We start from the raw sequence: 57671 nt of genomic DNA on the forward strand, positions 1-57671 counted from the left end.
GAGTAAGATCCCTCAGAGACGATGAGGTTGATAGGTTCGAGGTGGAAGCGTGGTGACACGTGGAGCTGACGAATACTAATCGATCGAGGACTTAACTAAATTCTTCAAGATGTCTTAGATTTACTCTTATTTAGTTTTTAAGGTACAAGCAATAAAAATAAAATCATACCGGCCTGTTGGTCAAGCGGTTAAGACACCGCCCTTTCACGGCGGTAACACGGGTTCGAATCCCGTACGGGTCATCAAAATATTAGTTTCTATAAATCAATTATGCTAAATAATATATTTTAGGTCCGGTAGTTCAGTTGGTTAGAATGCCTGCCTGTCACGCAGGAGGTCGCGGGTTCGAGTCCCGTCCGGACCGCCATAGTAATAATTATTGTCTGGTAGTGATTGCGGAGAGGATACACCTGTTCCCATGCCGAACACAGAAGTTAAGCTCTCCAGCGCCGATGGTAGTTGGGAATTTTCCCTGCGAGAGTAGGGCACCGCCAGGCAATTAAAAAAGCAAGCTACGTTTAAAAACGTAGCTTGCTTTTTTATTGTAATGGTCGCGTCCAGCTCCATTTTCCAGCAACTAGTAGACTTCCCAAACCTCTGTACGATGAGACAACACTGATAAAAGAACCTAGGAAGACCGACTAAAACAGGCTATACATCAACAGTAGGAATAAACATGGAGGTCCTGGTTAGCTCCTTAAATCCTAAGAGATTCAGTTTTTGGCAAGTGCAAAACCTAACTCATCTGCTACAGCTTTATTAAGAACTTTCCCTTTTGCAACGTTCACGCCTGCTTTTAGTGAACGTTGATTTTGTAATGCTTTATTCAGTCCATTATTGGCTATTTGTAGTGCATATGGAATAGTAGAATTGGTTAAGGCTATTGTTGCGGTTCTTGGGACAGAGCCAGGAATATTTGCAACAGCATAGTGTACAATATCGTGTATTACGTGTGTTGGCTGATCATGAGTTGTAGGCTTATTAATTGTTTCAAAGTTTCCTCCTTGGTCAATTGCTACATCGACAATAACAGAACCGGAACTCATACTCTTGACCATATCTTCTGTGACAAGTTTTGGCGCTTTCCTCCCAGGGATTAATACAGATCCAATTACTAAGTCTGACTCAACTACAGCTTGCTCGATATTATACGGGTTAGACATTAAGGTATTAATTTCACTCCCAAACAAATCATCTAATTCACGCAAACGATTAGGATTAAGATCAATTATCGTGACATCTGCACCTAATCCAATAGCAATCTTTGCAGCATTAGTTCCAACTACACCACCACCTATGATGGTTACTTTTCCACGTGGTACTCCAGGTACTCCAGAAAGCAGAATTCCTTTTCCACCTTTTGTTTTTTCAAGGTATTGTGCACCTAATTGGGCTGCCATCCGTCCAGCAATTTCACTCATTGGTGTTAGAAGTGGTAGTTTCCCTTTTTCTTCGACCGTTTCATAGGCTAAAGCAGTGATACCAGAATCGATTAATTCTTTAGAAAGATCAGGTTCAGCCGCCAAATGCAGATAAGCAAATAAAATTAGATCCTCTCTAAAATACTTGTATTCTTCTTTCAATGGTTCTTTTACTTTTAATATCATATTGGAGTGATTCCAAACTTTGCTTGGTTCTGCCTCAATAATTGCACCAGCACGAATAAACTCTTTATCTGTATATCCACTACCCAGTCCAGCATTTTTTTCGATTATAACCTGATGGCCATTTTTCACAAACTGTGTGGTACCAGCAGGTGTGATAGCCACACGATTCTCATTATTTTTAATCTCCTTTGGTACACCAATAATCATTCAGAAATTCTCCTTTTCTACTAATACTTTCGACAAAATTCGGGAAGTGACAGGCACCTTTAGATAGATTCTTTTAGTGTGGTTACTAGGAAATGGAGTTCTTCTTTGGTGATTGATAGGGGTGGTGACATGGTTATTATGTTGTTGTATCCTGCGACTGTATCGCTTGTTTTTCCGATTATGACACCTTTCTCTTTACAACGTGCTACTACTTTTGCGGCGCGGGATTCTTCAATTGGTTCTTTTGTCCTTTTGTCTTTTACTAATTCGATACCTGCAAGCAGTCCTTTTCCACCGCGGATGTCTCCTACATTAGGGTGGTCTTTCAATTCCTGAAGTTCTTCATAAAGCCATGTGCCAAGTTCTTCTGAATTTTTCACTAAATCTTCTTTTTCCATTATTTCTAGATTCTTAATAGCAACAGCACAAGCAGCAGGGCTTCCACCAAAAGTATTCACATGCCGGAAATGGTTGTAATCGTCATTCGAAGTAAACGCTTCATATATTTCTCGTTTTACTGCTGTTGCTGCAAGTGGCATGTAGGCACTCGTTAATCCTTTTGCCATCGTAATAATGTCTGGTTTTACATCATAGTGCATGAATCCAAATGGTTTTCCGGTTCGCCCAAAACCGTTGATTACTTCATCAGAGATTAGCAACACACCGTGTTTATCACAAATTTCCCGAACGCGTTTCATGTAATTATCATGTGGGACTAAGATGCCTCCACCAGTTATTATGGGTTCCATGATTACACCTGCAACAGTGTCACTAATTTCCCAAGTAATTGTTCTATCGATTTCATCTGCAGCCTGGATGCAGCATTCGCCATTCTCATTTGAAAAAGGGCTTCTATAACAATCTGGCGGGCTTACATGGACGAATCCAGGTGAAAGGGGTTCATATCTAAAAGCGCGCTGATTTTGTCCGCCTGCTGCAAGAGTTGCAAAGGAGCTACCGTGATAAGACCGGTATCGTGATAGAAATTTATATTTATTAGGCTGGTTGGTTTGTTGGTAGTATTGACGTGCTATTTTAAAGGCAGTTTCATTTGCTTCTGATCCGCTATTGGAATAAAAGATAACATATTCATCATCAAGCCATTCATTTAGTTTCTCACTTAAATGAATTCCAGGTAGATGACTTTGTGTAAGTGGGTAGTACGGCATTTCTTTCAGTTGTTTAGCTGCAGCGTCAGCTAATTCCTCTCTTCCATATCCAACATTTACACACCATAATCCTGCCTGACCATCCAAGTATTTATTGCCATCAATATCAGTAATCCATACACCATCGGCACTCGTACTTATCATTGTACCTTCTGGATTATACTTTTTCATTGCATGCCATAAGTATTTCTCATCTTTTTCCAGTAGAGACTGTTTTTCTTTTTTCAATGAAAAAACTCCCTTCTATTTGATTGCCTGAGGACATTATTAACGTGTCTGGTTAGATGAAAATAGGATGATTGGTTTATTGGGGATTTACATTATCATATGAAGTCGAATGTCGTTTGTCGACAACATTAATTAACTATAATAAAACATAATTTTGTAAATAAGTCAACGATTAAAAATAAACAATATATTTAAAAAAATAAAAAATTATATTTAATATATATATTGACATTGACAAAAACATGATTTACGCTTTATTTAAAATTGACGACAATCGACTAAATTAGTAGGAAATATGTTAAAGAGAATACAACAGTTCCTTCTGTCTATATCACTTAACAATTTTATACTGTATTTACATCTGCTTGATAAAAAATCTTTCCTTTAATCGAATAAATTTGGGTTGTCAAAGGGAATCTAAAAGAGCAATGCTTGCATACACTAGTGTAAGAAGTAATTCCTTATTTAGCTTTAATTCCTATTATTTTAGAAAACGGAGGGGTTTGTATGGTGTTTTTTCCAATTTCTGAGTATCAAGAAAGATTAACAAAGACAAAACACCGTATGGCGGCTAGTGGAATTGACGTATTATTAGTAACAGACCCTGCAAACATGAACTATCTTAGCGGCTATGATGCGTGGTCATTTTATGTGCATCAGTTGCTGGTTATTTTTATAGAAGAAGATCAGCCATATTGGATTGGGAGAGGGCAGGATGCAAGTGCAGCAATTCATACTTCCTGGTTAGATAAGGAACATATCTATCCTTATGCTGACGATTATGTGCAATCTACTGAGAAACATCCTATGGAATTTGTTAGCGATTTCATTAAGTCGAAAAATCGAGATAAACATAGAATTGCAGCAGAGTTTGATGCTTATTATTTTACCGCAATGAACTTTTTAAAATTACAAGAAGGTTTACCTAATGCAAAATTTAAAGATGGTACTAACCTAGTTAACTGGGTACGAATTATTAAATCTGAAAATGAAATTGAATGTATTAAAATTGCCTCTCAAATATCAGAGATAGCAATGCAAGCTGCTTTTGATACAATTGAACCTGGTGTGAAGCAATCGGATGCTGTTGCTGCTATCTCTCACGCACAAATACGTGGTACTGATGATTACGGAGGAGACTACCCAGCAATAGTACCATTATTACCAACTGGTGAGAAAACCTCTGCATGTCATTTAACATGGACAGATGAGACTTTTAAACCGGGAGATCCAGTAATTATTGAGATTGGTGGTTGTTATAAACGTTACCATTCACCTTTAGCAAGAACCATTATTCTGGGAATGCCTGATGAAAGATCACAATATATTGCTGATGTTGTAGTAGAGGGTATTAATACAACACTTGATGTTATACAGCCTGGTATGACGTGTGGGGAAGTTGAATTGGTATGGAAAAAGGTAATTGAAAAACATGGTATTTTAAAAGATTCGCGACTAGGTTATTCTATGGGGCTAAATTATCCACCAGATTGGGGAGAGCACACTGCTAGTTTGCGAGCAGGTGATAAAACAGTTCTAGAACCAAATATGACATTTCATATGATTCCGGGAATATGGCTGGATAATATGGGAATTGAAATTAGCGAATCTTTTCGTGTTACGGAAACTGGTTGTGAAGTATTAGCTGATTTCCCACGTGAACTACTTGTTAAACCAAATATTCGCTTGGCTTAGAATGTAGGAGGTTTTTTAGTCATCGTTACTCTAATAAATTCATATTTACCATCATAAAAAGGACCATCCCTCTAAATTGAAGGAGATTGGTCCTTTTAATGACTTGTATCTTACTAGTATTCTAAGTTTTGATTAAAGAATTGAAAAACTATATTATTAGAATCAATACGTTGGGGGCAAAGGATGTGGAATATTTGTTTTATGTTACTGTCATAATTATTGTAGGTTTTTCCTTGCTTTATTATGGATATGATAAGAAAAAAAGCTATGAACTTAAACTGAAAGAAATCGAATTAGAAAAGAGAAAACTTGATTTGGAATTGATTAATATTGAAAATGGAATAAATCAACCTAAAGAGAATGAATAGTATATTGCCATAGCTGTAATACAGCACCAACTAACTGTGCGAGTTACTTCACAAACTATATAGAATATGAAGTAAAGTCATCATACTAGAGTTTGATAAGAAATGGCCTGGAACACTTGCTCCAGGCCATTGTGATTTATATTTTCTTTGCTCTAACTTCGGGATTAATTAAATTTGGCGGTTTACGTCCACTTAATCCTGCTTCTAAATTTTCAGCAGCTAATTGAGACATTTTCAATTCCGTTTCATAGGATGATGATCCAATATGAGGCAATGTAACCGTATTTTTCAGTTTAAGAAGTTCATTATTGGAGTCAACTGGTTCTTGCTCAAATACATCGACTCCTGCTGCTAAAATATCGCCATTCTTTAAAGCGTCAATTAAGTCCTGTTCAACAATTGTTCCACCACGGGATGCATTGATGAAGATACCTGATTTTTTCATTAATTGAAATTCTCTTTTTCCAATCATACCTTCTGTTTCTTTTGTTAGTGGTGTAATCAGACAAACAAAATCTGATTCTTGTAGCAAGCTATCTAAATCCATATAGGTTGCTTGATATTCTTTCTCTACATTCGGTTTACGTGACCGGCTATGGTATATGATTTCCATATCAAATCCATGGTGAGCACGTTTGGCTATGGCATTTCCAATTCGTCCCATACCGATAATACCTAGTTTTTTATGATGAACATCCGTACCGTAGTGTTCTTCCGTAAGAGATTCTGTCCAGTGTCCATTTTTTACAAATTGATCAAGCTCAGGAATTCTTCTTGCAGTAGAAAGAATTAGTCCAAATGCCATGTCAGCAACTGTATCAGTCAAAATGCCTGGTGTGTTAGTTGCCATAATGTTACGTTTGGTTAATTCTGGAATATCTAAGTTATTGTAACCAACAGAAACGTTGCTCACAACTTTTAGCTTTGGAGCCTTTTCCAGTAATTCTTTATTGACATCTAGTGCCAATCCGATTATACCATCAGCCTCAGAGAGGAATTCAATAAATTCCTTATCTTGTTTCGTGTCAATATTTTTAAAAAAACGTACGTCATGTTTTTCCTTTAATGCGTCTAAAACAGGTTTTTCTACCCGTTCATAAGCAAGTATCTTCATCTACGTTTCTACCCCCAGTCATCGGATTACATAAATTCAAAATAACGGGAATAATGCTGGAAGTCAAGTTGAAAATCTAATTTTTATATAATTCTAATATTTATTGACAATTAAACGCCTATCTTTTAGAATGGAATTAAAATTGTCGACAATCGACATAGGTGTTTAGGCTGAAAATAAGTGAAGGAGTTTAACATGATGAATGAAGACAGCATTATAGCTAAAAGACCATTAGGCGAATTAATCGCTGAACATCTAAAACAAGATATTTATAATCAAAAAGTAAAATTTGGAGAGAGGTTGATAGAGGCAGATTTAGCAGAAAATTTTGATGTAAGTAGAAGTACAATACGGGAAGCATTGAAAATATTAGAGCAGGAAGAATTGGTTACTAGTAAGGCGCGCAAAGGAACATTTGTGTCTGAGTTTACAGAAAGAGATTTAGATGAAATGAACGAATTGCGATTAATGATAGAAGCGAAAGCATTTGTGAAGGCATTGAAAAATTTGGAAGAACCCCATTATCAAGATTTGCAGAGTATTATTGATGAAATGAAGGAAGAAGCGGAAAATGGAAATTGGAATGCATTATTTGATTTAGATATGCAGTTTCATCAGTATGTCGTCAATATGTGTGGAAATTCAAGAATCATAAAAATATATGAATCTATAAGTGTTCAGATTCGTGTGTACTTAGCACATCTTGATCAATATTATTCAAGCCCTGTTTCATTTTATCGGGAACATAAAGAATTAATGGAAGCGTTACTTCATAAAGATACAGTATCGGTAGAAAGAAAGATAAAAAATCATATATCTTTTGTAGAAGAAAAATTGGTTCGAAAAACAGATTCCGAATAAAGTTTTAGTTTTTAATACTTATGGTATAAAGAATACTAGAAAAAACTTAGATAGGAGTGCTAACAATGAAGGATTATAATATGTACATTAACGGCAAATGGATTGGAGAGGGCTTAGCAACAATGGATGTAACCAATCCAGCTACTGGTGAGATGGTTGGTAAGGTTCCATATGGCGCTGAGTCAGAAACAAATAAAGCTATTGATGCAGCGCATACTGCCTTTCAAACGTGGTCAAGTATAACAGCATATGAGCGTGCAGGTTATTTGCAAAGACTATATGAACTTATGATGGAACATCAAGAAGAGTTAGCAGAAATCATGACACTAGAAATGGGAAAACCAATTAAAGAATCACGAGGAGAAGTTCAATATGCTGCAACGTTTATTGAATGGTTTGCAGAAGAAGGAAAAAGAGTTTACGGGGAGACTATACCAACACATGTGGGAAGTAAGCGGTTGCAAGTATGGAAAAAGCCAGTTGGAGTAGTTGCGGCAATTACACCATGGAATTTTCCCGCTGCCATGTTAACCCGAAAGATGGGGCCTGCTCTTGCAGCTGGATGTACAGTTGTTATTAAACCTTCTAGCGAAAGTCCATTAACGGCTATTAAACTTATGGAGTTATGTGAGAAAGCTGGTTTTCCAGAAGGTGTAGTGAATCTAGTTACTGGTTCTTCATCAAAAATCGCAAAAGCTATCATGGAAAATGAAAAAGTGAGGAAAATCACTTTTACAGGGTCTACAGAAGTAGGAAAAATACTCATACGTCAAAGCGCAGATCAGGTGAAAAAATTGTCACTTGAACTTGGCGGGCATGCGCCAATGATTGTTTTAGATGATGCTAATGTGGATGTTGCAGTAAAAGGGGCGGTTGCTTCGAAATTTCGAAATACCGGTCAAACTTGTATTTGTGCCAATCGTATTTATGTTCAGTCCGGGATTTATGATGAATTTGTAGAGAAATTTGCAGCAGCAGTAAAGGAACTGAAAGTTGGAAACGGCATGGATGAATCTGTTGATGTAGGGCCTTTAATTAATAAGGATGGTTTTGAAAAAGTGACGCAGCACGTCGAGGATGCGGTGAATAAAGGAGCGGAAGTTGTAACAGGTGGAACAGCTCTCACTGATTACGATGGTGTATTCTATTCACCAACCGTCATGAAAGATGTGGATGAGTCTATGATTGTGATGCAAGAAGAAACATTTGGACCAGTCGCTCCTGTGCAGAAAGTTGCAACAGAAGATGAGGCTATAAAATTTGCAAATAGTACTCCATACGGATTGGCCGCGTATGTATTTACAGAAAATGTAGCGAGAGGAATGCGTGTCATTGAACAGCTTGATTTTGGAATTGTAGGTTGGAATGATGGTGCCCCTTCAGCAGCTCAAGTACCATTTGGAGGTATGAAAGAAAGTGGTGTAGGGAGAGAAGGCGGACACGAAGGAATTGATGCTTTCGTAGAATCCCAATATGTAGCAATTGGAATATAATTTCCACTGAACGAGAGGAGTTTGTCCGTGAAAAAGGAAATTTTAACACAAAATGCCCCACAGCCAACTGGTCCTTATTCACAAGGATTGGAAGCAGATGGATTCATATTTGTTTCTGGTCAAGATGGAGTTCATCCTAATGGAGAGCTTGCTGGAGATTCCATCACAGAACAAACGATAGCTTGTTTAAAGAACATTGAACAGATCTTAAAGAAAGCAGGAGCTGGACTGAATGATATTGTGCATATGACTTGCCACCTTGCAGATTTATCAAAGGACAATGTTTATGCATTTAACCAAGTATATGCTGCATACTTTGAGAATGTGGACAGTAAACCAGCGAGAATAACAGTTGGTAGTGTTCTAATGGAAACCAGCGTGGAGATTACTGCAATAGCCTACAGAAAAAAAGAATAAATAAAGGAGGAGAGTGTATTGACGTTTGCTGCAAAAGCGCAGGAAATAAAAAAAGAGCTTGTAAACTGGCGCCGACATCTTCACCAGTATCCTGAATTAAGCTTTGAGGAAATAAAAACCTCTACATTTGTTGCTAAGGAACTGGATAAAATTCCTGGTATAAAAGTGGAACGGGGAGTAGGATATCCTACTGCAGTAGTTGGTACACTTTCCTCTGGCTCTGGACCTACGATTGCGGTTCGTGCAGATATAGATGCCTTACCTATATTGGAACAGAATAACGTAAGCTACCGTTCCAAAAATAAAGGGGTGATGCACGCATGTGGTCATGATGCACATACCGCCATCGCACTTGGAACTGCGCATTTACTCAGTAAATCTTTCCAGAAGGAAGAAATAAAAGGAAAGGTAAAGTTTCTGTTTCAACCTGCAGAAGAACATGTAGACGAAACGGGAAGAAGTGGTGCGCCATATATGATCCAAGCAGGGGGTTTGGAGAATGTAGATGCTGCGATAGCACTTCACATGAGTCCGGAAAATCGATTTGGTGAAGTACAAATAAATGATGGGTACAGTATGGCAAATGTGGATGTGTTTAGAGGTGATATTTTAGCTACTGGCGGACATGGGGCATACCCACATTTAGGGACAGATCCATTTTGGATGCTGAATCAAGTGTTGCAGATGTTGTATGGAATTTCAGGAAGGAGGATAACTCCGTTAGAATCTGCAGTAATAAGTATTGGAAGCATTCATGGTGGTTCAACAAGCAATGTTATTCCTGATCGAGTGAAAGTTCAAGGAACGATTAGAAGTTATACACCTGAAACAAGAGATATATTGCGTCAAGAAATAAAGAAAGCATTTGGAATAGTTGAAACAATGGATGGAAGATATGAACTGGAATTCATTCAAGAAGATCCCTCACTAAATAATGATTCAAATATAAACAACATTTTCAAACATGTAATAGTAAATAACTATCCAGATTTTAAGATCATAGAAAAGCCATTTGGCCTTGGTGGAGAAGATTTTGCTCATATTGCAAAGGAAATACCGGCTTCTATGTTTTTTCTTGGTTGTGGAGTTAAAGATGAGAAAGTGAGGAATTTACATACGCCTCATTTTGATATTGACGAACGAGTATTACCGGTTGGTGCTACAATATTAGCAGAGACAGCGAAAACCTTCTTAACTGGGAGTGATAATAGCTAGGAGAAAACAGGAATTGGAACTCTAGTCATACAAAAGGAGGAAACTGTCTTATGACAAAGATATTATTTAACGATTCTATTATTGAAAGGAAGAAGTTAATTGATATAGAGGACAGAGGCTATCAATTTGGTGATGGAATCTATGAAGTAATTGGTGTGTATGATGGAGTATTTTTTATGTTAGATGAGCATTTGCAACGATTGGAGAGAAGTGCAAAAGAGTTACAAATATCCCTTCCTTATCCTATTAGTAAACTGAAAAAATACTTAATGGAACTCGTGCATGTGAATAACCTAAAAGAAGGAGTCGTATATTTGCAGGTTACTAGGGGAGAAGCAGAGAGATGGCATTACTTCCCGAGCAGTGATACAAAGCCGATACTTGTAGCCTATACAAAACTAGAAGAGACATTAAGAAAAGAAGAGGATCATGGGGCGACAGCAGTTTTGACAGAAGATATTAGGTGGCTTCGTTGTGATATAAAGACATTAAATTTACTGCCTAATGTTCTTGCTAAGCAAAAGGCAGTAGAAAACAATGCAGTAGAGGCTATATTTTACCGTGGGGATATTATCACAGAAGCCAGTGCATCCAATGTTTTTATCGTTAAGAACAAGGAAGTCTACACGCATCCTGCAAATAATTATATTTTAAATGGAATTACCAGAAGAAAAGTGCTATCCATTTGTAAAGAGTTAGGTATTAAAGTTAACGAACAAACGTTTAAGGTGAAAGATTTATTAGATGCAGATGAAGTTTTTATTACAGCAACAAAATTAGATATTGTTCCTATTGTAAAGGTTGATCAGCAAGTAATTGGGTTTGGTACTCCAGGAAAGACCACGCGTGAAATAGTTGAAGCATTTCGAGGGTCTATTCTCGAAATCGACCACATGTCATAAGGGAAACTTGACTTGGAGGGATTGTGTATGCCGCGTCATTCAAATTCTCTTGTTGAAAGCCACACAGTTGCAGAGATAGATTTATCTGCTTTTCGCTCAAATGTTTTAGCATTACGAGAGAGAGTAGATAAAAGCATTTTTCTAGCCGTAATCAAGACGAATGCTTATGGGCATGGAATAGTACCAATTGCAATGGAAGCGGTAAAAGCAGGGGCAAATCGTCTCGGTGTTACTACGGTTGAAGAAGGAGCTCTGCTAAGAGAAAGTGGTATACATGTACCCATCCATGTTCTTAGTACGATTACGACAGACCAAGCAGATGATTTGGTTTATTATCACTTAATTGCATCCATAAGTTCAGAGCGTACTGCAAAAGCAATTAGTACATCTGCGGTTAAACAAAATAGGGATGCGATTGTTCATTTAAAAATTAATACAGGTTTGCATCGCTTTGGAATTGAACCTGAACAGGCGATTGACTTTTGTCATTTGACTTATCATTTACCAAACCTTTATTGGGAAGGTATTTATACCCATTTTTCTAATGCGGACGAAGGAGATTGGGATACAACGGAAGATCAGTTTCATTTATTTTGTGAAACGGTAAAAACGTTAGAAGGCAAAGGATTCTATTTTTCATTAAAGCATGTTGGGGCTTCCACAATCGCCATCGAACGGAAGGATATGCACTTGGATATGGTTCGGCCTGGCATTGCTTTATTTGGATATCAGCCCGACATTCGGCAAAAAAAATTAATTTCTTTAAAACCAGTAATGAAGTTAAAGACGGAATTGGTTCACATTCGACTATTACCTGCTAATTCAAAGGTCGGGTATGGTGGAGATTATATTACCAATGATATCGAGAACATTGCTATTCTCCCAATTGGACATGGCGATGGTTACAAAAGGAGATTATCTAATAATGGTTATGTTTTAGTCCGTGGACAACGTGTGAAGATTGTAGGAACAATTGCACTTGACCAAACATTTATAAATGTTACTAATATCCCAGGAGTACAAGAAGGAGATGAGGTTATTCTTATTGGTAATCAAGGATCCGAACAGATTTCTGCCAGGGATGTGGCAAATTGGATAAATAGCAATGTGGATGAGGTTCTTGCCAGTCTAATGAACCGAATTAGAAGGATCTATATTTCATAATTAAAAGGTAGGCGAGACTATGACGAAACAATATAGAGTTGCACTTATACCAGGAGACGGTATTGGTCCTGAAGTTGTAGCAGAAGGTGTTAAAGTATTAAAGGAGATAGAAAAAGTGGATTCCACTGTATCATTTTCTTTTACTGAATTTCCATGGGGGTGCGAGTATTACTTAGAAAATGGAAAAATGATGGACGATAATGCGCTTGAACAGTTAAAAGATTATGACGCTATTTATTTAGGTGCAGTTGGTTACCCTGGGGTTCCAGATCATATTAGTTTACGAGATTTGTTGATTAAGATTCGGAAAGGGTTTGATCAATATGTAAACTTAAGACCGGTTACTTTGTTACATCCGGAATTGACCCCGCTCAAATCGAAGGCAGAGAAAGATATTGATATGCTAGTAATCAGAGAAAACAGTGAAGGAGAGTATGCTGGTGCTGGTGAATGGCTATTTAAAGATAAACCGGAGGAAGTAGTCCTGCAAACTGGAGTGTTTTCAAGGAAAGGTACCGAGCGAATTATTCGTCATGCTTATGAAGAAGCTAGAAAGACAAACCGTACTTTAACTAGTATAAGTAAAGGAAATGCTCTTAACTACTCGATGGTATTTTGGGATCAAATTTTTGAAGAAGTAGGTAAAGAATATCCAGATGTCCAGACTTATTCCTATTTAGTAGATGCTGCAAGTTTGTACTTCGTGTCACAACCTGAACGATTTGAAGTGGTGGTAACTTCTAATTTATTCGGTGATATTGTAACAGATATAGGTGCGGCAATTACTGGGGGATTAGGATTAGCAACTGGTGCGAATATTAATCCAGAAAAAAAGTATCCTTCTATGTTTGAACCTGTACATGGTTCTGCGCCAGACATTGCTGGAAAAGGGGTAGCTAACCCCATTGCAGCCATTTGGTCTGTCAGTCAAATGCTTGATTTCTTTGAGATGGAAGAGTGGGGGGAAGCGGTTCTTACCACTATAAAGAAAATTATAAAAGAGGGTACATATTTAACACCAGATTTAGGTGGAAATGCTTCTACAGAGGAACTTGGAAATCGCTTTGTTGAATTACTGTTGTTGGAAAACAGTTAATGGAGAGTGCTAGAATAACTGGCCAAAACGTTCAAGTATCTGTCTTACTTGAATGTTTTGGCTTTTAGTTACATCTTAGAAGTTGATTTGAATCTTCTTTTAATCTATGAGAGGTCAATTCTGACTGATTTTTCCTCGTACCTCTCCTTTTGGGTATCTTGATGTTTGGATATTAACAAATGCTTTGCCAACCTTCATCTCGCGAATTAGTTCAGATAGTGATTTTCCTGATAATGGACCAACTAAATCTCTTTCTCTAATTACTCCTTCAATAACTTTCTTTCCAGAAATTGTCTGTGAATATTCTGGTTCAAATATTATAGCAACAATAGGACCAACGATATTTCTATTTCCTAGGTGAATATTTGCTTGTGTAATTGGACCAATATCATTCACGTCTAAGCGGAAACGAATCATATTCTTTCTAGTATCAAAATGAAATAACGCTAGACCATCAGCGTTGGTATGAACTGGTGGAACTTCTTTTGATCCAGTTAGTTGAGTCATAAAGAAATGATCATTATACATAGGTAACCTCCTTTTACACCATTTAGTTCATTTTATTATTAGGACAAATTACTTGCCTGTACGACTGTCATTAAGAAAGCCAATCATTCAAAGATTGGCTAATATCCCTATATATTATATTTTTTCAGTTTATTGTATAAAGTTACCCTTGAGATTCCCAGTTTCTTTGCTGTAGCAGATTTATTGCCATTCAATTGTTGTAACGTTTCTACAATTAGTTGTTTTTCTATAGATTCTTTCTCTTTTGGTAAGGATCCAGTCTCACTTTGTATTGAATTTGTAGAGATGGGTTTGGAATGTTGAAAATATAGATAGATATCATCTTCCGTAATAATTGCTTTTTCCGATAAGATCACGATACGTTGAATTAAGTTACGTAATTCCCGGATATTCCCTGGCCAGTCATAATGAAAAAGCACTTGTAACGCACTGTCTTCTAGTGTTGGTATCGGAGTTTGATATTGAGTGGAAAATTGTTGGAGAAACAATCGAGATAATTTGGGTATATCCTCTATTCGATCTCGGAGTGGTGGAATTTGAATTTGTATAACATTTAGCCGGTAATATAAATCAGAACGGAATTGTTTTTGTTCCATTAATAATTCTAAATTCTGGTTAGTTGCCGCAATAAACCGTACATTTACTTTTTTTCCTTTAGAATCACCGATGCGGTAAATTTCATTTTCCTGTAGTACACGTAATAGTTTTACTTGCATTTCTAATGGTAGTTCACCGACTTCATCTAAGAATAAAGTTCCACCCTCAGCCATTTCAATCTTACCTGCTTTTCCTTTTTTCTCTGCTCCGGTAAACGCTCCTCCTTCATACCCGAATAACTCACTTTCAAATAACGCACTTGGGATTGCTCCACAATTAACTGGGATAAATGGACCGTTCTTTCGATTACTTGCCTCATGTATGGCTCTTGCACATATTTCCTTTCCAGTACCGCTTTCTCCAAGAACTAATGCCGTTGCGTCTGTTGTTGCAGCTTTCTTGGCAATTTGTATGGTTTGTTGGAGAGCATGGCTGTTTCCTTTCATTTCTGAAAAAGGTGATTCTTCCTTTGAGGTGTATACCTTCTGCCTCAATTCACTTAATTCAGCTGAGGTAGTTACTAGGTTTTCATTTAATTTCACAATCTTTGTAATGTCTCTTTCGATTGAAACTGCTCCAATTAATTGATGATGTTTATTAAATACAGGTGAAGCATTAATGACGACATGTTTATCATGCCGAGGCCGGTGATAGGTGTTTTTTACAGATTCCTTAGTTTCTAAGACGTTCAGCACCATGAGGTCTTCATTGTGAAAAAAATCAGTAATTTTATGGTTGAGTATGTCGCTTTTTTGAATGTTATACGTATGAACTGCTGCATCATTCCAAAATAGAACTTCTTTATTATGGTTGATAATGGTAATAGCGTCATCTTCTGCTGATAAAATAGCTTGCAAATAAAAAGTATCCATTTCTTTGCACCTCCTGAGTTATTTAATAATAGTAAATATATTGTACATTAGATTTACATAAGTGTAAATAAAGTTTACATTTAATTTTGACTATTTTGTATAATCGGAATGTTACACAGGTCAATTATTGCCTTTAAGAGGCTTGATTTTGTGTTCTTGTTATTAAAAATTTTTTTGGCATGATTTTTGCAAGTATGTAAGTGGAAGGAAATGAACAATAATTTTTTGTGACTTCTTTCTTTCATTCATGCAAATTAATTAGGGAGGTTTTACTATGGTCGTACCTTTTAAACACGAACCTTTTACAGATTTTACCAATGAAAATAATCGAAAAGAATTTGAAGCTGCTTTGAAAAAAGTGAAGGCTGAATTAGGAAAGGAATATCCTTTAGTAATTAATGGAGAAAAAATTTACACAGAAGATAAATTGGTGTCCGTCAATCCTGGAAAAAAAGATCAAGTCGTTGGTAAGGTTTCTAAAGCTACAAAAGAACATATCGATAAGGCTTTTGAAAGCGCTGGTAAAGCATTTAAAAAATGGAGAAAGATGGCACCAGAAGCACGTGCAGATGTTTTGTTTAGAGCAGCAGCGATTGTTCGACGTCGTAAACATGAATTTTCTGCATGGTTAGCATTTGATGCGGGGAAGCCTTGGGGGCAGGCTGATGGTGATACGGCAGAAGGTATTGATTTCTTGGAGTACTATGGTAGACAAATGCTGGAATTAGCCAAGGGCAAGCCTTTAGAGGATAGAGCAAATGAACATAACTCTTATTTTTATCAACCAATGGGTCCTGGGGTTACCATTCCACCATGGAACTTTGCTTTTGCTATTGTATGTGGAACAACTGTAGCGCCGATTGTCGCTGGTAATCCAGTATTATTGAAACCATCTGAAAACACACCGGTAGTTGCTTACAAATTAGTCGAAGTATTAGAAGAAGCAGGCCTTCCAAAAGGGGTTCTTAGTTTTGTACCTGGCAATCCATCTGAAATCGGTGATTACTTAGTTGATCATAAGGATACTCATTTTGTTAATTTTACCGGTTCTCGCGCAACTGGTACACGTATTATAGAACGTGCAGCAAAAGTACAAGAAGGACAGCAGCACCTAAAACGTGTTGTTGCAGAAATGGGTGGGAAAGATACTATTATTGTGGACAGTGATGCTGATTTGAATCTTGCTGCTGAATCAATTGTAAATTCAGCCTTTGGATTTTCCGGACAAAAATGTTCTGCTTGTTCAAGAGCTGTGATTCATAAAGATGTATACGATGAAGTACTAGAAAAATCAATCGAGTTAACGAAGGAACTAACAGTTGGTAACCCAGCTGAAGAGGATGTTTATATGGGAGCAGTAGTGAATAAAAAACAGTTTGATAAGATTAAAGATTACATTGAAATCGGTAAAACGGAAGGTGAATTGGTATATGGTGGCGAAGCGGATGATTCAACAGGTTATTATATTAAACCGACTATTTTTAAGAATGTAGCACCAGAGGCAAGAATTATGCAAGAAGAAATCTTTGGTCCAGTCGTTGCTTTTACAAAAGCAGATAATTTCGATGAATTATTAAATATCGCTAACAATACGGAATATGGTTTAACTGGAGCAGTTATTTCTAATAACCGTGAACATCTCGAACAAGCACGTTATGATTTTCATGTAGGGAACCTCTACTTTAATCGAGGGTGTACTGCAGCTATTGTAGGATACCAGCCATTTGGTGGATTTAAAATGTCTGGTACAGATTCAAAAGCTGGCGGACCGGATTATTTACAGCATTTCTTGGAAGCAAAAATCGTTTCGGAAACTTTTTAGTCTTTAGTAGGTAATGTATTTGTGGCAGCAATGTCAGCTGCCGCAGATACATCATTTTATATTTACAATGTATCGATAAAGGGAGTTTTGCTGATGACAAATTTTACTAGGGACTTTTTCATCGGTTTGTCAAATAATAAATTCTTAAATGAACATGCAAGACGCTGGGGATTTCGCTTCGGTGCAGATAAATTTGTTGCAGGTACAACTATTGAAGATGTAATCCATACTATAAGAAAACTTAACATGTGGGGAATAAGCTGTACCATAGATAACTTGGGGGAGTTTGTATCGGAGAAAGCTGAAGCATTAAAGGCAAAGGAACAAATTATTGCTATATTAGAAGCCATTTATAATGAAAATCTAGACTGCCATTTGTCAGTAAAGTTAACCCAGTTAGGATTAGATATTGAACAAGAATTCTGCGTAGATAATATGCGTGAGATTCTTGATAAAGCAAGACAGTATGATGTGTTTGTTAATATTGACATGGAAGATTACGCACATTATATACAAACACTAGATGTTTTAAAGGCTTTGCGTGCGAAATATGATAATGTTGGTACGGTAATCCAATCATACCTATACAGAACAGAAGACGACCTCGAAGAATTAAAAAATGTACGTCTCCGGCTAGTAAAAGGTGCATATAAGGAAAGGGAAGAAATCGCTTACCAAACAAAAGAAGAAATTGATCGCGAATATATTCTAATAGCCAAGAAACGATTACTAGGAGATGCATTCACTTCCCTTGCTACACATGACCACCATATCATTAACGAATTATTACATTTCATTCGAGAAAATAACATTAGTAAAGACAAATTTGAATTCCAAATGCTTTACGGATTTCGAAGAGAAATGCAATATGATATAGCACAAAAAGGTTACAATTTTTGCACGTATATTCCTTTTGGCAATGATTGGTTTGGCTATTTCATGCGTCGATTGGCAGAGCGGCCACAAAACATGAACCTAGTAATGAAAGACGTTTTCTATTCAAAAGATAATCAACTAAAGAAAGAACCGATTATTACTGGGGCAGTTGCTTTTTCACTAGTGATGCTGTGGAGAGCAAGACGAAAAGTAAGAAAAGAAGAAGTGCGTTGATTGCCATAATGAGGGATAATCTATTTTTTTACTAATAAATTACAGAAAATTATTATTTCATATAAAAATGAAAAAAATTATTGTATTTTGAAATATTTTCTGTGAATATAAATTTTTTCATTAAAATGAATATTCTTCATGTTATTATAGATTAATATAAAAACAAAAGGGGGAGTTAGGATGACAGAAAACACATACCAACTAGTTGCTATTATTATATATTTAGCAGGGATGATTTTGATTGGGTGGTATGCATATCGGAGGACAAGTGACTTAAGCGACTATATGTTGGGAGGAAGAAAATTAGGTCCTGCTGTCTCGGCACTTAGTGCTGGAGCAAGTGATATGTCACAATGGCTGCTCATGGGTCTTCCTGGTGCCATATATGTATCAGGCCTAGTTGAGGGGTGGATTGCAATCGGTTTAACGATTGGGGCATGGTTAAACTGGCTGTTTGTGGCACCACGTTTACGTGTATACACACAAGTATCAAATAATTCCATTACGATTCCAAGTTTCTTTGACAATCGTTTCAAGGAAAACTCGAAAATATTACGTATTGTTTCAGGTATCATTATATTAGTATACTTTACGTTTTACGTTTCATCCGGAATGGTTGCCGGTGGGGTATTCTTTGAGAGTTCTTTCGGTTATGATTATCACGTGGGGTTAGTAGTAGTTGCTGCAGTTGTTATAGCGTATACATTATTAGGTGGGTTCCTAGCAGTAAGTTACACGGACTTCGTACAAGGTTCGATCATGTTTTTGGCATTGATAATCGTTCCTATCCTGGGAATATTTTTGACTGGAGGTATTGGAGAAACAGTAGAATCTATTCGTGCTGTTGATGTAAATTTACTAAGTTTCTTTGCTACTGCAACTGCTACAGGGGTTATATCTTCTTTAGCTTGGGGACTCGGTTATTTTGGCCAGCCTCATATTATTGTAAGATTTATGGCTATTAAAGATGTAAAAGAAACAAAATCAGCAAGAAGAATTGGTATTGGTTGGATGATTCTTACACTATTAGGTGCTGCTTTTACTGCATTAATAGGGGTAGCATACTTCCAGCAAAATCCTGGAGTCTCATTATCGAATCCAGAAGCAATCTTTATTGAAATGGGTCAAATTATTTTCCATCCATTTATTGCAGGAATCATGTTAGCCGCTGTACTTGCAGCAATCATGAGTACGGTATCTTCACAATTGCTTGTCACATCTTCAGCATTGGTGGAAGATATCTACAAATCTGTTATTAATTCTAATGCTTCAGAAGCTCGTTATGTAAACCTCGGTCGTATTGCAGTTCTTATAGTATCAGTAGTAGCAGGTGTCTTTGCGTGGCAGCAAAATGACACAATTCTAGGTTTAGTGTCATTTGCTTGGGCTGGATTTGGTGCTGCATTTGGTCCGATTATTCTTTTAGCACTATACTGGCGAAAAATTACCGGTACGGGAGCATTATGGGGAATGATTGTAGGTGCTGTAACTGTATTTATATGGGGAAATACTGCACTTTCCGGATATCTCTATGAAATAGTGCCGGGTTTTCTGTTAAATCTAATTGTTACGTATGTTGTAAGTATAGCAACTTACAAACCAAACCAAGAAGTGGAAGAAGAATTTAATAAAACGATGGAATTGTTGAAGGAACCTAAATAGGATGAAGAAATTATTAAATGGGGCACAAAACTGTGCCCCATTTTTTATGTCTCACGAAAGATAGAACCCCCGCAAACATAATAATCTTATCGACAAAATACGGGAAGTGACAGGCACCATTTATAATATTTTGGTTATCGGAAAATTTGACTAATATTCTCATCGTGTTATTATGGATAACGTTGTGTAAAAAACAGAAGGGGAGATAAAGTGTCAGAAAATAGTTATCAGCTTATAGCAATACTTATTTATTTAGCAGGAATGGTTTTAATTGGATGGTACGCTTACCGACGTACAAGTAACTTGAATGATTACATGTTAGGTGGTCGTGGTCTTGGTCCGGCAGTTTCGGCATTAAGTGCTGGAGCTAGTGATATGTCACAATGGTTACTAATGGGTTTACCTGGTGCCATTTATGTTTCAGGCCTTGTAGAGGGATGGTTAGCCATTGGTTTAACAATTGGTGCTTGGTTAAACTGGTATTTTGTAGCACCTAGATTACGGGTGTATACACAAGTATCCAATAATTCCATTACCATTCCAAGTTTCTTTGATAATCGTTTTAAAGACAATTCTCAAATACTACGGATTGTTTCTGGAATAATTATTTTAGTTTACTTTACATTTTATGTATCATCTGGATTAGTTGCAGGTGGTGTTTTCTTTGAAAGTTCATTTGGATATAGTTATCATACTGGCTTGCTTATAGTGGCAGCGGTTGTTATCACATATACGTTAATTGGTGGTTTCCTTGCAGTGAGTTACACGGATTTTGTTCAAGGGTTAATTATGTTTTTAGCTTTAATTATTATACCGATTTTCGGACTGTCCTTAACGGGAGGGTTTGAATCAACGGTAGAATCCATCCGTACCGTTAATCCAAATATGCTTAGTTTCTTTGCAACAGCATCTCTAACAGGAGTAATTTCTTCCTTAGCATGGGGATTAGGTTACTTTGGACAGCCGCACATTATTGTTCGATTTATGGCAATTAAATCGGTGAAAGAAACAAAATCAGCTCGGAGAATAGGTATTGGATGGATGATATTAGCATTAATTGGTGCTGCTTTAACGGCATTAATTGGAGTAGCATATTTTCAACAAAATGTAGATGCTTCATTAACAGATCCAGAAGCAATTTTCATTGTAATGGGCCAAATTATATTCCATCCATTTCTTGCGGGGATCATGTTAGCAGCTGTACTTGCAGCAATCATGAGTACAATATCATCACAATTAATTGTGACATCTTCAGCATTAGTTGAAGATATATATAAAGCCGTATTTAGATCCAATGCTTCAGAAAAAACTTATGTAATCCTTGGTAGAATAGCAGTATTAGTTGTTTCATTAACAGCATTAGTTTTTGCTTGGCAAAAAAATGATACCATTCTGAGTTTGGTTTCCTTTGCCTGGGCTGGATTTGGTGCAGCGTTTGGTCCAATAATTCTCTTATCATTATACTGGAGAAGAATCACAGGTACTGGTGCACTTTGGGGAATGAGTGTCGGTGCAGTCACCGTTTTTGTTTGGGGAAATACTGGACTCTCTGATGTACTTTACGAAATAGTACCAGGGTTCATATTGAGTCTATTAGTAACCTATATTGTTAGTTTAGTAACTTACAAACCAAACAAGGAAGTAGAAGTTGAATTTGATAAAACAATAAAACTATTAAAAAAGAAATACTAAATGGAGAATGGGCTGCAGAAATGCAGCCCATTTAGCATATCCTAAAATGAACATTCGACAAAATTCGGGGAGTGCCAGGCACCATTGGGAGTTATTTTTTACAGACAGCAATTCCTAATGGATAATGTTCCTCCTCTGCGTTTTCAGCGGGTTCGATTAATACACCTTTTTGATAGTAAAATTTCTTAGAAGTATATTCATTAAATAAGCTTCTGAACTCCTCTTCGGTTAATTGATGTACATGAAATTCCTGACCAGAAGGAATTCCTCTACCTTCACCAAAGGGTGTAGATAATAAAAGAATGCCATTCGGTTTTAGTAAACGATATATATTGGAAAGGAATCTTTCTTCCTTATTAATGTGTTCAATTGTTTCAAAGCTTAATATAACATCAAAATGACCTAGTCTATCGGATAAAGAAGTATCTAAAACATCTCCTTGAATAAAAGTAGCTAGTGGGTGATAATACTTCTGTTTAGCATATTTAATCGCTTCTTCCTCGTAGTCAATACCAATTAATTCAGTGATATTGTTTTTACATTGTTTAGCAATAATCTGACTGCCATATCCAGAACCGCAGGCAAAATCAAGAATTCTCCCATTCGCATAACGTGCTGCAAAATGATATCTGGCAATGTGCTCAAGCAATAATCCATTTGTTATTTTCATTCTTTCTGGAATGACCCTTTCTCCAGTATCTTCCAACATGGTATTCACACCGTTTCTTGTATAATTTCACTATATTATAGCACGTATATTAGGAAGGGGCCTAAGATAAGGGTGACCCTCAATATTGAAATCTAGACCAACTCTATTTCCTGAGAAATATGATAGGTGCCTGTCACTCCTCGGTTTTTGTCGAATGTGTTTCTTCCTATTATATTATGTTATTATGGTTTACAAATGGAGGACGTCAGGAGGGGGTTAGAAATGAAGAAATCTAAAAAAATAAAAACCAATGCAATTCGTTTATTGGATAAAGAGAAGATACGTTATAATATTCACGAATATGAGTGGAACGAGGACCATCTAGATGCTAAATCAGCTGCTGCAAATGTAGGAAAGCCCCTAAATAAAATTTTTAAAACACTCGTATCAGTTGGTGATAAAACTGGAGTAATCGTTTCATGTATCCCGTCTTCATCTGAATTAAATCTGAAGGCTCTAGCCAAAGTGAGTGGGAACAAAAAAGTCGAGATGTTACCTATGAAAGAATTAGAAAAAACGACAGGATATATACGTGGTGGCTGTTCTCCATTAGGGATGAAAAAACAGTATAAAACCTATCTCTCTTCTAAAGCAGAGACAATGGAATCGATTGTTGTATCAGCCGGGAAAAGGGGACTGCAGGTTGAATTGGATCCAGCTGATTTGAAGCAAATAACAGATGCTGCTTTTGCTGAAATTATAACCGTGTAATTCTTTTCGTGTCCTTATTGACTTAAGCAACTTTTAAAATTGGCTTCAGTGCAAAAAGAAGCCTCTTATTAAAGAAGCTTCTTTGAGAATTGACAAATTTCGGGAAGTGACAGGTACTTGTGAAACAATGAGCATAACAGCGGTGAAAAAAAGTTAGTTTTCTATAAACCGGTAAATGATATCGTTATTTTGATTATCATATTCGATGTTAAAGTCATAACCATTGAAGAACCAGTCATCAAATTTTTCAATAAAGTAAGTGACACCATCAATAGTTTGTTCAACTAATACATCTTGTGGCTGGTCAATTCGTAAACCAACGGAGAAGTTGTCATGTACCTCTGTTTTACCATAAAGTTTGCCAGAAAACCGTACAGCATCACCTTGATGAAGTTCTAATTCATTTTTAAACCAGTTATTAGCATTTTCAGATATTGTAAGTTTCATAGTAGATTCTCACAGACCAACTCTTGGAGGGCTGTGAATCCTCCTTTCATGTTGTTATGTGATTATTTTAACATACTTTTTTGTCTTTTTATTGATGGGATGTGTCTAAAAGATGAAAGTTCATTATAAAAACCCCCTAAAAAAGGGGGCTTGTCCATAGCTTTAATTCTTTACTTAGGAGCTTTCTGTATAATCATATGGATAGGAATTCTTTTGCTTTTTCTTTGGGTGCTTTTGTTAATAAGCTGATAGTGATATAAAGGAAAGTGGACATGAGAATTCCCCATATACCAGAAGCGAGTCCTAATGGTTTTATTTGTGTAAATTCAATAATAATAACGATAATTCCACTCACTACGACACTGGAAATAACTCCAGCAGCTGTACCGTTTCTCCAAAAGAAAGCTCCTATAATAGCAGGTACTACAACTAATAATCCAGCAGAGGAAGAAACAGAAAGCACTGCAATTAGGTTTACTTCCATTTGTGCAAATAAAAATGCTAAAACAGCAATTATAGGTATAACTATTTTTCCTACGCGAAGCTGCGTATAATCACTTGCTGATTTGTTCATATTTCCGTATACATCTCTAGCAAATAGGGATGAAAGGGTAAGAAGAATAGAATCTATAGTGGAAATAGCAGCTGCCATTATACCAACCATTACTATTACTCCCAATATTGGAGGGACTAGTTCAGACTGGAGTACCAACGGAGTGGCTAAATCTGCATTGTCTAAATTAGGAAACATCATTAACGCAGAATAACCCCATATTACGGCAACAATCGTATATACAAAGCCAAAAATTAAAAATCCCAGTAACATATTTTTTAAACTTTTTAGAGACGATGGCATAAATAGTCTTTGGCTAACTTGTGGGTTGGATAAACTAAAGAAGAACCAAGGTAAACTTAATCCTAGAAAGTTTAAAAAGCTAAAAAAACCATTTCCTGGTACAGTTAAATACTCGGGGAAATCTGTTTCTAATGTGCCAAAGAACCCGGTAAATCCACCTAAACCTTTAATCAAAATGATGACTACAATGGTTGAAGTGACTATCATAAATAGTGCTTGTAAAGAATCTGTCCAAACAACCGATCGTATACCGGCAACATATGAGAAGACAAGCGCTAAAACTGTTGCAATAATAACACCGGTGGAAAAGGGAATGGCATTGTTTGTCACCCCTTGTATAAGATAGCCAACACCAGATAATTGAACAGCACTGTATGGGATAAGGAAGATACAGTTGGAGATGGCAATAATGACAGCTACTGTTTTATTTTGATATCGATCTCCAAGCATTTCCGATGGTGTAACATAACCAAATTTTTTTCCAACCTTCCAAAACCTGGGACCGAAAAAGGCAACTAAGGACACCCCCATCAGGTAAATAAGTTCAAAACCAAGCGCACCAACCCCACCATTATATGTAAGTCCAGCAAGCCCCACGAGCATAAAGGCACTGTATGTAGTTGCACTATAACTTAATGCAGACACAAAACCGTTCATTTTCCGATCGCCTAGAAAATAACTGACCATATTATTTTGTTTTCCGGTTCTAGATATAACCGCAATGACTATTGCAAGAATGACGTAGATTGCAATAGCTATCCATACTAATGACGTACTCATTCTTCTTTACCCCAATCCTTTGTTATTAAATAATTTACCATAATAGTGATAAGTGCTAGAACTGTCCATAACAAAAAACTGCCATACCATTTTGTGACATTCGTAAACAATGTATAGGGTAGGATATAAGCAATTAAAATAATCACAAAAATAATTAAAGTCCATTTCCGTTCTTTCATTTTCAAATGAGACACCTCCAAACATATAGAATGTTCGCAAATGAACAGTTCTTATTAATGTTTCCCAATTAAAAAACAAACATTCTTAAGTTGGTTTGTTAAAAAATTCACATGTAATATAAATGTATTTAGTCAACATCATTACCACCGATAAACCATCAAAACCATAATAGCAAATGTTTATAAAATTTACTATATTAATTATTGAAAACACCTTTTAGGATTTATTGAGGGGAGAGAAGAGGGGAAGCTGTTGGGGGATAGAGAGGGAAAAATTAAAAAAGATAGAGGTTAATCATCTATCTCTTCCAATTGCTTTTTTATTTGACTTAGTGCTAACTCTAAAATCTGATTATGCTCCGTGTCACGGCTTGTAATTACGTTAGTATGATAAGACTGGCCATCATAATCAACAGTTACATTAACTTGAATCATGAGCAACATCCTTTCGACATAAAAATTATAATATTTAAAATATTATATTAATAAATTATAACCCATTACATTAATTGTGTCAAATATGTGAACAAAGATTACTTTATATTTATTATAATATATGCTTCATCTAATCGGGAGATGTAATGAAATTGCCTAAGAATGATTTGGAACATAGTAATCAAGTGGATCGGGTAGAAATTATTTACTAATGGGATTTAAATTGTAATAGTCACGACAGTTATAATTAGATGTCTGTCATGACCTATTTAACTCAGTCCTTAAAACGAACTTCCTCTTTCTGCCTAGTAAATTGTAATAGTTTATTAGAAACTTCTTCATTGTCGATTGTCACAAGTCCAATATTATTATCTGTCAGAATGACTGATCCACGACTCGTGGATAGATAGTTTATTTCCTCACGCCACTTTAATTTTTTGTTTCTGGAATAAACCTTTCTGCTAGTTGAAAACGTATACTGTTCATTACAAGATCTGTAAATAGTTCTATGTTTTCTAGAGAAAGAGTTTAGCCATACTGGTATTTTTAAGAGTTTTCCCCACAGGCCTGAAAAACTCATATTTCGAATTGGACTGCTGGTAAATTGAAGGATTTTCATTTCTTTCTGATCATTTAAGCTGACTTGGGATTTTACTGCACTAGCGTAGTGTACGTCTCCAGACAGTATAATACATTGATCTAGTTGCCAATTTATGATGTGATTTAAAAAATTACTAAATGATTTTTCATTATATTTCCAGGCTTCAAAGTCAAGATCATAGTGAACAGGAATCCCGAGTATACGTAATGGATAGACAAAACGTTTAAGAAACGATTCAATAATTCCAACTCCGTATAAAGGTGTAGGAGATACAATAATTAAGCGATCTCCTTTTTGCCAATCACTTTCCTTTAAGATGGTAGTGTTTATTCTCCAGCCATGCTCTCCAATTAATTGTGCTGCTCGTTGTTCTTCTTCCATTTTATTAATCACACGAATTGGTTTGGGTTGAAGTTCGTAGTTTCGTTTTGTTCTAATATCTAAAAAGAGGCTTCTCGGCTTAGTTGGTGCCACAAATGACCATCTTTCATATCGAATAATCCTTTGAATCCAGTTTTCTTCAAAACGACACTCTCTTAGATAGTGTGGGAGTTGAGGAGATAATTTATCAATCATTTTGTCTAAATTCTCTGGATCATTTCCCCAGGCTTGGAATAACAAGTATGCTGATAAACCGTTTGCTACTGTGTGTTTACCTAATGATGATTGGTAGACGTTTTGTGCCCAATCAAATGATATATTCCAATCATCTGTTATGTCATGGTCATCAAAAATCATATAAGTTGGGGTGTTAGCCATAATTCTTCTGGTTTGTGCTAGTGTTTTTAAATAGGATAGAACTTCACTTTTTTCTTCCTCATACCTTTTTTTATGCTGTTTTAATTCTTTTTGAAAATTTTTTTCGTTTTTCTGTGTGTACATAAAGTAAATATTATTATTGTCAGTCAACTCCTCGAAGGTTGGAATTGAATCGTGAGCTAACCATAGCGAAGGTCCCATGGTAAGCAAATATAGTACAGCATATTCTCCAAACCGTATCATATGGTTTGCTGCGTTCCCTGAGGTGAAGTTCGCAAAATTACTCATGATATATTGACGACTTTGAACTTTATTGATGGAAGATAGAAAGGGCTCATGTTTTAATAATGGTTCCATCTCGGTTATGGCATCTGTATTTTCTCCTATTAATAGATCGCTCCACCACTGAATAGCAGGGAAAACCGGATCGCCAACATCATCAGCGTATATTTGATCGCCCATTAAAAAAAGAGCACTAGGCCTTTTTTTTAAGTCAGAATGGTGTGCTTGTGTAGTAAAGTCAGCGCTTATAAAGGCATTATCTCCTTTGCCATGTGGTTTCTGACAAGAACCATATAGAATATTTGCTGGAAGTTTCTCCTGAATGTAAAAAGTTGGGAATTTCCACTCATCATAAACAATCGAATCTGGATTGCTTTTTGATAACAGATCTAAATCTCCTAAATCAAATATATCGTTTCCGTTAGTGAATAGCAGATTATACCCCAATAAATGATCCGTTGGAAAGTTTGATTTTTCTGGAGAAATTTTTATTAGGTGGATATACATTCTCTTTCCCGCACGAATGGTTTTATTGAATGTTTTTGTATGAAATAGGTGATATTTATTATTTTTTTCTTTTTTAGCGTCTATAGTATATAAAACAGCTTCTATGTGGACATCCTTACTGGTTGCAAGCCATATTGTAACTTGGGTTGGTTCTGTTCGACGTATTATCGGACCAGCTAAAAGAAACGGAATTCTCATATGACACCATCCCATTTGAAAAGATAATACAGTTTATTCATGTTGAAATGGAATGGAAGGGCATTTATCTGTATTTATTATAAAAGTGATATTGTTCAATGAGAAATTACAGCAGGTACTGGAAATATGATTTGTTAGAGAACTCGATTCGATAAAAGTAGTAAACAGACCTAAGGTATCTGAGAGGTTTATTCATATTTCGTTTTTGCACAAAAAAAGAGCCGATAAAAAGGAAAATAAACGTGTTAGATACTCTTTGTTTATCTAGCGAATAACCATCTGAAGAAAGATTTTTTTTCTTTAGATTTTTCTTCGTCTTCAGCAGCTGCAATTTGTTTTTGTGTTTCTAATCGCTCTGTAATTGTACGCATTAATTCTTTGTCACGTTCATTTAACCATTCATTAATCGCTTCTTGCTGTTGGTCCAGCCTTTCGATTAATGTATTTATCAACTCATTTTGGTTTTGGATTAATTCTTTTATTTCTTCATACTGCTCTTGTGTTATAGTAGATTTATTTTCCTGAGGTTTTACGATAGCTGGTGAGGTGGAGCGCGCTGCGGCATCTTGTGAATCTCCTCCGTTACCGACTTTCTCCATAACAAGTTTGGTTGCTTGTTCAACGGTTATATTTGTTTTTTCTCTTAATTCTTTCAAATATCGAATGGTCAAAATGTCCTTTTCTACAAACAATCTTGCATTATTTTTGTTCTTAAAAAACTTATGTCCTGCTTTCTCTAGATGCTGTGCATATTTTCTTACCGTTGTTACTCCCATGTCTAGCATAGAAGCAATTTCACTTGTTGAGTATGCTTTCTCGCTTGTTTCTATATCTCCTTGCATATCATCACCCCTTATTTTATTACTTTCTACGTTCATCAACATTTTCCTTTATTAATGTAATTAAATCGTTAGACAAAGTTTGCCATAGCGCAACTAAATCTTAAAAAAACAATAGAAGATTAACATTATTTGTCGACGATAAAGTTGAAGGTGTTGACAGAAAGATAATAATCATGATAAATTATACTTAATTCAAGATATTTTAATTAAATATAAATAGGGTCTTATATATAGGAGGAAATCTTATGAATGGATTAAAAGGGATGCACCACGTAACAGCTATTACAAGCAGTGCTGAAGAAAACTACAAGTTTTTTACGTATGTTTTAGGGATGCGTTTAGTTAAGAAAACAGTAAATCAGGATGATATACAAACCTACCATCTATTTTTTGCAGATGACGAGGGGAATCCAGGTACCGATATGACCTTTTTCGATTTTCCTGGTATACCAAAAGGAACGCATGGTACGAATGAGATTTATAAAACTGCTTTTCGAGTACCATCTGATAAGGCGTTGGAATATTGGGAGAAACGCTTTAATCGATTAGAAGTGAAACATACAGGTATTAAAGAACAATTCGGTGTGAAGTCTTTATCGTTTGTTGATTTTGATGAGCAACAATACCAACTGGTGTCTGATGAAGGTCTGGATGGTGTTGCTGCCGGTATGCCGTGGCAAAAAGGGCCGATTCCATTAGAATATGCCATTACTGGGTTAGGGCCAATACATGTTCGTACTGCACATTTTGACTATTTTAAAGATATGATGGAAAAAGTATTGCAGTTTAAAGAAATTGATAACAAAGGCTCGCTTCACTTATTTGAAGTTGGTGAGGGAGGAAACGGTGCGAGAGTAATCGTTGAAGAAAATGTTATACTTCCCCAGGCGCGTCAAGGTTTCGGTACGGTACATCATGCTGCCTTTCGGGTGGAAGATCGTTCAGTATTAGAACACTGGATTGAACGTATGGCAAAATTTGGCTTTCAAACTTCTGGTTTAGTTGATCGATTTTACTTTAAATCGTTATACGCTCAAGTTGCACCTTCCATATTATTTGAGTTTGCTACAGATGGGCCAGGTTTTATGGATGACGAGCCTTACGAAACACTTGGTGAGAAATTAGCACTGCCTCCATTTTTCGAAGACAAACGGGAACAAATTGAAAGTTTAGTTCGACCAATTCATACAGTAAGAAGCTCGATTCATTTTGAAAAAGAATACGAATAACATAAATGGCTATTCTTCATAATTTTGAGGGATAGCTTTTTTTATGTAGTATTAACGCAAAGGAAAATACACTACGCTTTCCGTTAACTTCTGGTGAGTCCCCCTCAAGATGAATCTTTTGTGTTTGCGGAAAATTCAAACATAATTTAAACTAATCTTATACGAAAGGAGTTGTTTCTATGGAAAAACTGAAAGTGGGCAGAGCAAGTTTGACATGGTTAAATGGTGGTGTAACTCATTTAGATGGTGGTGCGATGTTTGGGGTTGTTCCAAAGGCACTATGGAGCAAGTTTTATCCACATAATGAGAAAAACCAAATTGAATTACGTACGGATCCGATTCTATTGCAATTGGATGGGAAGAATTATCTAATCGAGTCGGGTATAGGAAAAGATAAATTTACGGACAAGCAGATTCGAAATTTCGGTGTGGCAGAACAATCATCAGTGGAAGAATCATTACGTGAGTTAAATTTAACAGTGGAAGATATTGATGTAGTCCTTATGACACACCTTCACTTTGATCATGCATGTGGGTTAACCAAGAAAATTGGCGAAGACGAATTTAAAACCGTTTTTAGAAATGCAACGATTTATACGTCTGCTATTGAATGGAATGAAATGCGCAATCCAAATATTCGGTCGGTAAATACATATTGGGAAAGCAATTGGCAACCAATCGAGGACCAAGTTGAAACGTTTGCTGATGAAATAGAGATTGCAAAAGGTCTTCGGATGATTTATACAGGTGGTCACAGTGATGGACACGCTATTTTGGTTTTCGAAGATGGAGAGGATTCATTTATACACATGGCCGATTTAATGGCGACACATGCCCATCAAAATAAATTATGGGCAATGGCTTATGATGATTATCCAGTAACCTCTGTCCATGAGAAAGAAAGCTGGATGGAATACGGATATAGTAAAGAAGCGTGGTATACCTTCTATCATGATGCTTATTATCGTGCTGTGAAGTTTGACCATACTGGAAAGAAAATAGATGAAGTAAAACGTGTTCGTTATGAATATTGATAAGATGTGAAGTTTATTATAAATGAAATAAGGCTGGGTCAAAATAAGTGTGAAATTAAAATTAAATGACGGAAGATGTGAATTTTAAACGTCTTTGTCCCAGCCCTATTTAATCATTTTCTTGTATTATTCCAGGAGTATATTGCTATGCTGTTTCTACAGCAGAAATGACTCCGCCTGATTCAACATCCACGTAGAATTCGTATTGTTTATTTTCACCGTCGATATTGCGAGTGATGCCTCCACGATAGGCGTTAAACAATAGCCCATTTTTTTCAATTTCCTCAGGTTTCATATAAATCCAAGAACCACTGATTGGACCAGATTTCTTAAACGCTTCTTTTGCATTATTTAGAGCATTTTCTGGACTAATTTTCTGGCGGGTTTGTATTTGTTGGTTTGCTAAATATCCTACTGCAAAACCGATTGCAGCTGCAAGACATATATTGCGTTTTTTCATACATTGGCCTCCCTAGATCATCATACTATGCTTATGTAAATCATTTATAACTACTATATTAATTAGTATACCGCATACTAAAACAAATTGAAAACGCAATGCAGATACTGGAAAAAAATTATTCGTTTCCGTTATACTTGTAACGTACATATAAAATGGAGGTAATTTAATGAATCAAGAAACATTGGCTTTATTTAAGAATTTAACAGAATTGCAAGGGGCGCCTGGGAATGAACATCCTGTTCGGAAGTTCATGAAAAAGGAATTAGAAAAATATGCTGATACAATAATTCAGGATAACCTTGGTGGGGTATTTGGAGTGAAACATGGTCAAGGACCAAAAGTAATGGTTGCTGGGCATATGGATGAAGTAGGATTTATGGTTACACAGATCACGGATAATGGTATGATTCGTTTTCAACCATTAGGTGGATGGTGGAACCAGGTAATGCTTGCGCAGAGAGTGCAAATAATGACTGCAAATGGCCCTGTTATTGGTGTCATTGGTTCTATTCCACCACATTTATTAACCGATGCACAACGCAAAAAGCCGATGGAAATTAAAAATATGTTGATTGATATCGGTGCTGACGATAGAGAGGACGTTAAGAGAATTGGTGTGAAACCAGGAGATTCCATTGTGCCTGTTACACCATTTCAGCCAATGGCTAATGAAAAGAAAATTATGGCAAAAGCATGGGATAACCGCTATGGCTGTGGACTATCCATTGAGTTATTAAAAGAATTGCAAGGAGAAACACTTCCGAATGAATTATATTCAGGGGCTACCGTACAGGAAGAAGTTGGTCTAAGAGGATCAAAAGTTGCGGCAAATATGATCAAACCTGACATTGCATATGTCCTTGATGCATCTCCTGCTAATGATGCATCTGGTGATAAATCAGCATTTGGTCAATTAGGAAAAGGTGCATTACTTCGGATTTTTGATCGCACAATGATTACGCACCAGGGAATGAAGGATTTTATACTGGATACAGCAGAATCTAATGATATTCCGTATCAATATTTCATTTCTCAAGGTGGAACTGATGCAGGGAGTATTCATCTTTCTAATGAAGGGGTACCAAGTGCGGTAATCGGTATATGTTCACGTTATATCCATACGTCGGCTTCCATTATTCATATTGATGACTATGCTGCTGCCAAAGAATTACTGGTGAAATTAGTTAAATCAACCGATCAAGCAACAGTAGATCAAATTCGTTCTAGATAATATGTATTATAACTGCTACCATAATGGTGGCAGTTTTTTTCTAAGAGGTTATATTCGGTGGATTTGTTGCTTCGTAACTAAGTCGGAGTTGATAGAAACTCTTAAGAATAAACTTATGGAGCGATTCGTAAACACCGCTACGGAAATACACTCCGCTTTCCGCGAGGAGGCTGAGGCCGTGCCTGCGAACCGCAAGTATTCTGCCGGAGCGAATAATCGCACAAATCAAACATAAGTGTAAGCGAGAGCAACACTATTCTGAATGAAAGATATCAGGACTCTATGCAAAATATTACATAATACGTTCGCTGGGGAGTTCTGTTTTCTTTGAAAGAGCCTTGGAAAAAGGAGTTTGTAAAATGAAAATAGTAGTCGGGTCTAAGAATCCAACAAAAATAAAAGCTGTTCAAGAAATTTTTCCGGAGGCGGATGTTGCCTCGAAAGATGTACCATCAAAAGTTTCCGCCCAACCTTTTTCTGATATAGAAACAAGAGAAGGGGCAATTAATCGTGCAAAACAGTGTAAAGATGTTTCTTCTGGATCTATTGGTATAGGTTTAGAAGGTGGCGTTATGCATGTGGAGGATGAATTATATTTATGTAACTGGGGTGCACTTGTTACAGAAGATGAACAAGTTTTCACGGCAAGTGGTGCGCGAATTGTTCTACCTAAGGAGATAGATGAAGAATTACAACGAGGTATTGAATTAGGGGATATTATGGACCATTATGCAAGTCGAGATGAAGTTCGAAAAAAAGAAGGTGCCATAGGCATTTTTACAAAAGATCGTATTTCCAGACAAGAAATGTTCAGCCATGTAGTCAAGATGCTACGAGGCCAATGGGAGTATTGGTCAAAGGAATAATAAGGTCCTTAAAAAGATAAAAAGCTAGAATGTCATCAATACCATTCTAGCTTTTTTTATTTTTTCTTATTCATAGATATATGCTAAAACATCTAAAGCTTGTTCCACAGTTTCTACAGTTACATTCGCTTTATTGGAAAGTTCTTTTAATGGATGAATTAATGAAGTTGGGCGTACAATAATAGTAGGTTTGTTCATTGTAATCGCAGCACTGGCATCCATAGCTGTATTCCATTGTTTGTACTGCTCACCAAACAATGCAATGACTACATCTGATTTCTGCATAAGAACTTGCGTGCGTAAATTATTTATATCAGATGCTGCGTCATCTTTATAGACTTTGCCAGGTTGTTCTCCTAATATCGCTTCCCCAATATGATCAGATCGCTCATGGTTTGTTTGGGGTGCAACAAATGTTAAAGGAAGATTCTTTTGTTTCGCTATCTCTTCCACTTGTTCTCGCCAATTATCGTGTATTTGTCCTGCTAAATAGACTGTTAATTCCATTCTATCTCCTCCTTATTAATCATCTCACTCCCTAATAATAAACGAATATTTAAAAAAATTCCAAGAAACAGCATGTGAGAATACGTACAAGTATACAAAATGTGCTTATAATTTCTATATTGTCTATTTTTTTAGTAAGATAGTGATTGGTAAAAAAGAACTACTACTGGAGGATAAAAAATGAAAAAGATACTTAGATTAGTTATGGTTCTTCTAATATCTATGATCATGGCTAGTGGTTGCAGCAATAAAACAGAGGATGAGGCAGTTAGTGAAGCGAAAGAAATGGCCAGAACAGTATTTGAGTTAGAAGCAGAGATTGAAGCAAACGAGGAAGTAAATGGGTTACCTTTATATATACCTGGTCAATTAGATGTACAAAGTGAGGAAGAAAATAATCTAATCTTAGAAGATGGAAACCAGACATATCTTGTATTTTATAATGTAATTGAAGACACTAAAAGCAAACTTAATTATGAGTCAGCACAGTCGGATAACACTCTTATCCTGGAAACGTTTGAAGATAATGAAAAATTTGGATATATAAGAATACTTCCCAAAGAAGAGGAGGGGTATGAACTACAAGTCGGTGTTGGCGGAGTAAAGATTACAACCTACACGACAAAAAGGAAAATGGCAGACGATACGGAGGAAATGATGAAAATGGCTAAATATATGGCTTTTATGGATCATTAATCTTGACTCTTTTCATGTTTTGTTCGTGCGACATAACTAGAAAACTATGGCGCTTTTACTAGAACGACTAAACAGAGCGCATAGTTGATCTCCGCTTATAATAAAGTGCAACTTAACTCTGAAAGTAACAATACAATAGAAAAGAGCCTTAATCGTTGAATTCTTTTATTTGAGTTCTCTAAATTGAAACGGATGACAAATAACGATATGATAAATTAGAAAAGGGAGTTGAAAATAATGAAAGAATTACAATCCGAGCAACAATATAATGAATTAATTAACAAAGGAAATCTCATTGTTCTGTTTTCTGCAGATTGGTGTGGAGATTGCCGGTTTATAGAGCCTGATTTACCGGAAATCGAAGAAGCATTTCCTGAATATACATTTATTAAAGTGGACCGTGATAAATTTATTGATATTTGTGTAGAAAATGATATTTTAGGAATTCCTAGTTTTTTAGCTTATAAAGAGGGCAAAGAGGTAGGCCGTTTTGTAAGTAAGGACCGCAAAACGAAAGAAGAAGTTACTAACTTTATTAAAGGTTTACCTGCATAAATAGATAGAATAAGAAATCGGTTTATACCGGTTTCCTCAGGAAGGAGGACTTTCAAGTTGAAAATAACAAGTCTTCAAATGAAAAAGAAACTGGAACAGAGGCTAGCTAATGAAAACTACCATACATCCTTTAACCGTGACAAAGATACTTTTCGCATTGAGTGGAAAGATACAAAAAAAGGAATGACTATTTCTTTACCAAATGTCATTGCTAAGTTTAATGAGCGGGGGGAAAGTGCGATAGATGACCTGGAACAGCATGTAACAGAAGCACTTCGCATTATGAATGAAGAACATCATTTAACAGGGATGGAAAGAAATATCTATCCTGTTATTCGTTCTACTTCTTTTCCAACGGAATCTAAAGGAAGAAAATTAGTTACAAAAGATCATACAGCTGAAACCAGAATTTTCTATGCTCTAGATCTAGGGAAGTCCTATCAATTAATTGATGAGACATTACTCGAAAAGGAAGGCTGGGAAAAAGCACGTATTGATGAAATGGCAAGTTTTAACGTTCGTTCTTTATCTACAGAACCAAAGCAGGATACGGTTGCAGGAAATGACTTCTATTTTATAGCGACGCAAGATGGTTATGATGCGAGCCGTATTCTGAATGATGTATTCTTAGAGGAGATGAAAGCAAACGCAAAAGGGGATTTAACTGTTGCTGTCCCGCATCAGGATGTACTAATAGTAGCCGATGTTCAAAATAATACTGGGTATGACATCTTAGCACAAATGACGATGAAGTTTTTTGCAGATGGAAGGATTCCAATTACATCACTTCCTTTTATATACGATAACAAGAAATTGGAACCTATCTTCATTCTTGCAAAAAATCGACCAGAGAAATAGTAAGGAAGGATGAACGAAATGGATGTATTCTATAATCCAAATGGTATAGGCGATGTGTTGATCGTGCCAATTGAAGAAGGAAATCGTTATGAAGTAAAACATGAGAAAATAGGAGATATAGTTCGTATTGTATCGAATGAAGGGCAGTTGTTAGGCTATAACATTTTTAACGCTTCGAGACATTTTAAATTGAAGGATACTGGTGGGATTAAATTAACGGAAGATCTATTAGCAGAGATTAAAAATCTCTTTTTAGAGAATGGTATAGATGATAAACTTGATGTTGATCTATCTGCTAAATTTGTCGTTGGTTATGTAGTTAGTAAAGAACAACATGAAAATGCTGATAAATTGAGTGTCTGCAGGGTAGATGTTGGGGAAGAAAAGCCCTTACAAATTGTATGTGGTGCACCAAATGTAGACAGAGACCAGAAAGTAGTTGTAGCAAAAGTAGGAGCTACTATGCCAAGTGGGATGAAAATTAAGCCAACCGAACTCCGTGGTGTACCGTCCAATGGCATGATTTGTTCGCAAAAAGAATTAGGGTTACCAAACGCTCCTAAAGAAAAAGGAATTTATGTATTAGAGGATTCATATCAAGTTGGGGATGAATTTCCTTTTTAACTTCCCTTATTTAATGGGCTATTGCTGAAGCAGAAATCAAGAAGCGTGACAATCATCGCTTCGAGTTACGTCGTATTCTGTATCAATTCCCACGAATCAAAATAACCAAATGTGTCTTTGAATAAGAGCAATCTGCACTAGAGTTAGTGTGGATTGCTTTTTTTGTTTACCTCCCCCAAAAACTCATTTCAAAATAAATACAATCCGCTTACAATTAGCAAATTATCTTTAAAACAAGATAAAACGTGCTACAATAGGAGATACAAAAATTGTAAGAATTAGAAATGAGAGTGAGTTTTATGTGGGAAAAATGGAAGAAAAAAATAAAAGAATTATTTACAGATAATGAAGAGGAAACGACTCCAATCGATGCACCAGTGTCAAGAGAGCGAGACCATGGAAAACAGAACATACAGGCGAGGGTGTCTTATAAATATCCAAAACCAAAATCGTTTCGTTTCCCAGTGATTCCTGATGAAAATGAACCTATAAAAAGAAAAGACAAACGTGATAATCGAGAAAAAAGAGTAAAAGAAAACAATAGAAGCTCCGTGTATGAAAGAAAGAGAGTCGATACACCTACAAGAGATATTCATCATAAACTCAAAAGAAATGTGCGAGATTCTTCTAATAATAATCAACAAAAAGAAAACATCCACACAGCAAAAAACAATAAACAACAAACAACCTTGAATAGTAACAAAATATATAAAAAGACGGATAAACCGTTCGAGGTTACTGAAGTTCCGTCACCTATATATGGTTTCCGTAAGCCTAATAAGCAAGAGAAAGAAATTCAGGATGTTCCAGCATTTGTTAGAAATGCGGATAAACGAGAGAAGGAAAAATCGGACTCTAAGGATAACAATGAACAAAAATCTATACATACAGACGGAGTTTCGGCCTTTTCTGAGCAAGTGGCTAGTACCGTTGAACAGGAATTAGACATAGAAGAAAACTTAGAATCAGTAAATAAATATAAAATAAATCCAGTACAATCTCATGATTCTAATATAAAAAGAACAGAAGAAATCATGACGGAACAAAAAGAAACGAAAAATGAATGGGAATTATCGGAAGAGACGGATGCAGATAAGAAAACTGAAATGGAAGAACAACAGAAAAAAGATGAAACTCCAGAAAGTACTAAAAAAGAGGCTAACCACTTAGATTCGTATGGTGATATACAACAACATGGAGACGGTCAGAATATGGATAACGAGGATAACGCAAATAGCGAAGGCTTTTCCGGAGAAAAAATAAATCAACCTGACCAAGTAGAAGAAGATACAGAATCTAGAGTTCCATTTGAAGAGTTAAGTATGGAAGAGAACGAAATGGAAGAAGCGACAGAGAAATCAAAACCAGAAGAGCCAATACAAGAAGAAATCACAATGGAACAAATAGAAGCATCTAAGTATGAACCAATAGAAGAACCTACGAAAGAAGAACATATAGAAGAAAAGGAAGTAGAAGTAGTCAATAAGAAACAAAATCCAGACTATAACAATGAAAGTAGTTCAACGCAAGAAAACAAACCATATGTTTTTCCTTTTAATGTTATTATGACACCAAGTGATAAACGTAATCTACGGAAAAGAGAATTGGAAACTAAAAATAAGCAAGTAAATAACAATCATCCAGATAAACAGAATGAAGTTAAAGAAGACAAGCCTAAATTATTCGAGGAAGCTTCTCCGGTATCTAAAAAATTTGTACCATCAGAAGTAAGGAAGGAAGAAGAAACAACAGATAAGCATATCCCTTATCACTTATTGAATGATCCGGTCCCGAGTAGTAATGACAATCAAATATGGGTGGAACAACAACAATGCTTGCTAGAACAAACCTTAAAACACTTTAATGTCCGTGCAAATGTAGTAAAAGCGACACAAGGCCCTTCAGTAACAAGGTTTGAGGTTCACCCAGAACTTGGAGTAAAGGTAAGTAAAATTAAGAATCTAAGCGATGACCTTAAATTGAACATGGCGGCAGAAGATATTCGAATTGAAGCACCTATTCCAGGGAAAAATACCGTTGGAATAGAAATACCAAATCAAAAGGCGCAAATGGTTGGGCTTCAGGAAATATTTGAAACAGAAGAATTTAAAGACAGTGAATCACCGCTAACGATAGCACTGGGATTAAGTATCGAAGGGGAACCTAAAATTACAAACATCCAGAAAATGCCCCATGGACTCATTGCGGGTGCAACAGGGTCAGGAAAAAGTGTTTGTATTAACACGATGCTAATTAGTTTAATCTATAAAGCAAGTCATGAAGATGTGAAAATTCTACTCATTGATCCCAAAATGGTTGAATTAGCACCATATAATGGAATTCCACACTTGGTTGCACCAGTAATCACTGATGTTAAAGCAGCTACACAGAGTTTGAAGTGGGCAGTCAATGAAATGGAAGACCGTTATGGTAAGTTTGTTCATGAAGGAGTCCGAAATATTGAGGGCTATAATAAGAAAATGAAACAACAAGGTCGGATGGAAGAGAAAATGCCATTTATCGTTATTGTAATCGATGAGTTAGCAGACTTAATGATGACCTCACCACAAGATGTAGAAGATTCTATTAGTCGTATTGCACAAAAAGCAAGAGCTTGTGGAATTCATTTAATTCTAGCGACGCAACGACCATCTGTTGATGTTATTACAGGATTAATTAAGGCAAATATTCCAACAAGAATTGCCTTTAGTGTCTCTTCACAAGTTGACTCACGTACGATTATTGATGTAAGTGGTGCTGAGAAATTGTTAGGTAAAGGTGATATGTTATTTGTGGAGAATGGTGCAAGTAAAAGCATTCGTCTACAAGGACCATTTGTTTCAGACGAAGAAATAGAAAGAGTTACGAACTATGCAAGAAGTATTGCGGAACCAAATTATTTATTTGAACAAGATGAACTACTAGAACAAGTTCATGTTGATGAAGAAGAAGATGAGTTATTACAAGAAGTAATAGATTTTGTGCTCAATCAAAATAGTGCAAGCACTTCAATGATTCAACGACGTTTTAAAATAGGATATAACAGGGCAGCCCGCCTAATTGATACACTTGAATATAGAGGAATCATTTCTGGGCAAAATGGCAGTAAACCACGGGATGTATTAATTACTCAAAAACAGGAAGAATTATAATATTTATGTTACTATATTAAAAAAGATAAATCGTGTAATATTTCACACAATCTTCTTTAGAATACATCTTAATGAAAGTAGGAAACTCCGAAGCCAAGTACTTGGTATTTGGTGGCCTGCCTTCTAACCTGCGAAAAAGGAGTAACTATGATGAAAGAAATTACCTTAAAACTGAATGGAGAAATTAAACGACTCACTAATAATACCTTTAAATTCGATGAACGTATTAAAGAGGGATGGTTTTCTGCAGTTTATTTTTTAAAAACCAAAAAAATTGTAGAAGAAAAAGTTCCAAATAATCATGTAACGATGCAATTTTTTCAAAAAGAAAATGCAGTATTATGTGGTACGGATGAAGCGATTGCTCTGCTCCACACTTTTGCTGATAATCCAGAAAAATTAGAGATTCATTCATTAAAAGATGGAGATAAGATTGAACCGTTTGAGACCGTATTAACCGTTTCAGGCGCATACCAGGATTTCGGTTATTTAGAAGGAATTATTGATGGGATCCTTGCAAGAAGAACATCCGTTGCAACGAATGTATACAATGTGGTAAAAGCCGCAAAATCTTCTGGTAAACAAAAACCAGTTATCTTTATGGGTGACCGAGATGACCATTATACTACCCAAGCTGGAGACGGGTATGCTGCATATATTGGTGGATCAACAGCGCAAGCAACCCATGCTATGAATGAGTGGTGGGGGAAAGAAGGAATGGGTACCATGCCACATGCGCTAATTCAAATGTTTCGTGGGGACGTAGTTGCAGCAACAAAGGCATATCATGAAATTTATCCAGGAGATGAGTTAGCTGCGCTTGTTGACTATAACAATGATGTCATAACAGATTCATTAAAAGTTGCTAGAGAATTTGGAGATACACTAGCCTCCGTGAGATTGGACACGTCAAGAACATTAGTTGACAAGTACTTTTTAAGAAATCATCATTTAATGGGTTCATTTGATCCTAGAGGTGTAAATCCTGAACTGATATTCGCTTTAAGAAAGGCACTGGACGAAGAAGGATTCGAACATGTTAAAATCATGGTTACTGGTGGTTTTACGGAAGAACGTATACGCAAATTTGAATCAAAAGGTGTTCCAGTAGATATGTATGGTGTAGGAAGAAGCCTTCTTAACCTTAGGATAGGGTTTACTGGAGACAATGTCTTATTAAATGGAGAACCAGAGGCAAAGGAAGGGCGTCGCTATAGACCAAATCCTCGTCTGGAAAGAGTGGAATATTTTAATATAAATGAATAAATTATATAGAAGCGGAAAAAGTAAGAAGTACTCCAAAAAATTATATTTCATTCTACCTTATTTTTTGTTATAATTAATCAGGATTGCGAACATTTTTCGGGATGAACTATTTGATGAACATGATGGAGGTTCGTTTTATGACAACTTACCATTTTATTGGTATAAAGGGTACGGGAATGAGTGCTTTAGCACAAATTCTTAGTGATTCAGGGGAAAAAGTACAAGGATCTGATGTAGAGAAGAAATTTTTTACTCAAGAAGCATTGGAACAGAAAAATATTCCTATTTTCCCATTCTCTGAAGACAATGTAAAAGAAGACTATACAATCATTGCGGGTAATGCGTTTAAAGATGATCATATAGAAATAAAAGAAGCCAAGCGATTAGGATGTACGTTTTATCGTTATCATGAATTTTTGGGTGAATGGTTAAAACAATTTACAAGTATAGCAGTAACGGGTGCGCACGGGAAAACCTCTACTACTGGGTTGTTAGCACATGTTTTAAAACAGGCTTATCCGATTTCCTATCTAATTGGAGATGGAACTGGAGGAGGCCATGTCGATAGTGAATATTTTGTTTTCGAAGCTTGTGAATATCGACGCCACTTTTTAAGCTACGAGCCGGATTATGCGATCATGACCAATATTGATTTTGATCATCCAGACTATTTTACAAGCATCGAGGATGTATTCAATGCATTTCAATCGATGGCAGATCGTGTAAAAAAAGGAATTATCGCTTGTGGTGATGATGAACAACTGCAGCAAATACAAGCAAAGGTTCCTGTAGTCTATTATGGTTTCGGTGATACAAATGATTTTCAAGCACAGAATGTAATGGAGACTGAGGAAGGAACCACATTTGATGTTTTTGTGAGAAATACCTATTATGAAACATTTACCATTCCTATGTATGGGGATCATAATATATTAAATGCTTTGTCTGTCATTGCAATTTGTCATTATGAAGATGTTAAAGCAGAAGATATAAAAAATCTTTCCACATTTAAAGGCGTAAAACGTAGATTCACTGAAAAAACGGCTGGTACTCAAATATTAATTGATGACTATGCACATCACCCTAAGGAAATTATGGCTACTATCGAATCGGCTAGAAAAAAATATCCAAGTAAAGAGATAGTAGCTATTTTCCAACCGCATACTTTCACTAGAACGAAGACTTTTTTGCAAGAGTTTGCCGATAGTCTCAGTGGCGCTGATTATATTTACTTATGTGATATTTTTGGCTCTGCTAGAGAAGAATCAGGAAAACTAACTATTCATGACTTGCAAAAGCTAATTGGCCAAAGTGAGATATTGGAACTAGAACATACAGAAGTACTTGCTAAATATCAAGACAGTGTTTTAATCTTCATGGGAGCTGGAGATATCCAAAAATTCCAGCTTGCGTATGAAAGTAGATTAAGCAACACAATACAGCAATAAAGCTAATTTTTCACGAAGAAGTCTGAAATGTTTCAGGCTTTTTTATTTTGGTCCAGGAAATTATAAAAATTGACAAGATCTGGATAATATACATATGGCCCCGTCCAGCTCAAGCGTCCTGCCAGAAAGAGTCTCGCAAAAAATGATGGAAGAAAGAAATAACTTTTTTAATAATAAGCAGGAATTCAGACCTTAATGTCGAAATTGTTATTAGAAAGATATATACTAGAATTATGCTATTTAGTAGCATTTTTTACATAGGTTTAGGTTTTTGTGATTAGGGAATTATTAATGATAAAATGGTTTAAAATTATTAATAGGTAGTAACAATGTTCAAAAAGCATTATATTGGACATCCTAATAAAGTATTTGTCTATTCTCTTAAGAAATGTACTAATTTACATACTAAAGGAGCTGAAACAACCATATGGAATTCTTACTGTACATTGCTGCGTTCATCGCCGCTGTCGCTTTTGTAATTTTAGTGATATATGTGGTTGTTGCATTAAAAGCAACAAGACAGACATTAAGTGACGTTTCTGAAACGCTGCAAGGGCTTGAAAAGCAGATGCAAGGGGTTACAACTGAAACTACCCAATTGCTTCATAAAACCAACAAACTAGCTGATGACATGGATCAGAAAACAACGAAATTGGATTCTCTGTTTGAAGGGGCAAAGGGGATTGGTGATTCATTAAAAGATTTTAATCAATCTCTTAAAAATATCTCCAATAGTATCCAAACAGCTTCAAAAGTAGACCAGGAAAAGGCTGCACAAGCTGTTAAATGGGGAGCAGCAGTTGTCGACTTTATTAATACTAGGAAAAATGCAAAAAATAAATAGGGGGTAATGTAAATGAGTGAAGAGAACAACATTAACACAAAGGATTTTGTCATAGGAACATTAGTTGGAACAATTGTTGGGGCTTCAGTTGCCTTAATGTTCGCACCCAAATCCGGTAGAGAGCTGCGCGGTGACATCAATCAAGGCGCATTACAAGTGAAAGACCGTGCAGGGGACTGGAAAGATATTGCGCAAGAAAAAGGTTCTGATTGGAAGAATAAGGCCTTTACTACAAGTACTGAGATTAAACAGCGTGCAATGGATACGACTTCCCAGTTGTCGAAAAAAACACAGGACCTAACAAAAAAACTGTCAGATAAGTTTAAAAATACTTCAAGCGAAGATGAAGAAGTATTAGATACTGAAGTAGATGCAACAGAAGTAGAAACTTCTGATGCAGAACCTGAATTGGAGAAAGTGGAAAAATAAAATCGTTTCGAAAACTGCAGTTTATAATATAAACTGCAGTTTTTTATTTTGGCCCTTTTCAATATTTTGTTGCTTTTATAGATGTCATGATGTTAGATATTACTGATAACTTGAATTCGTAGTCTTTCGTCAACGTGCCTTCCCCGTTGGAGTCGACTGCCCTCCATTCCAATCAGCCATCTTAAGCTTACCAAACATGCTAAGAAGTTATAAATTAGCGGAGCGGGTAAATGCAGAAATCATCATTATGTCAAAATCTACCACCTTACCTATATGATTGGTCTTGTTAATTTAATCCTGCATACTTACGAGTACTAATTTATCACTTACAAATAGTCTAAAATGAAATAATAAATAAAAAAATCTATAAATATATGAATCTAATGGTGACAAATGAAAGAAATTTAGCTATAATTGTCACTAATTATTAAAATTTAAACTATTTCTTCTGGGGGCGCATAAAATGACAAAAGAATTTGAACAGTTAAGAAATCAATTAGATGATGTAAATTTAGAAATCCTAGAATTAATTAATCGACGAGCAGCATTAGTTAAAGACATAGGTCAGGTTAAAACAAGACAAAGTATTAAAAAAGAATTTGATCCTGTAAGAGAACGGGAAATGCTAGATTTGATTACCTCAAAAAATACAGGACCATTTGAAAACTCGACCATTGAACATATCTTCAAAGAGATTTTTAAAGCTGGTTTAGAGTTACAAGAAGATGATCATCGAAAAGCATTACTAGTTTCCCGTAAGAAGAAACCTGAAAATACAGTTATAGATATAAAAGGTGTGAAAATCGGAAATGGCAATACGAACCATGTATTTGGTCCTTGTGCTGTAGAAAGTTATGATCAAGTTGCGCAAGTTGCTGAAACAGTTAAATCAAAAGGTCTCAAATTGCTCCGTGGTGGTGCATTCAAGCCAAGAACATCACCTTATGACTTCCAAGGACTTGGTCTGGAAGGCTTGCAAATTCTTAAACGAATTGCGGATGAATATGATTTAGCTGTAATTAGTGAAATTGTTACACCAACAGATTTAGAACAAGCAAACGATTATATCGATGTTGTTCAAATTGGTGCAAGAAACATGCAAAACTTTGAATTATTAAAAGCAGCCGGAGATCTTGGCAAACCTGTATTATTAAAACGTGGTTTATCTGCCACAATTGCTGAATTTATTAATGCGGCAGAATATATTAATTCTCGAGGAAATGGAAATATTATTCTATGTGAACGCGGTATCCGCACATACGAAACAGCAACAAGAAATACATTAGATATTTCTGCAGTTCCAATTTTAAAACAAGAAACACACTTACCTGTTATGGTTGATGTAACTCATTCGACTGGTCGTCGTGATTTATTACTTCCAACTGCAAAGGCTGCACTAGCAATTGGAGCAGATGGAATAATGGCAGAAGTGCATCCAGATCCATCCGTTGCATTATCTGATTCAGCGCAACAAATGGATATTCCAACATTCGATAATTTCTATGAGGAATTAACAAATTTAGAATCACGTCTTAAAGCATAATGATAAACCATCTATTCGAATGAATAAAAAAGGCTAATCTTCGTGGTTAGCCTTTTCTTGATTTTTCTGCAATTGTTATACGATTATATATTGGGTAGTCTTTAGAGTGTGAAAAAGCTTGTCAAAAAATTTTTTAGAAAAGATGTTAAATAGTTAACATAGTTTAAGGATTTGCTGTAGAATATAAGCTACATAAGCTTACATTGATAAATTTTTTGTGTTTTTTTTCATGTTAGAGTATGATATATACAATAGTAGTGGATTTAGGAATTAGGAGGTAACAAAATAATGACTATAACAATATATGATGTAGCAAGGGAAGCAAATGTATCTATGGCTACGGTATCACGAGTGGTGAATGGCAATCCAAATGTGAAACCAACCACACGTAAAAAAGTATTAGCGACAATTGAACGTTTAGGCTATCGTCCTAATGCTGTAGCTAGAGGACTTGCAAGCAAGAAAACTACTACCGTGGGAGCAATAATTCCAGATATCTCTAGTGTTTTCTTCTCTGAGTTAGCGCGCGGAATAGAAGATATTGCAACAATGTATAAATATAACGTAATACTAAGTAATTCAGATCAAAACAAAGATAAAGAGTTAGGTCTGATAAATACTATGTTAGAAAAACAAGTGGATGGAATCCTTTTTATGGGTGGAACAATTTCAGAAGAGCATCTGCAGCAATTTAAAACTTCAAATGTTCCAATTATCCTAGCTGCTACATATGATGATACGAATGAAATGGCTTCAGTTAATATTGATTATGAACAAGCAGCATATGAGGCCACTAAATATTTTATTGATAAAGGTAAGACACAACCGGCATTTGTAAATGGTTCAGATGATACAAGTATCAATCAACATAAATATAATGGATATAAGCGTGCATTTGAAGAAGCTGGTTTAACCGTTAATGAAGAATATATTGTACAAGGCGATTATTCATATGAATCCGGAATAGAAGCAGTAAAACAATTAGAGAAGCTATCGAATAAACCAAATGCGATTTTTGTAGCTTCTGATGAAATGGCATTAGGAGTTATTCATGGGGCGCAGGATATGGGTTACAATGTTCCCGATGATGTGGAAGTATTTGGTTTTGATAATACACGACTTGCTACAATGGTTCGTCCGACACTATCAACTGTTGTACAACCAATGTATGATATTGGTGCAGTAGCAATGCGTCTATTAACGAAGTATATGAATAAAGAAGAGGTAACAGAAAAAAATGTTATTCTACCACATCGAATTGAGTTAAGAAATTCAACTTTGGATAAATAATGCCGATATAGATATAAATGGCTGTTTCATCTCTGATAACATCCATTTTATCATTAAAGATTTTGAGGAGATTGTGCATATGAGTAAACGAGATTTATTAACTCCTATCGGCATTACACTGGGTTTTATCATGATTTCGCTTGCCATCCTCTCTAAAGGTAGATCGGATGGTGTATCATCATTTTTAGATATTGCAGGGGTTTTTATTGTCCTTGGTGGGCTAGTAGCATCCATGCTTGTAACGTTTAAAATGAATCAAATTAAGTTAATAGGGAAGGTTCTTAAAGCTGCTTCTTATCAAAATAATATGCCATTGCCTGAATTGATTGCTCTCTTTGTCCGATTATCGGAACGTGCAAGAAGAGAAGGAATTCTTGCTTTGGAGAATGACCTAGAAGAAATGGATGATCCTTTTATCAGAAAAGGGATATTGCTTGTTGTTGACGGTGTAGAACCGGAAGTAATTAAAGATATTTTAGAAGCAGAAATTATAGCCATGGAAGACAGGCATGCAAAAGGTCGAGCATTGTTTGAAAAAGCAGGGGAATATGCACCCTCATGGGGAATGATTGGTACATTAATTGGGCTTGTAATGATGTTAAATCATTTATCAGATCCCGCAACACTTGGTCCTAGTATGGCGGTTGCCTTGTTAACTACACTATATGGCACGGTCTTAGCCAATTTGGTATTTATACCATTGGCTAATAAACTAGAGGGGAAGACAGAAGAAGAAGGATTTATTAGACAAATTATCATAGAAGGAATACTTGGAGTACAGTCTGGACAAAATCCTAGGATCTTGGAAGAAAAATTAAATGCTTTTCTTCCAAAAGGTACGATAGACAATCCAACCAATGGAGAAGAAGTGTCTGATTACTTGGGAGAAACCGTAAATGAAGCGTAGAAAAGGGATGAAGACGAAGAATCGCGGAGCTCCAAAATGGATGGTTACATATTCAGATATGGTAACACTTATTTTAGTTTTTTTTGTGTTACTATTCTCTATGTCACAGATTGACCAAGAACGGTTTGAAGCTGTTTCAGAATCGTTTCAAAATCGGATGATTTTTGATTTTTTTCCATCGGCTGTACCTATGGATAATCCAACTGATCATTCGGTCCATGATAAAGAGGACGAACTGTCAGATGAATTTAAGAAGCCTTTAGATAATGAACTGGACGATAAAGGGAACACTACAGAAACGGAAGCTGATTCTTTAAATAGTTTAGTAGAAGAAGTGGAATCTTTCTTAGATGAGAATAATTTAAATGGTGTCATTACAGCTAATCGCTCAGAAGAAGGTGTTGTACTTGTTCTGCAGGAAAGTATTTTATTTGAAACTGGGGAAGCGTATATTTTAGAATCTGCTGAGTCATTTTTAGATAAAATAGGAGTCTTTCTGGAAGATGTACCAAATAATGTTCGAGTGGAGGGGCATACAGATTCTCGTCCTATTAAGAGCTACAGGTATCCATCAAACTGGGAACTTTCAGGGGCAAGGGCAAGTAGTGTCATACGATATTTGGTGAATCAATTCCAAATAGATGATAGTAGATTTATATCTGTTGGCTATGGGGAAACGAAACCTGTTGCGCCGAATGATTCAGAGGGAAACTGGCGAGAAAACAGAAGAGTTGAGATTGTTATATTAGAAATGTCAAAAGGAGCTGAATGATTTCAGCTCCTTTTTTTTCGGTTGTAGGAAATTATAAACATAGGCAAGAATGTAAATAACATACATGAATGTCTATGTCCAGCTTCACTGTCACCTATTCTAATATTGCATGAGACAATCTTATTGACTTTGTACCCTTGTATATTTAAGTAAATGAGTTAATAGTTTTTTGTTCTTCTCTTCGATTTCTGCTTTTCTAGGAATATTTGGAAATGCATCTTTGGTGTCATGCCAATGTTGTGGAAGTTTTATTGGAGATTTTGGTTGCCATTTTTCAAGCCAGGTTCTTGGAAGGATACCTGTTGCAATTGTATCCGATTTCATTATATTCCATATCTGTGCCCATGCCCGAGGAACGACTCGCCATATGTCGTATCCACCGCCACCTGTTGCTATCCATCTTCCATCGCAGTACTCGTGTGCTAATTCATGTGCTAATTCTGGAATTCGCTCATAGATCTTCATACTGCTGCAAAGATGGGTGAGTGGATCGAAAGTGTGCGCATCTGCTCCGTTTTGTGTCACAATTATATCCGGTTTAAAAAAATGAGTTATACTGCGAAGGGCAGATTCATAGGTTTCTAGGAATGAATCATCCTGAGTAAACGCATCTATTGGTAAATTAAATGAATAGCCATGGCCCTTTTTTATTCCTCGTTCATTTACATTACCTGTACCAGGGAAAAGGTATCTGCCCGTTTCGTGGATGGAAAAGGTACAGACATTTGGATCATCATAAAACGCCCACTGTACTCCATCCCCATGGTGTGCATCTGTATCTACATATAATACTCGTAGATTATAATGTTCTCTAATGTATTTAATGGCAATTGCACCATCATTATAAATACAAAATCCAGACGCTTTTCGTTTGAATCCGTGATGCAGCCCGCCACCTAAATTTAAGGCATGATTGGCACGACCGTTTAAGACTTCATCAACTGCAGTTAAAGATCCACCAACCAATAAGCTGGAAGCCTCGTGCATTCCTTCGAAAATGGGAGTGTCTTCTGTCCCAAGGCCGTACTCTGCTCCTTCATCTTCCTGTAGTTTACCATTACTTGCCCTTTTAACTGCATCTACATAAGCTACATCATGAAAAAGCGAAAGTTCCTCATCTGTTGCCATTCTTGGAGGAACAATATCTTCACTATTCAGTGCTTGAGTATGCTCCAACAACTCCTTCGTCAACTGAATCCGTTTTTGGTTAAATGGATGCTCTTCGTGAAAGTGATAACGCAAGAATTCATCTGAAAAAATAAAGGCTGCGTTCTTCATCATACTTTTGGCTCCGGTATATTATTTGGCCACATTAATTGATAGCCAGCTTCACGCAAATCTTGAATGATAGGATTTGGGTTCATTGTTTGAATACGGAATACTAGTATTTTGAATTTCGGATCTTTTTTATATGGGTACACTAAGACAGAGGCGATATTTACCTTGCGTTTACCAAATATCTCTGTGACCTTAGGTATATTACCAGGAACATCAGGAACTTTTACTTCAATTAGTGAACTTTGTACATGTGTTCCTGTAAGCTGAATAAGAGTATATAGCATATCTTTTTCCGTAACAATTCCAACCAGTTTATTGTTGCTTACAACTGGTAGACTAGCAATCTCTTTATCATAGAAAACACGAGCAATTTCTTCCACAAAATCTAATGGATGAATAGTAATGACTGGGCTGCTCATTATCGTCTGAATCTCGTTTTCTAACTCTTGATTATCAGAGACATCTAAAAGTATGGATGGACTCGCATCTCTAACATCACGGTCAGAAACAATACCAATAACGTGATAATCATCATTAACAATAGGAATGTGTCTAATTTTATTATCTTGTAGCAGCTGTAGTGCCTCTGCAATAGTTGCGGTAGGTGGTAATGTAATGACTTCCGTTTTCATAATTTCTTCTACTAACATTTATATACCCTCCCTCATTGAACGATTTTTATGTCTCGTTAAGAATCGTAATTGATCAAATCGGTTTATCGATTCAACGGAGACATTTTTCCCAATACGAACCATTAAACAGTTTGCAGGGTGTGATATAATTTCTGGATCATCCGTTGGAGCAGGATGTAGACCACCAGATGCCATCATTTTTTCCATTACTTTTCGGTAATTCCAAATACTTAGATTAGTTTCATCTAAATCCCAGTGCCAATAATACTCAGTTGAAATAATAATGTAGTTCTCCATAAATTCATCCATCATGGATAATTGGATAAGATTTGAGGCAACCTTCTCTCCGCGATAAGCTGGGATAATTTCAATGGCCCCTAATTCTATTAGCTCTTCCATGTTGAACTCAGACCATCTTTCAAGAGGATCCGGGTGAAGGTAGGTGACATAGCCGATGATGGTATCTTCCGTTCTTGCAACAATTATTCTTCCTTCTGGAAAGTCAGCGATACTTAAAAGTGCTTCAAACTGTTTGTGGGCAGGCCGAAATGCGGTTAATTGTTCATGGAAATTATATTTTTTTAATTCAGTTGATGGAAGTGGACCTTCTATTATTATAGTTCCTTTGGATGTTTCAAGGTGTTTTGCATAATATGTCTTGATGTGTTCCATGTATTCACCACCTGTTAATTGGGTATTCTTGAAAAAGGAAAGCGTATCCATTTTGGGTGAAATAGGATTTTTTCCTTATAACAACTAGTATACAGGATAACGGGATTTTTTTTTAGTTATTTAAGAAATTTTGACAAATTATTTTTATATGGAACGTTTATAAGTTGTATTGCTAATAAATTTACCCTATTATACTTTCAATAGCACGAAAAAAGAAGGGAGAGTGCTCCCTTCTTTAATCCTCATTTTCCTTATCTCTATTTTGTTTATCCTTCTTATCGTTCTTTTTTTCGTTATTTGAGTTATCTTTGTTGCTATCGTCTTTATCTTTTTTTTGGTCCTTGTTGTCCTGATTTCTTTGTTCTTCGTTTTGATTTGCATTTGTTTCTTCCGTTTTTTCTTCATCTTTTTTCTCAGAGTCGGATTCAGACGCTTGTCCAATTATCACTTCATTTGAAGCAGTCGATTCTAAACCGAAATAATCGACTGCTTTAACGTAATAGATTGCGTGACTATCCCCAACAGGGAATGTTGTATCTGTTGTATTTCCAACTAGCTTAAAATCTCCACCAGGCTCTGCTGCACGATATACACGATATCCGACAACGTCTTTCGTACTAGGTTTATCCCAAGTTAAATTTCCACCTGTTTTCTTAGCCGAGCCTGGAGCACCTGGGGCTTTACCATCATTTTCAATAGATATGGATCCTACTGAGCCATTAGGTGCTCCAATTCTTTGCCATTTATCAGCTTCAGATCTTGGGTATAGCATTGCAACATTATCATAATTATTACGCTTCAACCAATCAGGATTAAACATTAGTCCATCACCCATAGTAAATTCATCAGGTGTTTCAGAACCAGCCGGTACTGGCTTTCCATCAATAATGACTTGATCTCCATCAATCAAACTGTCGTCTTCTTTAGTTGGAACGAATTTCGCGTTAAAAATATCTGATTTGATTAATCCTGCTTCTTTACATAAATCAGAAGGTAATAAACCGGAAGTACTGCAATAGCTTCGTGAAACAATAGCATCTGGTGTTTTAAAGTTTTCTGAAGGTGCGAGTAGTTCAGGTTTAATGTCAGTAGCTTTGTTAATCAGTTCAGCCCAAAGTTTAATATTCCGTTGACTGTAGCTCAATCCTTTATAATGAGCATAAATGGAATCCTGGTATTCATAACCCATCCAAGTTCCAAATGTGACATTTGGATTTGTTGCAATGAACCAAGCATCTCCATATTCTTGAGAAGTACCAGTCTTTCCTGCCCAATCTATGCCACGATGTTTTAATTGTGAATTGAGGTAGCCTGCTGTTCCTCTTGATATAACATCTCGCATCATATCGACAGTTAAATAGGTTGTTTGTGGTGAAAATACTTCCACAGGTTCAGGTTCATGTTCATATACCACTTCACCATCTGCAGTAGTTATTTTTTCAATCCAATAAGCATCTGCAAATTTACCATTATTACCAAAAGTGGAGTAGGCATTTACAGTTTCTTCCACTGTGATTCCAAAGTCTGATGCACCGAGAGCAAGTGATGGCTGGTGATGATCTCCTTCGCTTAATGAAGTTATTCCCATTTTTTCCAGATATTGTGCTGGATCTTGGTTAATAATTTTCATATAAGTTACTGCTGCCGGTATATTATAAGAACTTGCTAATGCCTGTCGAGCAGAAACTAATCCATGTGTTCCACCGCCATAGTTTTTTGGTGACCATGGTTTGCCTCCTGGGTTTGGAATAGTAATATTAAAGTCAGGTAGTGGTGAACCTGGTTGCACTTCTCCTAATTCCATTGCAGGCGCATATACGACCAATGGTTTGGAAGTACTACCAATCTGTCTTTTCGCATTGGTTGCATAGTTTAGTTGGTCTTCCTCACTGTATTTACGGCTACCTAAAAAGCTAATCACTCTTCCAGTGCTATTTTCGATTAGTATACCACCGGCTTGGACATACTGTTTCAGTAATTGATCACCATCAGGAAATTCAACAACAGTTTCTGTATCATGACCATAGTACTCATAGTTTTTTGCTACTTCCTGGAAGGCATCATAGATTTCTTTATCTATGGTAGAATGAATTTTAAAACCATTTGATTGTAAAGCTTGTTGAGCTAGTGAACTATATTTAGCTTTTAAGTCTTCATCTTCTGTCAAATCTTCTAATGTATAACCATCTTCATCTGCTAGGGTTTTAATTAGAATTTTTTTAGCTCGTTCTTGAATTTCTGTAGTTAAGAGTGGGTACTCTTCGTGTGGTGATTCCTTTTTATCAATAAAATCTGCTACAATGTCATAGTTTAACGCTTCTTCATACTCTTCTTCTGTAATGTATTCCATATCTAGCATTCGATTTAATACGGTCTGCATACGTTTAAGGCCAGGCTCTAATCCTTCTTCGGATTTCTTGCCACCTGTATTCTTAAAAGGTGTATAATAGGATGGACTTTGTGGCAATCCGGCCAGATATGCTGCTTGAGCTAAATTCACTTCGTCAGCATTTATACCAAAGATTCCTTGTGCTGCTGTTTGAATTCCAGCAATATTTCCACCAGATGAATTACGACCATATGGCACAATATTTAAGTAGGCCTCTAAGATTTCGTCTTTTTCAAAGAAACGTTCTAAACGCATCGCCAGTAACATCTCTTTTGCTTTACGCTCAAATGAGACTTCGTTAGTTAGAATCTGGTTTTTAATCAATTGCTGTGTTAATGTACTACCACCGCTCTGGGTGCTAGCCCCCGTTACTTCTTGAAAAAGCGCACGAAATACGGCTTTGGGTACAATACCTTTATGCTCTTCAAAGTACTCATCCTCCGTTGCCACTACAGCTTGGATTAATGTTGGGGAAATCTCATCAAGTGATGTTTCTTCACGATATAATTCTGCATTTACGTCACCAATATATATATTATCAGCAAAATATAATTTCGACGTTTCCTCATAATTGTAGATATCTTTTTCCATATCTGCATAGCTTCGTATCTCTTCATCATCGACAAGCGAGGCAAAATAGCCAGCTCCTAATCCGCCAATAAAGAAAGCAGCAACAAATCCAATCATTAGGAAAAATAATATAACATTCCAAACCACATCGTATGTAATCCGTGATGATGATTGCATTTTTCCCGATTTCCAGATGGAAGTTGCTTTTTGTGTAAATGTATAATTACGAAACGTATTCCAAAAACTCTTTGTTCTCTCGTTGAAACGGTGGAACATTTGTTTTAGTTTCATTTGAAAACCCCCCAAAATTCATCTATAATTATAGCATAAGTATGTTTTTAGGGGTATGTTTATTTCAAATTAGTTGCATTTATGATATAAATGTGGTAACAATAAATAATAACTATTTGAAACAGTGAACGGCAACGAAGGAACGAAGTAGTCTTGCAATTCCCTATCTTAGAGAGCTAGTGGCTGGTGAAAACTAGTATATATTTGCGGATGAATTACATTCTGGAGCTATTTCCTATTGGTATCTATTACTCAATTGGAACGGTGGAGACATCGTTAACAAATCCCAAGTGGCATAGTATATGCAACAAGGGTGGTACCGCGTGATTAAACTCGTCCCTTTTTTATTAGGGATGGGTTTTTTTATTTGCCGTTTAGAATCAATCACTGAAAAGAATAAAGTTAACAAAGCGATTAAGATTAGTTTATAGATGGAGAGTGAATAAAGTGGATATTATACAGGACCTGGAAAAACGTGGACTAATTCAGCAGACTACAGATGAAGAAGGTTTGAAAAATCATTTAAGGAACAATCAAGTTACATTGTATTGTGGATTTGATCCGACAGCAGACAGCTTACACATTGGACATTTAGTGCCACTTATCATGCTAAAACGATTTCAAAAGGCTGGACACAAACCAATTGCTTTAGTTGGTGGGGGAACAGGGATGATTGGTGACCCGAGTGGTCGTTCTACGGAAAGATCATTAAATACGACTGAGGTTGTAAAAGGGTATAGTGAAGCACTTAGACGACAGTTTAACAAGATTCTGGAAGTAGAAGAAAATGAAAACTCTGTTGTAGTAAGAAACAATTATGAATGGTTAGGACAAATGACGGTTATTGATTTTCTAAGGGATGCAGGAAAACATTTTGGTATTAATTATATGCTGGCAAAAGAGTCGGTATCTGCCCGAATAGAAAATGGTATTTCTTTTACAGAGTTTAGTTACATGATATTGCAATCTCTAGATTTCATGAAACTATATGAAGAGGAAGATTGCACATTACAAATTGGCGGAAGTGATCAGTGGGGAAACATTACAGCAGGTATGGAACTCATTCGCCGTTCCAGAGAAAATCAGGATGAAGATATCAAAGTTTATGGTTTGACTGTTCCATTGATTACTAAAGCAGATGGTACAAAATTTGGTAAAACAGCTGGTGGGGCTATCTGGTTAGATCCTGAAAAAACGACTCCATACGAGTTTTATCAATTCTGGATAAATACTGATGATCGTGACGTTATCAAATTCATCAAATACTTTACATTTTTAGATGAAAATGAAATTGCTGAATTAGAAGAAGAAGTAGAAAAACGACCGGAAAATCGTACCGCTCAAAAACGATTAGCTGAAGAGATGACCAAAATGGTTCATGATGAACAGGCGCTAGAACAAGCACAGAAGATTTCTCGAGCGTTGTTTAGTGGATCACTTAAACAATTATCAGGAAGCGATATTGGGCAAGGTTTTAAAGATGTACCAACCTATGAGACAGCTAAAGAAGAAATTGGATTGGTAGATTTACTAGTAAATGCAAAAATCTCATCTTCTAAAAGACAAGCAAGAGAAGATATCAAAAATGGAGCTATCTATATAAACGGAGAAAGAGAGCAAGAAATTAATTACACGATAGGTGCTGATGATCGTATAGAGGATAGGTTTACTATTATCCGTCGTGGTAAGAAGAAGTACTTTTTGATTGATTTTCAATAAATGTTTTAGAAAAGTTCCTAGTGAAATTATTTACTAGGAACTTTTTTGTGACTCCAAAGTTTATTTATTAGAGTAGAAGTATGAAATCATAAAGGTGTAGGACCATGTTGCTATAAAAAAATTCAATTAGAATAATGGGGTACAAGAGCGCATAATAGAATGGGAAAAGCAAAACCCCCTTAATCTAAAGATTAAGGGGGTTTTAATGAAGCTATTAACGAGAGTAGAACTCAACGATAAGCGCTTCGTTAATTTCAGCTGGAAGTTCAGAACGCTCAGGGTAACGAGAGTAAGTACCTTCTAACTTATCAGCATCGAAAGTTAAATACTCAGGTACGAATGTACTTACTTCAATCGCTTCTTTAACAATATCAAGTTTTTGAGATCTCTCACGTAAACCAATAACTTGACCTGGTTTAACAGCGTATGATGGGATATCAACACGACTTCCATCAACAGTGATATGACCGTGGTTTACTAGCTGACGTGCTTGTCTGCGAGTACGAGCAAGGCCAAGACGGTAAACTAGGTTATCAAGGCGTGATTCAAGTAAAATCATGAAGTTTTCACCATGAATACCTTTCATTTTACCAGCTTTGTCGAATAGGTTACGGAATTGACGTTCGTTTAATCCGTACATAAAGCGTAGTTTTTGCTTTTCTTGCATTTGCAAGCCGTATTCTGAGATTTTTTTGCGTTGGTTTGGTCCGTGTTGACCAGGAGCGTAAGGACGTTTATCCAATTCCTTACCAGTTCCAGTTAATGAAATTCCAAGACGGCGGGATTTCTTCCATACCGATCCAGTATAACGAGACATATAATATGTCCTCCTTTATTTGTTTTATTTGCATAAAATAAAACGAGCGTGTCCCTTACGTTGTCCATTTTGTTTTCATGTACCATCGCTCTGGCAGCAGAGAGTTACACGATACACCTCTAGGCTAGGGCCTTGAGAGGAACAAAATGGGAGCAAGCGTCAGAACACAATAGGCTACCTATTATTTTACACAAAAACAAGTATATAATTTTTATAGGTGTATGTCAATAAAAATTGTAACTTTTCATTTACGCATAGGAAAATAGAACTACATACGGTATAATTAAAGATATAACAAGGCGTATGAACCCCTTAGCAACAACAGGTTATGTCCAATGGAGAAATAATCTGTATATGTATACGTGTCTCTTAGCAAAAAAACTATGATCACAGATAGGTGATGACAATGGTTGAGTTTAAAATAAATATAGAACAAATATATTTTCGTTTGTTAGCAGAGTTTG

At 36.2% G+C, this 57671-nt stretch carries 52 protein-coding genes, 2 tRNA genes, 2 rRNA genes and 1 other annotated feature (1 of these 57 running past the window's edge); of the genes, 37 read left to right on the top strand and 19 right to left on the bottom strand.

Features of this window, described 5'->3' with window-relative positions; translation table 11 throughout:
• The 4 genes from D8M06_RS15440 to rrf form a co-directional block, all read left to right on the top strand.
• Positions 1-99 (top strand): 23S ribosomal RNA (locus D8M06_RS15440); the annotation flags it as partial.
• A 71-nt stretch (positions 100-170) separates the two neighbouring features.
• Positions 171-242, top strand: a tRNA-Glu gene (locus tag D8M06_RS15445).
• A gap of 48 nt (positions 243-290) precedes the next feature.
• Positions 291-367, top strand: a tRNA-Asp gene (locus D8M06_RS15450).
• A 15-nt stretch (positions 368-382) separates the two neighbouring features.
• Positions 383-497 (top strand): 5S ribosomal RNA (rrf, locus tag D8M06_RS15455).
• Positions 498-713: 216 nt separating this feature from the next.
• Here the strand turns inward: rrf and ald are convergent.
• Positions 714-1814 carry an alanine dehydrogenase gene (ald, locus tag D8M06_RS15460; protein WP_121205501.1) on the bottom strand — a complete coding sequence of 367 codons (1101 nt, stop codon included), beginning with the start codon at positions 1812-1814 and terminating at the stop codon, positions 714-716.
• Between the two features lie 59 nt (positions 1815-1873).
• Positions 1874-3211, bottom strand: coding sequence for an aspartate aminotransferase family protein (locus D8M06_RS15465; protein ID WP_121205502.1), 1338 nt, complete (start codon positions 3209-3211; stop codon positions 1874-1876).
• Between the two features lie 507 nt (positions 3212-3718).
• Between D8M06_RS15465 and D8M06_RS15470 the strand changes: the two genes are divergently transcribed.
• On the top strand, positions 3719-4906 hold the full coding sequence (locus D8M06_RS15470; RefSeq protein WP_194074641.1) for a M24 family metallopeptidase: 1188 nt from the start codon (positions 3719-3721) through the stop codon (positions 4904-4906).
• A gap of 185 nt (positions 4907-5091) precedes the next feature.
• Positions 5092-5274, top strand: a complete 183-nt coding sequence (locus D8M06_RS15475) for a hypothetical protein (RefSeq protein ID WP_121205503.1) — start codon at positions 5092-5094, stop codon at positions 5272-5274.
• Between the two features lie 136 nt (positions 5275-5410).
• Here the strand turns inward: D8M06_RS15475 and D8M06_RS15480 are convergent, their stop codons facing one another.
• Positions 5411-6388, bottom strand: coding sequence for a 2-hydroxyacid dehydrogenase (locus D8M06_RS15480; protein WP_121205504.1), 978 nt, complete (start codon positions 6386-6388; stop codon positions 5411-5413).
• A 198-nt stretch (positions 6389-6586) separates the two neighbouring features.
• Here D8M06_RS15480 and D8M06_RS15485 point away from each other — a divergent pair, with 198 nt between their 5' ends.
• From D8M06_RS15485 to D8M06_RS15515, 7 genes are all read left to right on the top strand, one after another.
• Positions 6587-7249 carry a GntR family transcriptional regulator gene (locus D8M06_RS15485; RefSeq protein ID WP_121205506.1) on the top strand — a complete coding sequence of 221 codons (663 nt, stop codon included), beginning with the start codon at positions 6587-6589 and terminating at the stop codon, positions 7247-7249.
• A gap of 65 nt (positions 7250-7314) precedes the next feature.
• On the top strand, positions 7315-8742 hold the full coding sequence (locus D8M06_RS15490) for an NAD-dependent succinate-semialdehyde dehydrogenase (RefSeq protein ID WP_121205508.1): 1428 nt from the start codon (positions 7315-7317) through the stop codon (positions 8740-8742).
• Positions 8743-8769: 27 nt separating this feature from the next.
• A complete protein-coding gene (locus tag D8M06_RS15495) occupies positions 8770-9159 on the top strand; it encodes a RidA family protein (protein WP_121205509.1) in 390 nt (129 codons plus the stop codon).
• Between the two features lie 18 nt (positions 9160-9177).
• The gene (locus D8M06_RS15500) at positions 9178-10374 is read left to right on the top strand and encodes a M20 metallopeptidase family protein (RefSeq protein ID WP_121205510.1); all 1197 of its coding nucleotides are present in this window, start codon (positions 9178-9180) and stop codon (positions 10372-10374) included.
• A 50-nt stretch (positions 10375-10424) separates the two neighbouring features.
• Complete coding sequence (gene dat, locus D8M06_RS15505) at positions 10425-11276, top strand: D-amino-acid transaminase (RefSeq protein ID WP_121205511.1); 852 nt, start codon at positions 10425-10427, stop codon at positions 11274-11276.
• Positions 11277-11303: 27 nt separating this feature from the next.
• Positions 11304-12440, top strand: coding sequence for an alanine racemase (alr, locus tag D8M06_RS15510; protein ID WP_121205512.1), 1137 nt, complete (start codon positions 11304-11306; stop codon positions 12438-12440).
• Between the two features lie 19 nt (positions 12441-12459).
• Positions 12460-13536: a tartrate dehydrogenase gene (locus D8M06_RS15515; RefSeq protein ID WP_121205513.1), complete on the top strand. Its 1077-nt coding sequence runs from the start codon at positions 12460-12462 to the stop codon at positions 13534-13536.
• A 114-nt stretch (positions 13537-13650) separates the two neighbouring features.
• Here the strand turns inward: D8M06_RS15515 and D8M06_RS15520 are convergent, their stop codons facing one another.
• Both D8M06_RS15520 and D8M06_RS15525 read right to left on the bottom strand, forming a co-directional pair.
• Positions 13651-14064: a CHRD domain-containing protein gene (locus D8M06_RS15520; protein ID WP_121205514.1), complete on the bottom strand. Its 414-nt coding sequence runs from the start codon at positions 14062-14064 to the stop codon at positions 13651-13653.
• A 107-nt stretch (positions 14065-14171) separates the two neighbouring features.
• Positions 14172-15533: a sigma-54 interaction domain-containing protein gene (locus D8M06_RS15525; RefSeq protein ID WP_121205515.1), complete on the bottom strand. Its 1362-nt coding sequence runs from the start codon at positions 15531-15533 to the stop codon at positions 14172-14174.
• A gap of 274 nt (positions 15534-15807) precedes the next feature.
• On the opposite strand from D8M06_RS15525, the gene pruA reads away from it, so the two are divergent.
• From pruA to putP (D8M06_RS15545), 4 genes are all read left to right on the top strand, one after another.
• Positions 15808-17355, top strand: a complete 1548-nt coding sequence (pruA, locus tag D8M06_RS15530; protein ID WP_121205516.1) for an L-glutamate gamma-semialdehyde dehydrogenase — start codon at positions 15808-15810, stop codon at positions 17353-17355.
• Positions 17356-17448: 93 nt separating this feature from the next.
• Positions 17449-18465, top strand: coding sequence for a proline dehydrogenase family protein (locus D8M06_RS15535; RefSeq protein ID WP_121205518.1), 1017 nt, complete (start codon positions 17449-17451; stop codon positions 18463-18465).
• A 180-nt stretch (positions 18466-18645) separates the two neighbouring features.
• A complete protein-coding gene (gene putP / locus D8M06_RS15540; RefSeq protein ID WP_121205519.1) occupies positions 18646-20127 on the top strand; it encodes a sodium/proline symporter PutP in 1482 nt (493 codons plus the stop codon).
• Positions 20128-20337: 210 nt separating this feature from the next.
• Positions 20338-21819, top strand: coding sequence for a sodium/proline symporter PutP (gene putP / locus D8M06_RS15545; protein ID WP_121205520.1), 1482 nt, complete (start codon positions 20338-20340; stop codon positions 21817-21819).
• Positions 21820-21910: 91 nt separating this feature from the next.
• Here putP (D8M06_RS15545) and D8M06_RS15550 read toward each other — a convergent pair whose 3' ends face one another.
• Positions 21911-22528, bottom strand: a complete 618-nt coding sequence (locus D8M06_RS15550) for a class I SAM-dependent methyltransferase (RefSeq protein WP_121205521.1) — start codon at positions 22526-22528, stop codon at positions 21911-21913.
• A gap of 222 nt (positions 22529-22750) precedes the next feature.
• Here D8M06_RS15550 and ybaK point away from each other — a divergent pair, with 222 nt between their 5' ends.
• On the top strand, positions 22751-23239 hold the full coding sequence (ybaK, locus tag D8M06_RS15555) for a Cys-tRNA(Pro) deacylase (protein ID WP_121205522.1): 489 nt from the start codon (positions 22751-22753) through the stop codon (positions 23237-23239).
• A 153-nt stretch (positions 23240-23392) separates the two neighbouring features.
• On the opposite strand, the gene D8M06_RS15560 is transcribed toward ybaK, so the two are convergent.
• From D8M06_RS15560 to D8M06_RS15585, 6 genes are all read right to left on the bottom strand, one after another.
• Positions 23393-23686 carry a HesB/YadR/YfhF family protein gene (locus tag D8M06_RS15560; protein ID WP_121205523.1) on the bottom strand — a complete coding sequence of 98 codons (294 nt, stop codon included), beginning with the start codon at positions 23684-23686 and terminating at the stop codon, positions 23393-23395.
• Between the two features lie 193 nt (positions 23687-23879).
• The gene (locus D8M06_RS15565) at positions 23880-25322 is read right to left on the bottom strand and encodes a sodium:solute symporter family protein (RefSeq protein WP_121205524.1); all 1443 of its coding nucleotides are present in this window, start codon (positions 25320-25322) and stop codon (positions 23880-23882) included.
• The gene (locus D8M06_RS15570) at positions 25319-25501 is read right to left on the bottom strand and encodes a hypothetical protein (protein ID WP_338322990.1); all 183 of its coding nucleotides are present in this window, start codon (positions 25499-25501) and stop codon (positions 25319-25321) included. Before D8M06_RS15570 ends, D8M06_RS15565 begins: the two co-directional genes overlap by 4 nt.
• 291 nt (positions 25502-25792) lie before the next feature.
• A complete protein-coding gene (locus D8M06_RS15575) occupies positions 25793-25936 on the bottom strand; it encodes a BA3454 family stress response protein (protein ID WP_158591801.1) in 144 nt (47 codons plus the stop codon).
• Between the two features lie 274 nt (positions 25937-26210).
• Positions 26211-28283, bottom strand: a complete 2073-nt coding sequence (locus tag D8M06_RS15580; RefSeq protein ID WP_121205527.1) for a metallophosphoesterase family protein — start codon at positions 28281-28283, stop codon at positions 26211-26213.
• Between the two features lie 260 nt (positions 28284-28543).
• Positions 28544-29125 carry a MerR family transcriptional regulator gene (locus tag D8M06_RS15585; protein WP_158591802.1) on the bottom strand — a complete coding sequence of 194 codons (582 nt, stop codon included), beginning with the start codon at positions 29123-29125 and terminating at the stop codon, positions 28544-28546.
• Between the two features lie 245 nt (positions 29126-29370).
• Between D8M06_RS15585 and D8M06_RS15590 the strand changes: the two genes are divergently transcribed.
• Together D8M06_RS15590 and D8M06_RS15595 are read left to right on the top strand one after the other, a co-directional pair.
• Positions 29371-30354: a ring-cleaving dioxygenase gene (locus tag D8M06_RS15590; protein ID WP_121205529.1), complete on the top strand. Its 984-nt coding sequence runs from the start codon at positions 29371-29373 to the stop codon at positions 30352-30354.
• Between the two features lie 179 nt (positions 30355-30533).
• Positions 30534-31388 carry a YtnP family quorum-quenching lactonase gene (locus tag D8M06_RS15595; RefSeq protein WP_121205530.1) on the top strand — a complete coding sequence of 285 codons (855 nt, stop codon included), beginning with the start codon at positions 30534-30536 and terminating at the stop codon, positions 31386-31388.
• A 145-nt stretch (positions 31389-31533) separates the two neighbouring features.
• Here the strand turns inward: D8M06_RS15595 and D8M06_RS15600 are convergent, their stop codons facing one another.
• Positions 31534-31848: a PepSY domain-containing protein gene (locus tag D8M06_RS15600; protein ID WP_121205531.1), complete on the bottom strand. Its 315-nt coding sequence runs from the start codon at positions 31846-31848 to the stop codon at positions 31534-31536.
• A 169-nt stretch (positions 31849-32017) separates the two neighbouring features.
• Between D8M06_RS15600 and D8M06_RS15605 the strand changes: the two genes are divergently transcribed.
• Both D8M06_RS15605 and D8M06_RS15610 read left to right on the top strand, forming a co-directional pair.
• Positions 32018-33082 carry a M42 family metallopeptidase gene (locus D8M06_RS15605; RefSeq protein WP_121205532.1) on the top strand — a complete coding sequence of 355 codons (1065 nt, stop codon included), beginning with the start codon at positions 32018-32020 and terminating at the stop codon, positions 33080-33082.
• 359 nt (positions 33083-33441) lie between these two features.
• Positions 33442-33948: a DUF84 family protein gene (locus D8M06_RS15610; protein WP_121205533.1), complete on the top strand. Its 507-nt coding sequence runs from the start codon at positions 33442-33444 to the stop codon at positions 33946-33948.
• 66 nt (positions 33949-34014) lie between these two features.
• Here D8M06_RS15610 and D8M06_RS15615 read toward each other — a convergent pair whose 3' ends face one another.
• Complete coding sequence (locus D8M06_RS15615; protein WP_121205534.1) at positions 34015-34455, bottom strand: YtoQ family protein; 441 nt, start codon at positions 34453-34455, stop codon at positions 34015-34017.
• A gap of 180 nt (positions 34456-34635) precedes the next feature.
• Here D8M06_RS15615 and D8M06_RS15620 point away from each other — a divergent pair, with 180 nt between their 5' ends.
• From D8M06_RS15620 to motS, 13 genes are all read left to right on the top strand, one after another.
• Positions 34636-35151 (top strand): hypothetical protein, encoded by a 516-nt coding sequence (locus tag D8M06_RS15620; protein WP_121205535.1) that lies wholly within the window; start codon positions 34636-34638, stop codon positions 35149-35151.
• 237 nt (positions 35152-35388) lie between these two features.
• Complete coding sequence (locus tag D8M06_RS15625; protein WP_121205536.1) at positions 35389-35706, top strand: thioredoxin family protein; 318 nt, start codon at positions 35389-35391, stop codon at positions 35704-35706.
• 57 nt (positions 35707-35763) lie between these two features.
• Entirely contained in the window at positions 35764-36564 is an 801-nt protein-coding gene (locus tag D8M06_RS15630) for a DUF1444 domain-containing protein (RefSeq protein ID WP_121205537.1), read from the top strand.
• Positions 36565-36582: 18 nt separating this feature from the next.
• Positions 36583-37188 (top strand): YtpR family tRNA-binding protein, encoded by a 606-nt coding sequence (ytpR, locus tag D8M06_RS15635; RefSeq protein ID WP_194074642.1) that lies wholly within the window; start codon positions 36583-36585, stop codon positions 37186-37188.
• A gap of 299 nt (positions 37189-37487) precedes the next feature.
• Positions 37488-40340 (top strand): DNA translocase FtsK, encoded by a 2853-nt coding sequence (locus D8M06_RS15640; protein WP_121205539.1) that lies wholly within the window; start codon positions 37488-37490, stop codon positions 40338-40340.
• A 150-nt stretch (positions 40341-40490) separates the two neighbouring features.
• The gene (locus D8M06_RS15645) at positions 40491-41606 is read left to right on the top strand and encodes a nicotinate phosphoribosyltransferase (protein WP_121205540.1); all 1116 of its coding nucleotides are present in this window, start codon (positions 40491-40493) and stop codon (positions 41604-41606) included.
• A 137-nt stretch (positions 41607-41743) separates the two neighbouring features.
• Positions 41744-43054 (top strand): UDP-N-acetylmuramate--L-alanine ligase, encoded by a 1311-nt coding sequence (gene murC, locus D8M06_RS15650; RefSeq protein WP_121205541.1) that lies wholly within the window; start codon positions 41744-41746, stop codon positions 43052-43054.
• Between the two features lie 427 nt (positions 43055-43481).
• Positions 43482-43898 carry a DUF948 domain-containing protein gene (locus D8M06_RS15655; protein ID WP_121205542.1) on the top strand — a complete coding sequence of 139 codons (417 nt, stop codon included), beginning with the start codon at positions 43482-43484 and terminating at the stop codon, positions 43896-43898.
• 12 nt (positions 43899-43910) lie between these two features.
• Positions 43911-44327, top strand: coding sequence for a YtxH domain-containing protein (locus D8M06_RS15660; RefSeq protein WP_121205543.1), 417 nt, complete (start codon positions 43911-43913; stop codon positions 44325-44327).
• A 463-nt stretch (positions 44328-44790) separates the two neighbouring features.
• Complete coding sequence (locus D8M06_RS15665; RefSeq protein ID WP_121205544.1) at positions 44791-45870, top strand: bifunctional 3-deoxy-7-phosphoheptulonate synthase/chorismate mutase; 1080 nt, start codon at positions 44791-44793, stop codon at positions 45868-45870.
• Positions 45871-46158: 288 nt separating this feature from the next.
• On the top strand, positions 46159-47160 hold the full coding sequence (gene ccpA, locus D8M06_RS15670; RefSeq protein ID WP_121205545.1) for a catabolite control protein A: 1002 nt from the start codon (positions 46159-46161) through the stop codon (positions 47158-47160).
• 79 nt (positions 47161-47239) lie between these two features.
• The gene (gene motP, locus D8M06_RS15675) at positions 47240-48067 is read left to right on the top strand and encodes a flagellar motor protein MotP (protein ID WP_121205546.1); all 828 of its coding nucleotides are present in this window, start codon (positions 47240-47242) and stop codon (positions 48065-48067) included.
• Positions 48057-48839 carry a flagellar motor protein MotS gene (motS, locus tag D8M06_RS15680; RefSeq protein WP_121205547.1) on the top strand — a complete coding sequence of 261 codons (783 nt, stop codon included), beginning with the start codon at positions 48057-48059 and terminating at the stop codon, positions 48837-48839. The genes motP and motS overlap by 11 nt, the downstream gene beginning before the upstream one ends.
• A 120-nt stretch (positions 48840-48959) precedes the next feature.
• Here motS and D8M06_RS15685 read toward each other — a convergent pair whose 3' ends face one another.
• The 4 genes from D8M06_RS15685 to D8M06_RS15700 form a co-directional block, all read right to left on the bottom strand.
• Positions 48960-50120, bottom strand: a complete 1161-nt coding sequence (locus D8M06_RS15685; protein ID WP_121205548.1) for an acetoin utilization protein AcuC — start codon at positions 50118-50120, stop codon at positions 48960-48962.
• On the bottom strand, positions 50117-50767 hold the full coding sequence (locus D8M06_RS15690) for an acetoin utilization AcuB family protein (RefSeq protein WP_121205549.1): 651 nt from the start codon (positions 50765-50767) through the stop codon (positions 50117-50119). Before D8M06_RS15690 ends, D8M06_RS15685 begins: the two co-directional genes overlap by 4 nt.
• A complete protein-coding gene (locus D8M06_RS15695; RefSeq protein WP_121205550.1) occupies positions 50768-51421 on the bottom strand; it encodes a GNAT family N-acetyltransferase in 654 nt (217 codons plus the stop codon).
• Positions 51422-51656: 235 nt separating this feature from the next.
• Complete coding sequence (locus D8M06_RS15700; RefSeq protein WP_121205551.1) at positions 51657-54671, bottom strand: transglycosylase domain-containing protein; 3015 nt, start codon at positions 54669-54671, stop codon at positions 51657-51659.
• 125 nt (positions 54672-54796) lie between these two features.
• Positions 54797-55015 (top strand) — a binding site (T-box leader).
• Between the two features lie 103 nt (positions 55016-55118).
• Between D8M06_RS15700 and tyrS the strand changes: the two genes are divergently transcribed.
• On the top strand, positions 55119-56390 hold the full coding sequence (tyrS, locus tag D8M06_RS15705) for a tyrosine--tRNA ligase (protein ID WP_121205552.1): 1272 nt from the start codon (positions 55119-55121) through the stop codon (positions 56388-56390).
• Between the two features lie 214 nt (positions 56391-56604).
• Here tyrS and rpsD read toward each other — a convergent pair whose 3' ends face one another.
• Positions 56605-57207 (bottom strand): 30S ribosomal protein S4, encoded by a 603-nt coding sequence (rpsD, locus tag D8M06_RS15710; RefSeq protein WP_121205553.1) that lies wholly within the window; start codon positions 57205-57207, stop codon positions 56605-56607.
• A 406-nt stretch (positions 57208-57613) separates the two neighbouring features.
• On the opposite strand from rpsD, the gene D8M06_RS15715 reads away from it, so the two are divergent.
• Positions 57614-57671, top strand: the beginning of a protein-coding gene (locus D8M06_RS15715; RefSeq protein ID WP_158591803.1) for a sensor domain-containing diguanylate cyclase. It continues 1742 nt past the right edge of the window; only the first 58 of its 1800 coding nucleotides appear in the window; the start codon lies at positions 57614-57616; its stop codon lies beyond the right edge, outside the window.

This window comes from Oceanobacillus halophilus (genome assembly GCF_003628505.1).
Classification (GTDB): domain Bacteria; phylum Bacillota; class Bacilli; order Bacillales; family Amphibacillaceae; genus Oceanobacillus; species Oceanobacillus halophilus.

Excerpts from the sequence above, each read along its gene's own strand:
- ald (WP_121205501.1), bottom strand. The coding sequence starts at position 1,814 with ATGATTATTGGTGTACCAAAGGAGATTAAAAATAATGAGAATCGTGTG.
- D8M06_RS15470 (WP_194074641.1), top strand. The coding sequence starts at position 3,719 with ATGGTGTTTTTTCCAATTTCTGAGTATCAAGAAAGATTAACAAAGACA.
- D8M06_RS15480 (WP_121205504.1), bottom strand. The coding sequence starts at position 6,388 with ATGAAGATACTTGCTTATGAACGGGTAGAAAAACCTGTTTTAGACGCA.
- D8M06_RS15485 (WP_121205506.1), top strand. The coding sequence starts at position 6,587 with ATGAATGAAGACAGCATTATAGCTAAAAGACCATTAGGCGAATTAATC.
- D8M06_RS15490 (WP_121205508.1), top strand. The coding sequence starts at position 7,315 with ATGAAGGATTATAATATGTACATTAACGGCAAATGGATTGGAGAGGGC.
- dat (WP_121205511.1), top strand. The coding sequence starts at position 10,425 with ATGACAAAGATATTATTTAACGATTCTATTATTGAAAGGAAGAAGTTA.
- alr (WP_121205512.1), top strand. The coding sequence starts at position 11,304 with ATGCCGCGTCATTCAAATTCTCTTGTTGAAAGCCACACAGTTGCAGAG.
- D8M06_RS15515 (WP_121205513.1), top strand. The coding sequence starts at position 12,460 with ATGACGAAACAATATAGAGTTGCACTTATACCAGGAGACGGTATTGGT.
- D8M06_RS15520 (WP_121205514.1), bottom strand. The coding sequence starts at position 14,064 with ATGTATAATGATCATTTCTTTATGACTCAACTAACTGGATCAAAAGAA.
- D8M06_RS15525 (WP_121205515.1), bottom strand. The coding sequence starts at position 15,533 with ATGGATACTTTTTATTTGCAAGCTATTTTATCAGCAGAAGATGACGCT.
- pruA (WP_121205516.1), top strand. The coding sequence starts at position 15,808 with ATGGTCGTACCTTTTAAACACGAACCTTTTACAGATTTTACCAATGAA.
- D8M06_RS15535 (WP_121205518.1), top strand. The coding sequence starts at position 17,449 with ATGACAAATTTTACTAGGGACTTTTTCATCGGTTTGTCAAATAATAAA.
- putP (WP_121205519.1), top strand. The coding sequence starts at position 18,646 with ATGACAGAAAACACATACCAACTAGTTGCTATTATTATATATTTAGCA.
- D8M06_RS15550 (WP_121205521.1), bottom strand. The coding sequence starts at position 22,528 with ATGTTGGAAGATACTGGAGAAAGGGTCATTCCAGAAAGAATGAAAATA.
- ybaK (WP_121205522.1), top strand. The coding sequence starts at position 22,751 with ATGAAGAAATCTAAAAAAATAAAAACCAATGCAATTCGTTTATTGGAT.
- D8M06_RS15560 (WP_121205523.1), bottom strand. The coding sequence starts at position 23,686 with ATGAAACTTACAATATCTGAAAATGCTAATAACTGGTTTAAAAATGAA.
- D8M06_RS15565 (WP_121205524.1), bottom strand. The coding sequence starts at position 25,322 with ATGAGTACGTCATTAGTATGGATAGCTATTGCAATCTACGTCATTCTT.
- D8M06_RS15570 (WP_338322990.1), bottom strand. The coding sequence starts at position 25,501 with ATGAAAGAACGGAAATGGACTTTAATTATTTTTGTGATTATTTTAATT.
- D8M06_RS15575 (WP_158591801.1), bottom strand. The coding sequence starts at position 25,936 with ATGATTCAAGTTAATGTAACTGTTGATTATGATGGCCAGTCTTATCAT.
- D8M06_RS15580 (WP_121205527.1), bottom strand. The coding sequence starts at position 28,283 with ATGAGAATTCCGTTTCTTTTAGCTGGTCCGATAATACGTCGAACAGAA.
- D8M06_RS15585 (WP_158591802.1), bottom strand. The coding sequence starts at position 29,125 with ATGCAAGGAGATATAGAAACAAGCGAGAAAGCATACTCAACAAGTGAA.
- D8M06_RS15590 (WP_121205529.1), top strand. The coding sequence starts at position 29,371 with ATGAATGGATTAAAAGGGATGCACCACGTAACAGCTATTACAAGCAGT.
- D8M06_RS15595 (WP_121205530.1), top strand. The coding sequence starts at position 30,534 with ATGGAAAAACTGAAAGTGGGCAGAGCAAGTTTGACATGGTTAAATGGT.
- D8M06_RS15600 (WP_121205531.1), bottom strand. The coding sequence starts at position 31,848 with ATGAAAAAACGCAATATATGTCTTGCAGCTGCAATCGGTTTTGCAGTA.
- D8M06_RS15605 (WP_121205532.1), top strand. The coding sequence starts at position 32,018 with ATGAATCAAGAAACATTGGCTTTATTTAAGAATTTAACAGAATTGCAA.
- D8M06_RS15610 (WP_121205533.1), top strand. The coding sequence starts at position 33,442 with ATGAAAATAGTAGTCGGGTCTAAGAATCCAACAAAAATAAAAGCTGTT.
- D8M06_RS15615 (WP_121205534.1), bottom strand. The coding sequence starts at position 34,455 with ATGGAATTAACAGTCTATTTAGCAGGACAAATACACGATAATTGGCGA.
- D8M06_RS15620 (WP_121205535.1), top strand. The coding sequence starts at position 34,636 with ATGAAAAAGATACTTAGATTAGTTATGGTTCTTCTAATATCTATGATC.
- D8M06_RS15625 (WP_121205536.1), top strand. The coding sequence starts at position 35,389 with ATGAAAGAATTACAATCCGAGCAACAATATAATGAATTAATTAACAAA.
- ytpR (WP_194074642.1), top strand. The coding sequence starts at position 36,583 with ATGGATGTATTCTATAATCCAAATGGTATAGGCGATGTGTTGATCGTG.
- D8M06_RS15640 (WP_121205539.1), top strand. The coding sequence starts at position 37,488 with ATGTGGGAAAAATGGAAGAAAAAAATAAAAGAATTATTTACAGATAAT.
- D8M06_RS15645 (WP_121205540.1), top strand. The coding sequence starts at position 40,491 with ATGAAAGAAATTACCTTAAAACTGAATGGAGAAATTAAACGACTCACT.
- murC (WP_121205541.1), top strand. The coding sequence starts at position 41,744 with ATGACAACTTACCATTTTATTGGTATAAAGGGTACGGGAATGAGTGCT.
- D8M06_RS15655 (WP_121205542.1), top strand. The coding sequence starts at position 43,482 with ATGGAATTCTTACTGTACATTGCTGCGTTCATCGCCGCTGTCGCTTTT.
- D8M06_RS15660 (WP_121205543.1), top strand. The coding sequence starts at position 43,911 with ATGAGTGAAGAGAACAACATTAACACAAAGGATTTTGTCATAGGAACA.
- D8M06_RS15665 (WP_121205544.1), top strand. The coding sequence starts at position 44,791 with ATGACAAAAGAATTTGAACAGTTAAGAAATCAATTAGATGATGTAAAT.
- ccpA (WP_121205545.1), top strand. The coding sequence starts at position 46,159 with ATGACTATAACAATATATGATGTAGCAAGGGAAGCAAATGTATCTATG.
- motP (WP_121205546.1), top strand. The coding sequence starts at position 47,240 with ATGAGTAAACGAGATTTATTAACTCCTATCGGCATTACACTGGGTTTT.
- motS (WP_121205547.1), top strand. The coding sequence starts at position 48,057 with ATGAAGCGTAGAAAAGGGATGAAGACGAAGAATCGCGGAGCTCCAAAA.
- D8M06_RS15685 (WP_121205548.1), bottom strand. The coding sequence starts at position 50,120 with ATGATGAAGAACGCAGCCTTTATTTTTTCAGATGAATTCTTGCGTTAT.
- D8M06_RS15690 (WP_121205549.1), bottom strand. The coding sequence starts at position 50,767 with ATGTTAGTAGAAGAAATTATGAAAACGGAAGTCATTACATTACCACCT.
- D8M06_RS15695 (WP_121205550.1), bottom strand. The coding sequence starts at position 51,421 with ATGGAACACATCAAGACATATTATGCAAAACACCTTGAAACATCCAAA.
- D8M06_RS15700 (WP_121205551.1), bottom strand. The coding sequence starts at position 54,671 with ATGAAACTAAAACAAATGTTCCACCGTTTCAACGAGAGAACAAAGAGT.
- rpsD (WP_121205553.1), bottom strand. The coding sequence starts at position 57,207 with ATGTCTCGTTATACTGGATCGGTATGGAAGAAATCCCGCCGTCTTGGA.